Below are 45,021 nucleotides of genomic sequence, written 5' to 3'. Positions count from 1 at the left end.
TGATGTTTCCGATTCGCCTCGTTCGTTGTTGCGATGCTTCGAGAAGCGCCGCTGTCCTGAGCGAGGCCGCGCAGTTTATCGAGACCACGCGGAAGTGCAAGCACTTTTTGACACTGGCATGACATCGACCTGTATCCACCCGGATACGGCACGCGATTGCGCACTCTCACCACGTCCCGCACGCATGCAGGCTGCAGGCTCATTGATCGACACCCGGAGGCGTAACGGTGCGGTATCGATCGCGGGTTGGCTCGATGAAAATGTATGTACCAGACAGAGAGCGCCCTCATGCCCGCTTCCCGCAATCTGCTTCGCGATCTATCCCTGCCCGCGATTGCCGCCGGGTTTGTCACCGTGCTGGTGGGGTTCGCCAGCTCTGCGGTGATCGTATTTGAGGCCGCGCGCCATCTGGGCGCCGACCAGGCGCAAATTGCATCGTGGATGTGGGCACTGGGCATTGGCATGGGCGTGACGTGTATCGGCTTGTCGCTGCGCTACCGCGTGCCGGTGGTCACGGCCTGGTCCACGCCGGGCGCAGCGATGCTGATCGGCAGTGCGGCCGGAGTGCCGTTAGGCGAAGCGGTCGGTGCATTTGGGGTGGCCGCGGTGTTGGGGATGGTGGCCGGGTTTTCGGGATTGTTCGAACGCGCGATCCGGCGTATTCCGGTCTCGCTTGCCTCCGGGATGCTGGCCGGCGTGTTGTTGCGCTTCGGCCTGGACATCTTTGTGGCGATGCAGAGCCAGCTGTTGCTGGCGCTGGCGATGTTGGCGACCTACCTGGGCGGGCGGCGCTGGTTCGCGCGCTATGCGGTAATTGCGACCTTGTTGGTGGGTATTGCGATCGCTGCCAGCGGCGGGCTGCTGCGGTTGGAGGCGGTGCAGTTGCAACTGGCCCACCCGGTGCTGGTAGTGCCGTCGCTATCGTGGGCGGCGCTGTTCGGCCTGGCGATTCCGTTGTTCGTGGTGACCATGGCCTCGCAGAACGTGCCGGGCGTGGCGGTGATCCGGGCGTCCGGCTATGCGGTGCCGATCTCACCGACGGTCGGCTGGATCGGTGCAGTCAATGCGGTGCTGGCGCCGTTCGGTGGCTTTGCGTTGAATCTGGCGGCGATTACGGCGGCGATCTGCATGGGTCGCGAAGCGCATGAAGATCCGGCGCGGCGCTACACCGCTGCGGTCAGTGCAGGCGTGTTCTACCTGCTGGTCGGGTTGTTCGGTGCGACCGTGGCAGCGGTGTTTGCGGCCTTCCCGCGTGAATTGGTGATGGCCATTGCCGGGATCGCGCTGCTAGGCACCATCGGCAATAGCCTGGCGGCGGCATTGCGCGAGGACAGCGAACGCGAAGCGGCGTTGATCACCTTTCTGGTCACCGCCTCCGGGCTGACGCTGGGCGGGATCGGCGCGGCGTTCTGGGGCCTGGTGGCCGGAACGATCACATTGCTGGCATTGCGGACGAAAGCAGCGCCTTAGTCCGCGTGCCCGCTGATGGAGCACCAAGTGCGGCAGATGCATGCGCTGGCCGCCTGCCGGTGATCGCAGCGCTCTTACTCTGGGTCGCGCAACTGCAGCAGCCAGTGCGCAGTGACGCCGCTGGGGCTGGGCAAGGGTTCGAGATGGAACTGGCGATACACCGGTGCACCATCGCGGGTGCGCAGCGGCAAGGTGACATAGGCGGCGCGACCCAGGCGTAGCGCCTCTTCGAACAGTTCGACCTTGCCACGTGCGGCATCGTCGGCCAGCAAAGCGAGGATGTCGCAACCGATCAACTCGGCCACTTCGGTCTGGCTGAGTTCGGCGAACGCCGGGTTGACGAACATCAGCCGGTGCGCGGCGCCCTTGGCACCGCGTTCGATGATGGCCACCCCGTCGCGCAGCCGCGACAGCGAGGCTTCGAGCAGGGTGAAATCCTGCTGGAAGCGCTTGCGTTCCATCAGTTCGATCAGCACACGCAGGCTGCGCGCCGATTCCAGATGCAGCGGCGACCAGCGCCGTGCGCGGCCGCGCACGGTCTGCTGCCACAGATCGAAACTCTTGCGTGGCGACAGCCGCGAATTGGGGATGTCCTGCAGCTTGGCCAGCTGCGGGTTGCCGGCCCATTTGACCTGCTGCACCTGCTCGCGGCGGGTCCACAACAGGGCGCTACGCGATTGCGGCATCAGCGGCACGAAGATGAAGCCGGCGGCCAGCGGAGCGAGGTCGGCCAGCTCAGGGAACACCTCGCCGATGGCGTCCACATGCAGGGCACCGACCGCATCCTCGCGCAGGGCGTCGTGATGCTCGGATTCGATGTGGTCGCGGATGCGGCGCAACGCCTCTGCATCCGGCACGCTGCCATGACGGCTGATTTCGTTGCCGTGGAAGATTGCCACGCCATCGGCGTCGACCACGTCCATCAGGTCCGGGGCCATGTCGGCGAGCATGTCCACGGTCAGGTGCTCGGCGTCGTTGAAGTCGGTGATCAGCTTTTCGCGGATGGTGAGCAGCACCGACTCCAGCCGCGCCCGCCCCACCGCCTGTAGCGCGCCGATGCGCCCGGCCAGCGCGCGGGTCACCGCATCGGTGGCATCGCGCATGGCATGGCTGGTGAAGTGCGGGCTGTAGTGGTGACAGGAAATCAGCCCCCAGAGCGCATCGTTGACCACGATCGAGGACACGAGGGTGGCGCTGACGCCCATGTTGGCCAGGTATTCCAAGTGCACCGGCGAGACGCTGCGCAGGCTGACATCGCTCAGATCCACCGGGGTGCCCAGGCGCGGATGCAAGGTGGGCTGGATCGGCGACGGCTGGTACCGCACATCGGCGATCTGGCGCACGCGGTTGCGCAGGTACAGCGCGCGTGCCTGCGCCGGGATGTCGCTGGCCGGGTAATGCAGGCCCAGATAGGCTTCCAGTTCGGGCTGGCGCGCTTCGGCGATGACGTCGCCATTCCACTCTTCGTCGAAGCGATAGACCATCACCCGGTCGAAGCCGATCATGCTGCGCAGGCCCTTGGCCGCGCGCACCGCCGCTTCGTCGATGCCGGCATCGCGCTCGATGCTGCGCAACAGCGGCAGCGCTTCGCGCAGGGTGACATCCATCAGGCGCGCGTCGCGCGGCTCGATTTCGATCAGCCATTGCTCCGGATACAGATGCCAGGCGGCCACCCAGGGATGATCGGTCGGCGCGCTGCGCTGCGGGAAGCGCACATCGGCGTGCAGCAGGTGCTGCGGTTGATCGTCTACTGCGAATGGCTGCGCATCGGGCAGTTCCAGCACCTGGGTGTACGGCATGCCCAGCAGGGCATCCATCGGCACGCCGAGCAGATCGGCGGCGGTGCTGCTGGCCTGCACGATGCGGCCATCGGCCGGTTCGATCACCAGCAACACGCCGTAAGGCTGGATCAGGCCGGGAATATGGATCGGTTCCCGCGCGCAGACATCCATATCCAGAGGTTCGGTGGGCTGATTCACGGCTGTGGCTCCGCTGCGAGGCAGGTATGGAAGTGGGCGAACATGGCCTGCGCGCCGTCGATGGCGGCGTCGCGTGCGGATGGGGTGGCCAGGCGTCGGTCCAGCGCTGCCTGGAAGCGGCGCCAGCCGGCCGGGTCGTCGTCGGCCATCTCGAAATAGCGCAGGGCGCCGGCCAGCGCGGGCTGCTGCTTGCGCACGCTGCGTGCGATCACCCGTCCACCGAGCTGCGAGCCTTCGATGACGTACAACATGCCCCAGCGCGCGGCATCGTCGGCAGTGGCGGGCAGTGCGGCCGGCAGATCCGGTTGCTGGCCGAGCGCGCGCAGGTCATCGCGCAGTGCCGGCACCCGACGGCGGTAATGCCAGCCGTTGCCGACCAGGGTGGCCAGCCAGTTGCCGAGTTGCGCTTCGAAGCCGCTCAGCAAGGCATGGTGGCGGCGCAGGATCTGCACATAGGCGGCCGAATCGACCCGCCCCTGCGCTAACGCCTGCATCAGCGGCACTGCTTCGACCAGGCGATGGGCATCCTGGGTGGCGTGGCGCAGTGCGAGCGCAGCCGATGGCGGAACTGCCAGGACGTCGGAAACCATAGGGGCTCAAAGCGGTGCCGCGGCACGAAGGACACCAGCCTAGCAGTGCCTGCGCAAATCAGAAAAAGCAGACGCGAGCGCAAGCTGAATAGGTTGGCTTCACGGCTGCGCCGCGGGGCTGGTGCCGGCGCCGCGCGCGGCCCGTTTCCAGGCCATGGCCCAGCCTGCGGCCAGCAGTACAGCGGCCAGCAACCACGGCGCGCCCGGCAGATGCAGCGGTGCACCGCTGCCGATGAACCAGGCGAAGACATTGGCGAACAACAATGGACCGGCGATGCCGGCCAGGCTGACCAGGCCGGTGAGCGCGCCCTGCACGCGACCTTGCGCGTCGGCGCCGACCTCACGGGTGATCAGGGCCTGCGCGGACGGTGCGGCGATGGCCCACAACGCACTGATCGGCACACCGATCAGGAAGGCAGTGCCGCTGTCGGCCAGCCCATAGATGATGAAGCCGATCACGCCGCAGCCCAGCCCCAGCAGCAACGCGCGGCGTTCGCCGAGCCGGCGCACCAGGCGGCCGACCAGCAACGCATTGACGATGATGCTGCAGACACCGACCCCGGCCAGCACCCAGCTCACTTCGCGCGGGCCCCAATGGTATTGGTAGCCGGCGAACAGCACGAAAATGCTGGGATACACGTAATGCGCCAGGTTGGCCAGGAACACCACCGACGCCAGGCCGAACACCTGCGGGTAGCGGCGCAGCAGCTTGAGCGCGCCCAGCGGATTGGCGTGCGACCAGTCCAGCCGCGCGGTACGGCGTTCGGCGGGCAGCGATTCGGGCAGCACGAACCAGCCATACAGCACGTTCAACAGGGCCAGCCCGGCGGCAAACCAGAACGGCCAGCGCAACCCGATGCTGCCCAGCCAACCCCCGATCAACGGGCCGGCGACAAAGCCGATGCCGAAGGCGGCACCGAGCATGCCGAATGCGCCGGCGCGTTTGTCCGGTGGGGTGACATCGGCGATGTAGGCATTGGCGGTGGAGAAGCTGGCCGAGCACACGCCGGAGATGACCCGCGCCAGCAGCAGCATCGGCAGGCTGTGGGCAATGGCCATCAGGATGAAGTCCAGGCCCAGGCCCAGGCACGAGAGCAGGATCACCGGGCGGCGACCGAAGCGATCGGAGAGCGCGCCCTGCAATGGCGAGCAGACGAACTGGATGGCAGCGAACAGGAAACCGAACCAGCCGATCCAGCCGGCGGCCACCACGTAGTCGCCGCCGGTGAAGTGGCGCACCAGATCCGGAAGTACCGGAATGATCACCCCGAAGGACAGCACGTCGATCAGGACGGTGATGAAGATGAAGATCAGCGCGGCGCGGCGGCGCCCGGGGACGGGAGCGGAATCGGGAGAGAGGGACATCGCGCGGCGCAGTTGGGCGAAGCGGCGAGTGTAGCGGTGGATTGAATGGTGGGGTTGGGGTGGGCTGTCGTCTGATGCGCCCAAGGTCCCCCTCTACTGAAAGCCCCTCTCCTGCGGGAGAGGGGTTGGGGTGAGGGTACGGGGCGAAGCGACATGTGCGCTCAGCCTCCACCAGGCTTCGCGCGTACCCTCATCCGCCCTTCGGGCACCTTCTTCCGATGGGAGAAGGAAGCCTCGATGCTGCTTTATTTTTGGCGTAGACAGCAGCGCGGGCCTGGGCGGCTACTCGACGCTGATGGTCTGGGTCAGGGTGTGGCTGGCGCCGGGAGCGAGTTCGATCACGTCCGGGCCGGCATTGGCCGCTTCCAGGCAGACGTAGTCGCGCCAGCCCTCGCCCACGTCGGCCATCTGCCTGCCGGCCTCTTCGCCCGGGTTCCAGGCCACCAGCGAGCGGCTGCCTTCGGTAGCGATGACGACGCGGCGGCCGAGCACCGGGTCGGTGAGCGTGTAGCGGCCGCCGGCATTGGTGTAGATGCGGTCGCTGCGGCCGGGGTCGCGTGGGTCGCGCAGGCTCCAGTCGCCTTGCTGGCGATGGGCAGTGGCGTAGTTCTCGTACTTATCGAGATAGTCCAGGCCATCCAGGCCCTGCACGCTGACCTTGAGCGCGTCGCCGACACGGAAATAGTTGTGCAGCGCCTGGGTGAAACGCACCGGGGCGGCGCTGGTGTTTTCGGTGATCAGGCGTTGCTCCAGCGTGCGGCCGATGCGCAGGGTCATGCGCAGGCGCAGCGCCAGGTCGTCGAAACGCGGCGGGGTGAGCGTGAGCACCACGGTGCCGTCGTCTTCACGGCGGCTTTCGGTGAGTTGCCAGGCCACCGTGCGCACGAAGCCGTGGGCGGGGACGTCGCCGGTCTGGTCCTGGCGGCCGAAATACGGCCAGCACACCGGCGCGCCGCCGCGGATCGGGGTAGGCGGCTGCTTGGCACTGGGCGAGAGCCACATCACGTCCTGTCCGCCCTTGGGCACGAACGAGAGCAATTGACCGCCGAACAGGCTGATGGCGGCGGTGGAGAACGGGGTGTCGATCAGCAGCGACGGAAACCCGTGGAAATCGCCTGTGGTCAGGCCGGTGGTGTCGGACATGGGGGATGCCTTGTGGACGCTGGGGGATTGGGCGAAGGCCGGGTATGCGGCCGGCAGCTTGAACGCGGTGGCGCGCATGGCGGCGGCGCCGGTAACTGGCGGGGCGGCGCGCAGCGCGGTGAGGATGCGTTGGCCGGGGCGGCCGTCGGCCGGTTGCAGGCCCAGGCGGGTCTGCTCGACCTGGATGGCGCGGCGGGTGGCGCTGCCGACCATGCCGTCGGCCTCGCCGATCTGGTAGCCACGGGCGAGCAGCAACTGCTGCAGTTCGCGCCGTTCGGGCCGGCCCAGGCCCGGATCGTCCGTGGGCCAGGCCGCGATCAGGCCGGGGCCGCCACGCAGGCGATCGGCGAGCAGGGCGATGGACAGCGCGTAACTTTCGGCGGCGTTGTAGGCGTAGATCGCGTCGTAGTTGCCAAACACCAGGAACGCCGGGCCGCTGGCACCGGCCGGCAACAGCAAGGCGGCCGGCGTTTCTGCCGGCAGTCCGGCCGGTGCCAGCGGTGTGCCGTCGGTGCCGAGCAGGCCGGCGCGTTGCCAGGCCTGCAGCGGTTGGCGGCGGGTGCGCCCGGCCTTGCTGGCGTCGAAGCCCCGCGGCAGGGTGACTTCCATGCCCCACGGACGGGCGCGTTCCCAGCCGGCCTTGACCAGGTAGTTGGCGGTGGAGGCCAGTGCATCGGGAATGCTGGTCACCAGATCGCGGCGGCCGTCGCCGTCGCCATCCACGGCGATGCGGGCGTAGGTCGAAGGCATGAACTGGGTTTGCCCGAACGCACCGGCCCAGGAGCCGGTGAGTCCTTCCGCCGACAGATCGCCTTGCTGCAGCAGGCTGAGCAAGGCGAGGAATTCGCCGCGAAAGAACGGCTGGCGGCGGCCCGCGCACGACAGCGTGGCCAGCGACACCAGCAGCGGGCGCTTGCCGGTGACGCGGCCGTAATCGCTCTCCACGCCCCACACCGCCACGATGGTGGCCGGGTCCACGCCGGTCTGTTCGGACAGGCGGGCAAGCAGTTCGCGGTGGGTAACCAGCATGGCCTGGCCGTCGCTGACACGCTGGCTGTCGACCAGGCTGGCCAGGTAATCCCAGATGGGCGTGGTGAATTCGGGCTGCGCATCCAGCAGCGGCAGCACGCTGGGATCGGGCGCCAGCCCGGCGGTGAAGCGCTGAAAGCTGGCAGCGTCCACGCCCTTGGCAGCGGCCTGGGGCTGCAGGCCAGCCAGGCAGCGGTCGAAGGCCGGATCGGCAGAGGCTGCCAGCGGCAGCAGTCCCAACACGAACGGCAATGCACGCCGGGCCAGCGTCATGGCGCGATGGCTGGCGGGTGGACAGACGTCATGCGGTGAAGTGCTCCTGCGCGGCAAGTCTAGCCGCCGAGCATAGCCAACCTGGGGGTCACAAGCGTGCAGAGGGCGATACGTGAGGCGTCCCTGGGTGGGGCCGGCGGCTCGGTGCGAGCGAGAGGCCGCCGGCCCGACGGGCTCAGCTGCCGTCGCCGGTGATCCCGGTCAGCATCGACAGGGCCGGCGCGGATGGGGCGTTGTCGGTCGCTCGGCGGGTGCGGGCATGGCGCGGCGCATCGTGGCGCGGGCCGAAGCGAATCAGTGCGGTCGCCACGCACGCCGGCAGCACGATCGCGAACACGACCGCCGCCAGAAGCACCCACTGCCAGAGATTGAAGGTTGCCATGATCCAAGTCCCCCCGCGGCGGAGTTCGCCTGCGCGGCAAGCTTCGGCGATCGGCTGCGAACGCGGCGTCGACAAATGGCGGGCGTAAAGACCGTTCGTCGGGCTGAACAGGCCTGGCGGGCGGTGCATCGAGGGCGCAGTTGGCTGGCGACGTCGGGTTGGAGTGGGACGGTCGGCGTGGGACTCAGCGCGCGTCGAGGTAGTACCAGTGACCTGCCTCGCGCACGAAACGGCTGTGTTCGGTCATGCGGACTGCGCTGCCGCCACCGATGCGATAGCGCGCCAGGAAGACCACCTCGGCCGTCTCGGGGCCGGTCTCGAGGGTGCGCTGCACGCTCAGGCCAAGCCAGGTGGTGCGCCCGCCTTCGTCCAGCGACAGCGCGGCCGGGCGCGTGGACGGATGCCAGCTGGCCAGCAGGTACGCAGCATCGCGGCGCACGTAGGCGCTGTAGCGGGCGCGCATCAACGTCTCGGCGTCGGGCGCGGCGGCACCGGCGTGATACGGGCCGCAACAACGTGCGTAATCGGCCGGGCGGCCGCAGGGACAGGGGTCGGTGGGTGCGGTCGGCATGCGGGGATTGTGCGGGATGGGATTGGGGATTGGGGATTGCATTGCGAAGCGGGACGCGGGAGCGGCGGCTATGCTGTCGCCCCCCGTTGCGCGGAGCGTGGTCTTGCTGGAACTGATTCCCACCGAATTGCCGTGGCTGCTGTGCATTGCGTTCGTGGCCGGGTTGGTGGATGCGGCGGTCGGCGGCGGCGGATTGATCCAGCTGCCGGGCCTGTTTGCCACGCTGCCGCAGCAGGCGCCGTCGCTGATTCTGGGCACCAACAAGTTCAGTGCGATGTTCGGCACCGCTGCGTCGGCGTGGCGATACGCGCGCACGGTGCGCTTTCCGTGGCGGCCGGTGCTGTATGCCACCGCGGCAGCGTTTACGTTCTCGTTCCTGGGCGCGACCGCCGTCAGCCTGATGCCCAGGCAGGCGGTGCGGCCGCTGATTTTGCTGCTGCTGATTGCGATGCTGATCTACACGCTGATCAAGAAGGACTTCGGCGCGCTGCATCGGCCACGTCAGATCGGCCGGCGCGAACTGGCCACCGCGTTGGCGATGGGCGCGGCGATCGGCTTCTACGACGGGTTCTTCGGCCCGGGGACGGGCAGCTTCCTGATCTTCCTGTTCATTCGCTTTTTCGGGCTGGATTTCCTGCGCGCCTCGGCGGCGGCGAAGGTGGTCAACCTGGCCACCAACCTTGCGGCGTTGTCGTTCTTCTTGCCCAGCGGACAGGTGATGCTGGCGATCGGTATTCCGATGGCGGCGGCGAACGTGGCCGGCGCGGTGGCCGGCACACGGATGGCGTTACGTAGCGGCACGCCATTGATCCGCAAATTGTTCCTGGTGCTGGTGATCGTGCTGATCGGCAAGATGGGCTGGGATCTGCTGCACTCATCACTGGCACCCGCTGCCAACGCAGCGTAGTCGAAACGGCGACGTCACCCTGCAGATGGCGTCACCTGTGCACTGTCTTCAGCGCTTGCCGCGCGCCTTCGGGGCGCCTGCCCTGGCGACGCGCGTCGTGGCCGGTGACGGTTCAGCCACCGCGCGCGCCGAGGTTGTCTTGCCGGCGCCACGCGCTGGCTGACCAGTCGATGCGGCTGTTGCACGTGGCTTGGCTGCGGCAGTGTTTTTCACTGGCGCAGATGCGGCGGCGACCTTGCTGGACGTGGCGTTGGATGCGTTTGCGGCCACAATCGGCTTGCCCTGCGCTTTTGAAGACCGCGTGGTCTTGCCCACGTTGGACCTGGATGCAGCTCCTGACGACACCGCCGGCGCTTGCTGCGCGCCTGAGGTACGTTTGTCCGCTACCGGCTTGCCAGCCACAGCTGGAGTGCGCGAAGGCGATTTCTTCGGCTGCTTTGCGTGAGGCTGTGCCGCAGCGCGTGTGGGCGATGTGGTCTTGGCGTTCTTGTTTTGCTTGTTTTTGTTCTGCTTGTTCGCCGTCGCCGTCGCCGCTGCCGGCTTGCGCTTACTACTATGCGTGTTCTGCGCTGCGGGTGAGGTATCGCCGGGCACGGGCAAGGCTATGTGTAGCGGGAGGCCATCAGCTGTAATGCCGTCTGCGTTTGCAGCGCCCTGCACTCCTACAGGCTCACTCGCAGCCTCGATCGCTGACGCGGCGTCAGTGGCATCGGCCACCGCTGCCTCATCGCCACGCGAGCGCTCCGGCAGCTTCAATCGCTGTGCCTGCTCGTCGTATTCGATCAGCAACACGCCGGAGTTATGGCGGCCGCTGATTTCGACAAAACATGCGCCGCCGATGAAGGGCTCCAAGGTCATCACCGACTTCAACGGCGTGGCCACCACCATCTGGAAGCCGAAGTTCTCGAAGATGTTCATCGCCAGCGCGGTGAATTCGTTGTCGGCCTTGTCGAAGGCTTCGTCCAGCACCACCGCGCAGTAGCGCGGCAGTTCGCCGTCTTCGCCGCCAAGCTGGTAGCGCAGCGCGGCCGCCAGGCAGGTGGTTGCCAGTTTCTGGCGCTGACCGCCGGACTTGCCCGCGCCGCTGCGGTAGATCTCCACCTGCGCGCGCGTCTGCGCGTCCAGTTCCACACCGATGAACTCCACATGCAGGCGCACATCCAGCACCTGTTCGCGCCAGCGGCGTGCCTCCGGTTCCTGCGCGCCCAGGCGCGCCACCAGCGCACGCAAGGTGGAAAACTGCGCTTCGGCCAGGGCGCGGTCTTCGGTCTGTTGATGCGACAGCACCGCGCGCAACTGCTGCTGGAATTCCTGCACCTCGGCCAGGCGACGGTCGCCGACCTCGATGGTCAGCACGGTGTCGCGATTGAACGGCACCTGCTCCAGGCTGGCGTTGACCTCGTCCATGCGCTGCTTGATGCCCTTGTGGGCTTCGGCGGTGTAACGCTGCAAGGCCAGCAGGTTGTTCTTGCTCTGGGTCTGCAACAGGTCGAAGAAACGATGCTCGTGACGCGGCAGGCCATCGCTTTCCAGCCGGTCCAGACGCGCGAGGAAATCGTCGGCGCTGGCAAGGCTCACGGTGAAATCGCCGCTGTCTTCGGGCCACTGCTGGCAATACTTGCGGAAGCATTCCAGCAACTGCGCGCTGAGCCGGCTGTCGCGGCCCTGGCTGTCGGCCAACTGCTCGGCCAGGCCACGTTCGACCACGCGGAAATGCGCTTCCAGATTGTCCAGCGACAGCGGCGTCAATGCGGCAAGCCGTTCCCGCAAGCCCTGCAACTGGGTGGGCGTGAGCGTGGCGGAACCGGCGCGGCCCGCGCAGGCCGCGTGCTGCTGTTCGAGCCGCACGCGTTCGCGCGCCAGTTGCGCGCGCTCCAGCCGCACATCTTCATAGGTGCGCTTGGCCTGGTCGCGCAGGGTCCGTGCAGTGTCGATGGCCTGCCCGAGCGCGCGCAGGCCGCTGTTGCCTTCGCGCAGCTGCACCAACTGTTCGTCGATATCGCTCAGGCGCTGCAGCTTGGGGCCGACATCGATTTCGTCCCAGTCGCGCTCCACCAAGGTGTGCGCAGCGAGTTGGCGTTCCTGGTCCTGCTCACGCTGCTTGCGCAGCGCTGCCACATCGGCATCGCAGCTGGCGATGCGCTGGGCCAGCGCCTGCGCTTCGCGCTCGAACACCTTGAGCTTGTCGCGGTTGTCGTGACCGAGCAGCCAACGCTTGCGATCGTTGACCGCGTGGCGGTCGTCCTTCTCATAGCGATCGCCAGGATGCTTGACCTGGCCCTCGCGGGTGATCGCGCGGTCGGCGTTGCGCAATGCTGCGGCATTGTCCACGCACGCGTAGTCGAAGCGACGGGTCAGTTCGTTGCGCAGCCATTCGGTAAAGGCGTGCTCGCGCAGCTGCAGCTTGCCGGGCAGCGCGCCGGGATCGACCCGCCGCGAATGCAGCTCGTCGTTGCGGCGCACACGGAAGTACACCAGACGCGTACCGATATGGGTGCGGTTGACCCATTCGCTGACCTGCGCGTAATGCCGCTCGTCCACCAGCAGCGATTGCGCAAAGCCGTGCAGCACACGCTCGATCGCACCGCGCCAGGCCGTCTGGTCCTCGCGCACCTGCACCAGCTCGCCAACGAACGGCAGCGCGGCCTCGGCAATGCCGGTGTCTTCGCAAAAGCGCGCGCGCAGGGCCTGCATCGGTGCGGGCATGCTCGATGGCGCGCGCTTCAGCGCCTCCAGTTCGGCACGGATTTCGGCAAACCGGCGCTCGTCGTCGCGCCGCGCACCCATGCGTTCGGCGATGGCCTCATCCAGCGCGCTGGCGTCGTGCTTGCCGTTATCCAGCACGGTCTGCGCATGCGCGATCTGTGCGGCAAAGCCACTGGCGCCGGCCGCCAGGGCGGTGCCGAGCTGGCGGCAGGCCTGTTCGATCTGTGCACGGCGGCGCAGGCGTTCGTCGCGCTCGCGCTCGACGCGTGCGCGTTCGCGTTCCAGTTCCTCGATCTGCTCGCCACCGGCGGCGCGCTGTTCGCGCTCCAGGCCGACCAGTTTTTGTTCGTGGTTATCCAGCGATTCGCGGCGCTGGCCTTCTTCGCCGGCCAGTCCACGGTCCTGGTTGTCGAGCTCCTGCAGCCGCTCCTCCAGCAAGGCCAGCCGCTGCTGCTCGCGGTAGCTGTCCACGCCCAGCTGCAGCTCGCGCAACTCGCCGACGCTGTGGCGCAGCGCCATCAGCGCCGCGTGGTGCTCGCGCGCAGGGGTCAGGGTTTCCACCTGGCGCCGGGCGGTGACCACCGCATGGTGCGCGCCATCGAGTTCGGCAAAATCTTCCACCAGCCGGTCGGCCGCTTCGAAGGTACGCGGCTCGTCCAGCATGAAGCCGCGCAGAAACGCATTGAGATCGCCCAGGTTCTTGGCCGACTGGGTCTTGTGCAACAGCCGCAGCGCCATCTCGTTGCCGATGCCCAGCGCGTGCCGGAAACGTTCGGCGTAGCCGGCGAAGCCGTCGAAATGCGCAACGTCCTCACCCAATCGCGCCTTGAGCTTGCGCAGGTCAAGATCGAAGCCATCCAGCTCGGTCGCCACGTCGAAACGGCGTGGCGCGACCATGTAGTGACGCCGCACATCGGCCGCCGCGTTACCGCTGCCGGCGATCCAGAACAAGCGGATCAGGCTCACCGCCTCGCCGTGCGCATTTGCGTATTCCAGCACCAGCGCGGTCCAGGTGGCGCCCTTGCGCAGGTATTGGGTAGCGATTTCGCCGGACGCGCTGTCCTGCTGATCGGCCCACGCACCGCGCACATACGACACCAGACTCCGATCGCGCCCACTGCGCTCGGCTTCGCGCGCGGCGGCGTTGAAGTCGACGATGCTCGGCGGCGTCAGCAGTGCCGACATCGCATCCAGCAAGGTGGACTTGCCCGAGCCCGAACGCCCGACGAACAGGAAGCCCTTCTCCGCGATCGGCACTTCGGTCAGCCCGTTGAAGGTGCCCCAGTTGTGCACCTGCAAGCGCCGCATGCGGAACTGCTGCGCACGTTGCTCGGCGAGCGTCTCGGCAAACAAGGAGGCACCTGGTTGCGCTGGCGACAGATTGGACTGGGAATTCATAGCTCACTCATCAAAACGGGACGACGTGGAACGCGAAAAACCGGATGACGCATGGTGCCGCGCTGCTGTGTGGTGTGTTGCTGCGGCGCTGTTGCTGTTGATGCTGCGATTCCTATAACTGCCGTCGCAGTAGATGCAACACATACGACATGCTCCCAAGCACCACGCCACAACGTGCCCTCATCCGCCCTGCGGGCAGCTTCTTCCCGATGAAGGAGGACAATGTCCCGACGCGAGAACGGAAGCCGGCGCGCCGGCGCGGGAGAAGGAAAATTACTCAGCAGCTACATCCCCTTCCCGCAAACCGCGATACGCGACCACCAAGGCCTGCACATCCTCTGCCGAGAACAACAGCTTCAGCACCGGCGAGACTTCATAGCGCTCCTCGCTGCCGCGCAAACGCGACAGCAACTGGTTGTCGCGCATCTTGCCGATGGCCGTCATCACCCGCCGCGCGAAGCCCGCCCGATCGGTGGACACGTTCTTCTCGTAGACCGACAACGCCTCCACCAACTGCGCTTCGTCCACCACCGCACGCTCGCCGCGCGTATCGGCCTCGGCCAGTTGCTGGCGCAGGAACAGCAGCAACACCGACTCGATGAACGTCAGCGGCGCGCTGCGCAGCAAGGTGGGCGATTCGAGCTCGGCGGTGTCGGCCTGGCGGGTGAAGGCCACCCCGCCCTCGCGGTCGAGCACCAGCTCCAGAAACAGCTCGCACAGCACCTGGCGGATCGCCACCTCGTTGCGCAACAACGCCGGCCACAGCGCACCGTGCCGTTGCGCATCGATGCTGGGCCCTGCCAGCAACTGGCACAGCGCACGCCGCGCGTCGAACGGCAGCGTGCCGGTGTCGCCTAAAAACAGCTCGCCGCGCGGCTCGGCACTGGAGGCTTGCGTCATCGGCATGCGGTCGTCGATGGCCGACACCGCGGTGCTCTCGTCGGCGTCCGGGCCGGCGTCCTCAGACCAGTTCATTGCGTTTCTCCCGGGTAAACCACACCAAGGGAATGCGCGCGCGCCGCACGGCGCCGTCGCTGCCTTCCCATTGCACCGTTTCCATCTGTCCTTCGATCACCATGCCGTGGCGCGTGCCCAGCGACAGGTATCCGATCACGCTGCCCAGGCCCTGCACGGACGGGCGTTGTTGCAAGGCGTCGCCGATGGTCAGCCGCGGGCGTTGGCCGAGCAGCTCATGCAGGTCGTTGCGCAGGCTGCGTACATCGATCTCCGATTGCGCGACCAGATCGCCCACGCTGTCCAGCGAGATCTCGGCCGCGTCGGCGGCCTGCACGCGTCCATCGACCTGGGTGAGCCGTGGATCGTGCAGCCGCCATTGCGACAGCGAGCGCAGGCGGCTGCTGCTGAGTGCCTGCGTATAGCCGGTGGCGGTGGTGGCGTGCAGGCTGTCGCGCAATTGCAAGGCTTCGCCCTGGGCCTGCTTGAGCAATTGATTGAGCCGGCGCTGTTCCAGATACCCACGGCTTTGCACGAACCCGCGCAGGCTGCGTGCGAAATGCTGCATCACCGTGTGCACCTCGCCGCCGCGTTCCAGCAGCGTGCCGGTCAGCCCGCGCAAGAAGGCGCGTTCGCGGCGATCAAGCTTGCGGGCAAACCCACGGGCAAGCAGCGCATCCAGCGCCTGGTCGAGCTGGCTGCTTTGCTGGGTGTCGTTGAGCAGACTCCAGAACGCCTCGAAGGTGCGCCCGGCCTCGCTGTCTGCAATCACATCCACGCCGTTGAACAATTGTTCGAGCACGTCGCCGCGCGCGCCTTCGTCGTCGATGATGCGCTCACGGAATTGGCGGTTGAGCTGCTCGAAGTCGTCGCGCACGCGGTGGAAATCTTCGGCCAGCTCGTCAGAGAGATGGATCAGGTCGCGCGCGCGTTCCAGCGCGCGTTTGCCGTCCAGCGCCGCCACGCGGCCGGAGGCCACGCGTTCGATTTCGGCATCGATGCGCGCACGTTCATCGCGCAGCGCGGCCAGCCGGAGCTCTGGATCGGCCTCGGTCTGTCCGGCCAGCTGCACCAGTTGCTGGATCACCAGCGACAGGCGGCTTTCGGTGGCGCTGCTGCTGCTTTCGCGCAGGCCGGCGATGAAGCGGATGGCCTGGGTCGCGGCACGCGAGAGTTCGTATTCTTCTTCGGCTGCGCCTTCAGGCAGGCGGCGTTCCAGCCAGCCCTGTGCCAACCAATGCGCCAGATATGCCTGTGCGGTGCGCGGCAGTTCGCGCGAGAGCTCGTCGGCGCGCAAGGCGTCGAGCTGGCGCTGCAAACGTTCGTGCAACACGGCCGAAGGCAGGCGGCGTTCGCCATCCATCAGCACCGTCTGCAGCAGGCCGATCAGCTCGGGTGCGTGGTCGGCGGCGAGCAGTTTCCATACCGGCTGCTCGCGCAGTTGCCGATAACCGGCGATACGTGCCTGGTGCTTCATGGGCGCTGCCGCGACTGCCTCAACGCTTGCCGCCCACTTCGATGAACTGCAGGAATTCGGCGCGGGTGCGCGCATCTTCGCGGAAGGTGCCCAGCATCTTGGAGGTCACCATGCTGACGCCGCGCTTGTGGATGCCGCGGGTGGTCATGCACTCGTGCGCGCCTTCCACCACCACGCCCACGCCAAGCGGCTGCAGCACGTCCTGGATGCATTGGGCGATCTGCGCGGTCATCTTTTCCTGCACCTGGAAGCGGCGCGCGTAGCTTTCCACCACGCGGGCCAGCTTGCTGATGCCGACGACCTTGCCACGCGGCAGATAGCCCACGTGCACCTTGCCGATGATCGGCGCCATGTGGTGCTCGCAATGGCTTTCGTAGGAAATGTCGCGCAGCACGATCAACTCGTCGTAGCCGGCCACTTCCTCGAAGGTGCGTTCCAGGTATTCGCGCGGTTCTTCGCGATAGCCGCTGAACCAGTCGCCGTAGGCTTCAGCCACCCGGCGCGGGGTGTCCAGCAGGCCCTCGCGCGTGGGATCTTCGCCCGCCCAGCGCAACAGGGTGCGCACGGCCTCTTCGGCCTGGGTCTGGGTGACGGAGGAATCGGGCTGGTTGGACTGGCTCATGCGCAGGTGCACCCAAAGGGGGCGTGCATGGTACCCGAGGACGGCCCGGCCGCCCCAGTGGCGGTTGCGCCAGCTTGCAAATGTTCAGTGACTATTGATTCATTTATGAATTGATAGCATCCTATCTATTATGAAACCTGCTCTTTCTCCACGCGCCCAGCTCAGTTCCGGCCTGCTGGTGGCTGCCCGTCAGTGGCAACGCTTGGCCGATCAGGCGTTTGCCGAGTTCGACCTGTCCAGCGCCTGCACCGGACCATTGCTGATGATCGGGCGCTCCGGCGGCGGCATCCGCCAGGTGGCGCTGGCCCAGCAACTGGGCATGGAAGGCCCCTCGTTGGTGCGTTTGCTGGACAAGTTGGCCGCGCAGGGCCTGCTGCGCCGCGAGGCCGACAGCAGCGACCGCCGCGCCAACCAGCTGTGGCTCACCGATGCAGGCCAGGCACTGGTCGGCCAGATCGAGATCCGCCTGGATGCACTGCGTGCGCCGGTGTTGGGCGCACTCAGCGACGCCGACGTGCAGGTGGTGCTGACCTTGTGGGAGCAGATCGCGCAGGCGCATGCGCGGCTGAGCCAGGCCGACTGAGTCGGCTGTCGGCGTCGCGCGCGACGCCCGTTGTGCCCTTTCCGATGCCCCGGCGCGCTGCGCCGGGCGCTGTGGTTCTTTTTCCAGGATGTGCCCGATGTACGGCGAATTCAGTCTCTACGGTGTGTTCGTACCCACCTTGCTGGCGTTGATGACGCTGGCCTACCTGCTCAACAGCAGCATCGCCGCGCTGCTGACCCGCGCTGGCGCCTACCGCTACATCTGGCACCCGGCGCTGTTCAACCTGGCGTTGTACATCGCACTGCTGGGCGGCCTGTTCTTCCTTACCCGTTGGATGCAATCGTGAAAAAGCTGATCAAGACCGCGGGGCCGGCACTGCTGACCCTGGCGATGGTGGTGCTGGCCGCGTGGGTGTTGCAGCACCTGTGGCGTTATTACATGCAGGCGCCGTGGACGCGCGATGCGCACGTGGGCGCCGATGTGGTGCAGGTGGCGCCGGACGTCTCCGGGTTGGTGGAATCGGTCGCCGTGGCCGACAACCAACCGGTGACGCGCGGGCAATTGCTGTTCGTGGTGGACCGCGCGCGCTATGCGATCGCGCTGGAACAGGCGCGCGCCGCGCTGGCCGAACGCCAGGCTACGCTGACCCAGTTGCGCCGCGAGATCGCGCGCGACCGCAGCCTGCAGGATCTGGTCGCCGCCGAAGATGCCGAAGTGCGCCGCTCCAACGTACAGAAGGCGCAGGCCGCAGTGGCCACCGCGCAATCGGCGGTGGATCTGGCCCAGCTCAACCTGGAACGCACCCAGGTGCGAAGCCCGGCCGACGGTCGCGTCAGCGACCGCACCGTGCGGGTGGGCGACTACGTCAACGCCGGGCGTCCGGTGGTGGCGGTGCTGGACACCGGCTCGTTCCGCGTCGATGGCTACTTCGAAGAAACCCGCCTGCAGGGCGTGCACCCCGGCCAGCGCGTGGACGTGCAGCTGATGGGCGAGCCGGTCACGCTGCAGGGGCATGTGCAGAGCATCGCCGCCGGGATCGAAGACCGCTACCGCAGCGGTAGCGCCGGCGCATTGCCCAATGTCACGCCGGCGTTCGACTGGGTCCGGCTGGCGCAACGCATCCCGGTGCGCATCGTGCTGGATCGCGTGCCTGCGCATGTGCAGTTGATCGCAGGGCGCACTGCCACGGTGAGCATTCTGCCCGACACAGCGCACCCAACCCCGGCGACCGCGCCTGCCCATGTGCAGGCCAAGGCGGCGCCATGAACCGCGCGATGTTGCGTCCGCTGGGAGTGGCCGCACTGCTGAGCATGCTCAGTGCCTGCAGCACGGTCGGCCCGAACTACGCGGTGCCGGCCGAGTCGGCCTACCAGCGCCCGGCCGCCAATGCCGCGTTCCTGGACACCGGCAACGCGCAGGTGCAGCCCGGCGCCGCGCTGCCGGCGCGCTGGTGGGCGCTGTATCAGGACCCGATGCTGGATGGCCTGATCGAGCAGGCCCTGCGCGACAACGTCGAATTGAAGGTCGCCGGTGCCAACCTGCGCCGCGCTGCCGCGGTGTACGAACAGGCCATGGATGCCGGCGGGTTCGATTACGACGTGGAAGCCGGTGTCAGCCGCGCGCAGGTCTCGGCCGAAGCATTTTTGCAGGAAGAAAAGCTGCCGGTATTCAACCTGGCCGATGGCAAGTTCGGCGTGTCGTACCAGTTCGATCTGTTCGGCAAGCTGCAACGCGGCGCCGAAGCCGCGCATGCCGACACCCAGGTGGCGCAGGCGGCGATCGATCTGGCGCGCGTCAGCGTGGCCGCGCAGGTGGCCGGCAGCTACGTGGAGATTTGCCACGCCAACCATGAGCTGCAGGTGGCCGAGCATTCGCTGCAGTTGCAGCAACACAGCCGCCAGATCACCCAGCGCCTGATCGCGGCCGGTCGCGGCACGCCGCCCGATCTGGCGCGCGCCACCGCACAGGTGGCGATGCTGGAAGCGGCGCTGCCGCCGTTGCGCGCACGCCGCCAGGCCGCCGGTTACCAATTGGCCGCGCTGCTCGGCAAGACGCCCGGCGAGTTGCCGCCCGGCGTGGACAGCTGCGCGCACGCGCCTGCAGTGCAACAGCCGATCCCGATCGGCGATGGCCGCGCGCTGCTGGCGCGCCGCCCGGACGTGCGCCAGGCCGAGCGCCGGCTCGCCGCCGCCACCGCGCGCATCGGCGTGGCCACCGCCGAGCTGTATCCGGATATCCGTCTGGGCGGCTCGATCGGTGCCACCGGCCTGCTGGCGGATTTCGGCGAGCCGGCCACGCATGCGTGGTCGTTGGGCCCGCTGATTTCCTGGACGCTGCCCTCCAGCGGTGCGCGTGCGCGGGTGCGCGCCACCGAAGCCGGCGCCGACGCGGCGCTGGCGCAGTTCGACAACACCGTGCTGCAGGCCTTGCGCGAGGTGCAGACCAGCTTGTCGCGCTATGCGCAGGACCTGGACCGCCTGCATCTGCTGGAACAGGCGCAGCAACAGGCCGAGCTGGCGTCGGCGCAAAACCGGCGCCTGTATCAGGGCGGACGCACGCCGTACCTGTCCAGCCTGGACGCCGAGCGCACCCTGGCCAGCGCCGAGATGACCCTGGCCAACGCACAGGCGCAGGTGTCGCAGGACCAGATCCAGCTGTTTCTGGCGCTGGGCGGCGGTTGGGATGCCGACGCCGGGCGCAACACCACCACGGCTGCACGATGAGCCCGTTGTTGCGCGATCGCCAGGCCTGGCTGTTTTCGGCCAAGACCTTTGCCGCCTCGATCGCGGCGCTGTATGTCGCACTGGCCGGCAATCTGTCGCGACCGTACTGGGCCATGGCCACGGTCTACATCGTTTCGCAACCGCTGCTCGGCCCCACCCGTGCCAAGGGCGTGTACCGCGTGCTCGGCACCTTGCTGGCTGGTGTGGCCACCTTGGTGATGCTGCCGAATCTGGTGGAAACGCCGTTGCTGCTGAGCGCGGCGATGGCGCTGTGGCTCTCGGCCTGCCTGTTCCTGGCGCTGCTCAATCGCGGCCCGCGCGGCTATGCATTCCTGCTGGCCGGCTACACCACCGCCTTCATCGGCTTTCCTGCGGTCACCTCGCCGGAAGGCATCTTCGACACCGTGGTGGCCCGCAGCGAAGAGATCATCCTGGGCACGGTGATGGCGGTGCTGTTCGCGTCGCTGCTGTTCCCGGCCTCGGTCAAGCCGATGCTCACCGCGCGGATCGGCAACTGGATGCAGGATGCGGCCCAGTGGTGCCGCCAGGTGCTGCAGCGCGGCCCGTCGCAGGCGCCGCGCAATCGGCTGGCGGCCGATCTGGTGCAGTTCGAGACCCTGATCGCCTTCGTGCGCCATGACGACCCACGCCATGCCGGCGCCGCGCCTGCGCTGGAACAGTTGCGCGCACGCATGCTGATGCTGTTGCCGGTGCTGTCCTCGATTGCCGACCGCCTGGACGCCTTGCAGCGCGACGACGCCGCGCACGGGCCGGAGTTGGCGACATTGCTGGAAGCTGTTGCTGCGTGGGTGGATCATGTCGCCGACACCGGCAGTGCCGATGCCGATGCCGCCCGACAGGCTGATGCACTGCGTGCGCGCATCGAGGCACTGCGCCCGGTGGTGGATCAGGACATCGATCACCTGCTGCTGGACAGTGTGCTGCTGCGCCTGAAGGAGCTGCTCGACCTGTGGCAGGACTGCCGCGCGTTGCAGCAGGCGCTGGTGCAGGGCACCGCGCCCGTTGCACTGCGTGCGCTGCCGGCGCCGGCACCTGATGCATCCCTACAAGCCGACCCTGCAGCGCGTGATGCCGCGGCGCGTTCCGCAGCGCCCGGGGCGTTGCTGCAGCGCCTGGGCTTCTCGCGCCGTCTCGCGGCGCAGCCGGCCGTGCCCACGCAGGACGACGCGGCGCCGCGCGATGGCGCGCTGCGCTCGTCAACGCGTGCGGCAGCGTGGCGGCCACCGGGCCAGCCCTCTGCAGAGATCGCTGACACTCCGGTTGCGGCACACGCCACGCGCCACATCGATTTGGGCATGGCCGCATTTTCCGCGCTAAGCGCCGGCTTCGCGCTGATGGCGTACTGCGTGTTGTGGATCGGCATCGGCTGGGAAGGCGGCGGCAACGGCGCGATGATGGCCGCAGTGACTGCTGCGTTTTTCGCCGCGCAGGACGACCCCGCGCCGAGCATGCTGTCGTTCCTGACCTGGGCGGTGGTGGCCAGCGTGGTTGCCGGCATCTATCAGTTCGGCATCTTCCCGGCCATCCACGATTTCCCGATGCTGGTGGTGGTGCTGGCGGCGGTCTTCCTGCCATTGGGCGCACTGCTGCATCGCCCCGGGAGCATGCTGATCGCCTTGCCGCTGGTGGTGAACCTCACCGCGCTGCTGAGCCTGCAGAACACCTACAGCGCCAACCTGCAGAGCTTCGTCAACGCGGCGGTGGCGATGGTGCTGGGGATCGGGTTTGCGGTGGTGCTGACGCGTCTGTTTCGTTCGGTCGGTGCCGAATGGAGCGCGCGCCGACTGGTGCGCCAGGGCTGGCGCACGCTGGCCGATGCCGCCGACGGACATGGCGCGCAGGATCGCCAGCACTTTGCCGCACGCATGCTGGATCTGCTTGGTCTGCTTGCGCCACGGCTGGCGTTGACGCCGGAAGGTAGCGACCTGGCCTCGGTGGATATGCTCAACGAAGTGCGCGTAGGCTTGAACATCCTGCAGCTGCGCCGCGCACGGCATGGCTTGCCGGCGTCCAGTCGCGATGCGGTGGACGCGATGTTGCGCGACGTGGCTGCGCACTACCGGCGGCAGGTTGCACGGAAGCGTCCGTTGCCTGGGCCGGATGCGTTGCGCGACCGTCTGGATGCATCACTGACGCGCGTGGGCAAGGTGCCGGCAGGCGCGCATCGTGATGAAGCGTTGTTGGGGTTGATTGGTTTGCGTTACAGCGTGTTTGCTAAGACAACAGCGCAGCATCAGGACGGCGCAGAACAGCAGCCCGCGTTAGCCCCTCTCCCGCCAGGACGATAAGGCACTGCTTGCGCGCCACTGGCGCGCATGTCTTGCAGCGGCCGCGCTGCTAGTGCAGGCCGGGACGCGGAGCGGGGGTTGAGCTGAGGGTTTGGCTACCAATGCACGACCGCAGCATCGAAGCTTCACCTTGGCGGCGCGTGGCGACGCGTTTACCACGCTCGGTATGCCAATCACCTGAGGCGCCCCTCATCCGCCCTTCGGGCACCTTCTCCCCCATGAAGGGGGACAATGTCCCGCAGGGAGAAGGGAAGGGCTCTGCCCGCGCGCGCGCATCACCGCTTGCGCTGATGCATCGCCGCTTCGTCGTCCAGCCAGTTGCTGCCCTTGTTGGTCAGGAAGAACATGTAGACCACCAACGACACCGCAATCACCGCCGTCGCATAGATCACGAACTCGGTCACGTGGTTGGTCTTCAGCGAGGCCTGATACAGCAACGGCGCGGTTCCGCCGAAGGCCGAATTGGCCAGCGCGTAGCCAAGGCCGACACCCAGCGCGCGCACGTGGGTGGGGAACAATTCCGCCTTCACCACGGCATTGATCGAGGTGTAGCCGGTCAGGATCACAAAGCCCACGGTGAGGATTGCGAACGCGGTCAACCAGTCGGTCTGCTTGGGCAGTTCCATCACCAGGAACCAGGTGTAGAGCACGCCGCCGATGCCGAAGAACACCAGCAAGGTCTTGCGCCCGACGATGTCCGACAACCAGCCGCCCACCGGCTGCATCAGCATCAGCACGGTCAGCGCCACCAGATTGATGATGGTGCCGGCCATCACGTCGCCACCGGCGAACGCGGTCTGGATCATCTTCGGCCCGGTGACCGAATAGGTGTAGAACGCGATCGTGCCGCCGGCGGTGATCAAAAAGCACAACAGCAGCGGACGCCACTGATTGACGAACAATTCGCGCATCGAGCCGGAGGCCTTGGCCTTGCCGGTACGCGAATCGGCGATGGATTCGGAGCTCAGCGACTCATCCATCGTGCGGCGCAGCCAGAACACCACCAACGCGCCGATGCCGCCCAGCCCGAACGCCACGCGCCAGCCCCATTCGGAGACCTGCGAGGCATCGAAGAAATGCAACATGATCAGCAAGGTGGTCTGTGCCAGTACGTGCCCGCCCACCAGCGTCACGTAATGGAACGACGACAAAAACCCGCGCCGGCCGGGAATCGCCGCTTCGGACATGTACGTGGCGCTGGTGCCGTATTCGCCGCCGGTCGCAAAGCCCTGCAGCAGGCGCGCCACCAGCAAGATGATCGGCGCAGCGATGCCGATCGTGGCCACCGTGGGCGTGATCGCAATCACGAACGAGCACAGCGCCATCACCGATACCGAAATGGTCAACGCCAGGCGGCGGCCATAACGGTCGGCGAAGCGGCCGAAATACCACGCGCCGATCGGGCGCATCAGGAACGTCATCGCAAAGATCGCCCACACGAACATGGTGGCGTTCTTGTCTTCCTTGGAAAAGAACTGCGACTCGAAGTAGGTGGCGAACACCGAATAGACGTAGACGTCGTACCACTCGACGAGGTTGCCGGCCGAGCCCTTGAGCGTGTTGGACACCGAGCGGCGAAGGCTGCCGGCAGCTGTGCCAGAACCGGCAGCGATCGGAGACGATGGGGGTGCGCTCATGCGGTCAGAACCTCTTCGGTGGGACAGCACCGGAGTATAGGTGCGCGCTTGTGTGACGCATGTAAGCATTTTGGCTTATAGATGGCGGCAACTCGCACACCGGGCCGCCTGCTTCAGCCCGCTTTTGGCGTGGGTGCCGCCAGCGCGTGGCTGTACTTGCCGGAGCGATCGAAACAGCACGCACGCCGCTTGCCCGAGGCCAGCATGGCGCATGCGGTGGCGATGCGCTTGCCCCGCGTTTGGGCCTTCTTGCCGGACACCACCCAGAAGATCCAATCGCGCCGCGCCACGGCGGTGATGTCGTCCCAGGTCGCACGCGCGGCCGGATGCGCGGCCAGCGCTGCATGCAGATCGTCCGGCACCAGCGGCTCGGGCTCTTCGGCCACGGGCGTCAGCGCGAGCGCCACCGTCTGTCCAGCGCACACACCGGCTGCCTGCTGCAGGGCGCGTTCGATCGTCAGCCAATGCCCGCCCCGCCCGTCCGGCTGCAGCGTCGCCTGCAGTGGGTGCCCGGCCACCGTCCCAGTGACGCTCACCATGCTGCGCGTGGGCAGTCTGTAGCTTGCTGCCATGGGCAGTACCAGAAACAGCCAGGACGCACCGGCAGGCATTGCCGGTTCCAGCAACGTTGCCTTGCAGTGGATGATGGCGCTAGCTTGCGTCATGTCGCCTTGCTTTAACCGGCTATCCAATCGCCTATGAATATGTCACTGGCCTTCATGCCATGCACCTAGTCTCTAAGATATCTTACGCATGAGCCCGCAAGGCTTTCATTTTACTATTCCGAAAATTCTTTCAAAGAGGAATACGTCGTGCAAGAACGCAACTCCAGAAGTCGCCTACTGTTGACGACAACACTATTGGTCAGTTCAATGACCTGTGCCCACGCCGCGGACCAGCGAAATACCACTTTTAATTCCTCAAATGGTTTGTCCGCAACATATGTGACGTGTCAAAAACAGGCACGCGGTGCGGTAGAACGTGCTGCGTGTGTGTCCCAGGAAGAGACGCTTCAGGACAGACGCTTGAACAAAGCGTACAAACTGCTTTTGAGTTCTCTAAAGGCTGATGTGCGTACCAAACTAGTGGAGGCGCAACGCGCATGGCTGCAGTCCAGAACCAAAGACGGCAATTTGGAGGCCGCGATTTATGGGGATAGCCAAGCGGAAAACATTGAATCCGCAGAGGCTGCCATGCTGAGGCTGACCGCACGGGCTGATCAACTCGAGAAGTATGCCGCACTAATCAACTGATTCAACGTTAAAAACCGTTAAGAAAGGAACTCTTATGCCTACCAATATCGATACGCGCGATCTCGAAACCGTCTCTGGCGCCGTTTACTTTTCCGTCGGACGCGGAACCGAGGGCGGTGCCGCCTCTTATCATTTGGCAATTGCGGGAATTACTGTCGGCACGTCAGAGCCTCGCTGGGGTGAGGTCAATCGCGTCGCACAGAATAGCGGCTATAGCCTTGGTACGATTCAAGTCGACTTCGGCCAACGTGGCACGTGGCCGCTAGGTTCGATTGAGAACCGTGCGCTGCAACCGGGTGAGCAAACCTACGTTGATGGCGTTATCCAGCAGGCCGCAGCATACGCCAAGGAGCACAAACTTCCCTTCGCGGAAGATCATGCGGATTTACGCCGCGATCTATTGAGTCATGGAAACGGTTTGAACGGTCGGCCCACACTCAATTTTATTGATGTCGGTACGCGCGACAGCATCAACGCGTGGGCTAGCTCTACAGAAGGCAAGCAGTGGATCCACAGCAATATCGATTATCCGCAGGTCAGGAATGCCACGCAGACGGCAATGGGAATTCTAGACGCGCATGGCACTAACATCGCAGAAGATCGCCGGTTTGAAGCAATTAGCCTGCTCGCAAAGACAGCGAATCAAATGCCTAGCCAATTAGTAAAACTTGAAAAGGTTCTCAAGGAAGGTGGAGATTACGATCAGTTGTTAGCCAAGGCAGATCAGATTCGTTCGACTCACACATATTATGATGGCCCTAAGGCTGCGAATGTTGCCCAGAATTATGAGGATGCATATCCTCAGAATCAGGCTGCGCTGGATCGAGCCCATTTGAAAGTCAGTGGCAGAAACTTCGACCCTTCCTCTGAGCGTACTGATCCCGATGTCCAGAAAGCGCTGGAACTGGTTAACGCATCACCGGGCCGGCAGGCCGCGCAGAGCCATATCCTCAAAGAGGGTTCCAGCGGCCGTGAAGTACGCAAACTCGAATCCAATCTTAGCGCGCTGGGGTATGGCGACTCAGACGGCCATGCGTTACAGATAGACCAAAAGTTTAATGCGTCGACCAAGCAGGCGGTCGAGGCATTCCAGTGGGCCAATGGACTGACGCCTGTTGATGGAAAGGCAGGCCCAGCGACGCTAGATGCCATTGGTCGGCAAGCACGCGGCCTACAATCCGATCTGATCGAGCTTGGTTTTACCGGCGCGGACAGTAAGCCCCTGCGTGTGGATGGCTATTTGGGGAGTGGCACACGTCAAGCGGTCAGCGCCTTCCAGGAAGCCAATGGATTACCGGTCACTGGCATTGCAGATCGTGGAACGCTAGACAGCTTGGCAAGGCAAACAGCAGAGCAGATCCAAACCAATGACCCTGAGCAGGCACCTGGTACGTACCGAGGACATAGGCATACCGGGACTATGGAGGCGCCCTCACCGCGCAGCGATGAGGTGCTCGCCAGACCGGCAAACACTCCTCCACTGCTTTCGAGCCCAAATCATAGTCATCATTCCTTCTTCCACCAGATGCTGGAAAAGGTGCATGCAGCCGAATCGCAACGTGGCATTTGCTCAGGCCTGCACAGTGAGCGCCTTGCCGGAGTACTCTCAGTGGAAGGGATCCGCAGCGGACTAACGTCGGTAGACCGCGTCGAGCTGAATAGCGACGGCTCCCTGGCACGTGCAGTGCAGATCAGCACCTCTCGCGACGAGGCGGCATTGAATCGCTGCACTTCACCGGTGAATACGGGGCAAGCGGTGAACCAAACGCTACAGGAGAGCAGTGAGCAAGCGCAGCAAGTAGTGGCTATGGAGCGCTCGCGCGCGATGGAGCAATCGCAACAGCAGAATCAAACTCGGGGATCTGCCAGCATGGTGGCCTGACATCCTTGCCCGCCCCGGCACAGAACTGTGCTGAGGGGCGGGATGATGTCCAAAGACTGTTCGCCAGGGGAGATGGCGCACAGTGGGGCATGAGCCGCCGCCCTGTCGCCTCGCCCCTTCACAAACCCCATGCCACCGGCCTTGCCAAAATGCCGGCCGCTTGCGCCCGCAGTGGCGGGACATCGGAGTGGGATGCATGACATGGATCATCGTGGCCGCCGTGGCGGTCACCTTGCTGGTGGGGCTGCTGCTGCTCAACTTCGCCACGCCGGAGAAAAAGCTCGAGCACATCCCCAAGCACCTGTACGACGTTGCCGATCCGCAATTCAAACGCGAGATGTCGGTGTTGCTGGGGCCGGCCATCCTGCCGGGCAACAGGATCGACGTGCTCAATAACGGCCGCGAGATCTTTCCGGCCATGCTGGAGGCCATCGGCAGCGCGCAGCACACCATCACGTTCGAAACCTATATCTATTGGTCGGGCGAGATCGGCCGCGAGTTCAGCGACGCCTTGTCCGAGCGCGCGCGTGCCGGGGTGGAGGTGCGGGTCACCATCGACTGGGGCGGCAGCCTGAAGATGGACCATGCACTGGTGGACACCATGACCGAGGCCGGCGTGGAGGTGCATCGCTACCGCCCGCTGGCCTGGTACAACCTGCACCGCATCAACAACCGCACCCACCGCAAGTTGCTGGTGATCGATGGCCGCATCGGCTTCACCGGTGGGGTCGGCGTGGCCGACCAATGGATGGGCGACGCGCAGGACCCGGACCATTGGCGCGACACCCACTACCGCATCGAGGGCCCGGTGGTGGCGCAGGTGCAGACCGCCTTCAACGACAACTGGATCAAGACCACCGGCCGTGTGGTCAACGGCGCGCAGTATTACCCGGCGTTGGAGGCTGCCGGCGACAGCGATGCGCAGTTGTTCGTGGCCTCGCCGGCCGGCGGCAGCGAAAGCATGCACCTGATGTACCTGATCGCCATCGCCGCCGCACGCAGCAGCATCGACCTGGCTGCGGCGTATTTCGTACCCGATGCCTTGATCACCCGCTCGCTGCTCGAAGCACGTACGCGCGGCGTGCGCATCCGGGTGCTGCTGCCCGGCAAGCATATCGATGCCGTCTCGGTGCGGCTGGCCTCCAAGGCCAGCTGGGAGCCGCTGCTGCAGGCCGGCATCGAGATCCACGAATACCAGCCCACCATGCTGCATACCAAGCTGCTGATCATCGACGGCCTGTTGGTGTCGGTGGGCTCCACCAATTTCGACATCCGCTCGTTCCGCCTCAACGACGAGGCCAGCCTGAATGTCTACGACCGCACGCTGGCCGCACGCATGACCGAGGTATTCGAACGCGATCTGCAACGTGCCGAGCAGTATTCGCTGGAGCGCTGGCGCGCGCGGCCGTTGCGGCAGAGGCTTGGCGAGAAACTGGTGTTCCCGTTCCGCTCGCAGGTGTGAGCGCGCAGGGCCAATCGCGGCGGGGTCAGCGTACCGCCCCCGCAGCGCCTGCCTGCAGGCGCAGCTGGCGCAGCCGCCACCACAACCCGCCCACGTGCACCAGCGAATACAGCACCAGTGCCGCGGCAATCCCCAGGGTCAGCGGGCTGGCCTGCGAACCAGCCGCCGCCGCACCGGCAGTGAACGCGCCATCGGCCCAGCGCCAGGCCAGGCGCCCCAGCAACACCAGCATCAAGCCGCCGCCGATCCAGGGATTGGGCGTGTACCAGCCTTGGCCATCCACCCATTCGGCATGCGTGTAGCGCAGCGACAGCGCACCCAGGCCGATGCCGACCAGCGCGCCTGCGGCAATACCGAGCCGCACCTGCGGCAAGCCGTACACCGCGAACGCCAGTGCTGCCACCGCGATCAGCAGCACCGCGCTGCGCACCGCCGTGGCCACCGGCTTCCATTGCTGGCGCCCGAAGCTGCGCCGGATGCGCCGGTAGTAGAGGTAGCCGATGGCGGCCATCGAGAGATACGGCGTCAGGGGTGCGATGGCAGCGGCAGGCATGGCGAGTCCTTTGCGAATGAGTGAAGCGACCCGCGCAGAATGAAACCAGCCATGGGCACGAACAAGGTGCCAAGTGTCACTTTCTGCAGGCGGCAGCACTGCCGGTCGCTGCCGGCATCGGGCATGCGGTTAGGCCGTGCGCCACCCAGCCCGCTGCCGCGCAGGCGCTTGCCGCCTGCCCGGTGAACGCCGCGCGCGGACGCCGGCGCCTGCCACACGCGAACAGGAGCGGCGCGGGTAGACTTGCGCAGTGCTCCCCCACCGCCGTGCCATGTCCGCCATCAAGCAAGACGCCCACATGCTGATCGACACGCTGCCCGAGACGGCTGGATGGAGTGACGTGGTCCGCGTCGTGGCCGACGCCAGCTTCCAGGCCGCGGTGCAGGACGGCATTGCCGCTGCAGATCAGGGCGCGTTGACGACTCCGGCACAGGTGAGCGCACTGTTCGCCAGATGGGGCGTTGATGTTACGGCGTGACTGGACCGTCCCGGCCGCCACGCAGCTTGCACACGCCCAGGATCACTACCACGCGCTCAACCCGACCGCCGCTGCCGCGATGGCGCGGCAGGTGCTGGAAGCCACCCGCACCCTGGCCGAGCAACCCGGCCGTGGCCGCGTTGGCCGCGCGCCCGGCACCCGCGAATGGGTGGTCAAGCAGACCCCGTACGTGCTGGTCTACCGCGTGCGCGAGGGCGCCCTGCAGGTGCTGCACGTCCATCTGGATGCCAGCGACTGGCTGCCCCGCACCGAGCCGCTGATCGAACGCATCGAACCGTGGATTGCCGCGCTGATCAGCGCGCTGCTGCACGTGCTGATGTTGCTGATCCTGCTGTCGGCCTCCACCCCCACCATGACCCCGCCGCAGGGCTCGGCCAGCGGTGGACGCATCAAGGTGGATTTTGTCGGCGACACCTCCCAGCCCGATCAGCCGGTGCCCTCGCCCACCCCGGTGCCACCGACATCCACGCCGGTGCAGTCCACGCTGGTGCAGCAGGCCAAAAATCCGGTGCCGCGGCAGGGCGATACCGCGCAAGGCAGCCTGGCCGAACGCCGCCAGCCGCGTCGCCAGCAACGCCCCACCCCGCCGCAACCGCCCGCTCCGCCGGCGGCATCCGCACAGCGCCGCCCGGACACCTGGACCGGCAGGCCGCCCGGCATGCTGGACGAACCGGCCGACGGCGCCGAAGACGGCATGGCCAACACCCCCACCATCAGCCAGGGCCGCCGCAACGACCGCAACAACGCCCAGCCCAGCCTGGATATCGGCGGCTTCCAGGTCTATTACGACGTGCGCAGCGAAACCCAGCTGCGCGCCTGGAAAGAACAAGGCATGCAGGAAATCGCCATCATCCTGCCCGGCACCCAGCAACGCATGATCTGCCCGCTGGATGTCGCGCTCAAGCGCGGCTCCAGCAAATGCCGCCTGCTGCCGCCGGATTCGCCCGAACTGAAGTCCATCGGCGACGCCCGCGAAGTCATCAACATGATGGAGGTTTACCGCCAGGGCGAACCGGTCTGGCGTGGGCCGGGGCCGTATCGCTGAGGGCTGGTTGCCTGCCACACATCGCGGCAGGCAACCACGCCGCTTGCTCGGATACGGCGTCCCGGACAACGCCACCGCTCGCCCATCGCCAGCGTCCTGTGCTGGGCACATCCTGCTCCGGGGACGCGGCCGCTTAGCGATTGGTCGAACGCGCTGAAGCCCTGGTCGGCTGGCCCGTCCGGCGGCGACTGGGACGCTGCAACATCAACGCCCCTGGTCCTTTCCAAGCTGGCTGCTCAAGGCTCCCTGGAAGGGCGCCGGATCGCTGGTGACCAGGCAGTTGTAGCGCTTGTCGCTGTTGAGCACGAGCACGGACGACTTGGGGTCCTTGAAATTCAGCCCGACCGAGAACAGCACATAGGTGTTGGGCAGTGCGCTCGGCCGGAATGCACCAAACGCATAGTCGCCGGACAACCCCAACGGCGACAGCGGCACCGTGAGCATCAACGGCTGCGTGGCAACAGGCGATGGCAGCGACGCCGAAGCGGTCATCATCTTCGACTGCACATCGATGGAATAGGTGGTGGTGACCGCCACTCCCAGGTATTTGGACGTCGGCTCGGCAACCTGCTTGCGACACGCCGCAACATCTTCGGGCTTCTGATCCTGCTGACCGTTCTGCAGCGTGGCGAAGACATGGCGCAACGTGACGGTGTCCTTCCCGGGCACCGGTGCGGCAACAGCTGCGCTCATACACAGCACCATCGCCACAAGCGAGAGGCTGCATGCCGCAAGCGCACAACGACGGTTTTTTTTCTGGATCATTTTGATCACTCCTGAGTGTGAGTTTATGGTGCAAGGACGATCAGCGGCCACGGTTTGTAGTGCGATGTACTGCGCTTTGAAAGAGCACGCAGTGCCATTTGCGAACATCTCAAACAGCAGATAATCGCTTGCGCTTTTGACGATTAGATACGGCGTTGAAGGTAATTCCAGATCTCCATCGATGTTTAATCGATTACTTTCTGGTGCAGCGATTTTGAGTTTCTGCAACATGCCAACCCGACAAATCGTCTCAGCGATTTCGTTACGTGATGCAGTTTTGATTTTCAGAGGAGAGCAAACCGGGTTCGGTCGATCGAGCTAGAAAACAACTGAGACAGAACGGATCCGTCACTTAGTGAGCGACTCGGTACGTCAGGGCCGCTACTGAAGTCTGAGCGTCTATTGATGACTCATGGATTGCTCTTACTCACCGATCCATGCTGGGCTTGGCCCAGAAGCGTCAGCGCAAAGCCCATTGACAATCCGCTCAACGACTATCGGCTCTTGAGAGCTTGTAGTAAGCTGGCAGCCGTCCGCCTGAACGCTACTCGGTTTTCGAGCTTGGCCGAGAAGGACAGTATCTCGCGGATATTCGAATCACGTGATTAGTCGCATCAGGAGATCGCCATGCCACGCATCATGTCGAAGGGCTTGGCCGCAACACTTGCACTTGTCGGGGTTGCGGTACTTCCACTTTCGTCCTGCGCCAATGCGGACAATGCGCGCACTACTTCGACACAGGAAGACCCCTCGATGACAGGAGCCAGCCCAATGTTTGACGAGATTTATGCTTCCCAAAAACCCGTTCGATTCGAGCAGATCGATGTGAGCAATATCGTTACGAAATACATACCGTTGGGCACTACAAAGGCGTCGGTGCTAGAGACCTTCGGTAAATCTCCAACCTCGAAGGTCGTTGAAGACACCGAAAGCAAGATTGTCGTCAGGGACAACAAGGGACAAGCGATGTTGGATCCCGATGCACGTTCCGTAGTGATGACTTTTTCTTTGGATGCCGACGGCAAGGTGACACACGTCGAAGCCGTTCATATCAAGAATCAGTAAGCCACAGGAGCATGTCATGGATGAGAAGATCGAAGTCGGGTACCGGAATATCGGGGCTGCTCTCGGCAAGGAATACCACCACAAGTTCCTTCTCTACACGGACAAGGAGGGCAACCAGCGCACTATTAGCGGCTGGACTGGCGATGAGCGACCTGGATTGCCGTACGGACGGATGCACGTTGAGACCAACCTCCCCTATGACCGAAACAACCCTGATCATCGGGACAATCCGAATGCAATTGGCCAAAAGCAGTATCGGGAAGAGATTGCAAATGGCGCGGACTTGTCCGGAACGTGGGGCCGCATGGTCGCTAATGCCAGGAGTAAGGATGACAAATATCCCTACGATCCCCTGCTGCAAAACTCAAACACACTCGCTGATAGCGTTCTGCGGGACGTGGGTCTTCAGGAACCGAAAAACGACGGAGTCTTAGGACATTGGGCGCCTGCATCGGGGCGACAGCTGGACGAGTCGGTCCAGCCCGCGGTACCAGGTCTAGGTAATTCAGGACGTGCCTTTAGTGCAGGTGGAGCACCTCTCGATCCGCAACAAGAAGCCCGGCTGCGTGATGATCCATTGTTCAAACAGGCTCTTGCTGGACTCGACAAGCTGGGTCCAGATGCTGGTGTTTACACCAATCAGCAAGACAAGGAGCGGATTGCCGGCGCCCTGGCTGTCCAGGCAAAACTTAATCGTCCGCCTCTGCCCGAGATCCAAGAAGTCGTTCCAAGCCAAACCAATGGCAATGTCTTCGCAACTTATAAGAATCCAGGAAATGACATGGACCTCCTGCGCACCCATGTCGACAAAGGTGAGGCCGTCAAGCAGCCGTTGGCAGAGAACCTGCAGAAGCTGGAAACCGCAAACCAGCAAGCTGTACAGCCCCCCGCACAGGAAGCATCACGCTCGATAGATCAACCAAGTCATGGCGCACTCGGATTGCGATAAGCACGGCGAACTGGTTAGTTGCATATGATTACAAGCACAAGAAACATAATCAAAATCAACTTGTATTGTGGACGTGCTCCGGGCCCGTCAACATAGCGCTCGACGAGTCTGGACCGTCATATCGGCATTGCCAGCAATTAGCCCACGCGATCAAGCGTTGGGCTGTCGGACAAGTGCACCGGAAGCTGACTGCCGGCATCGACGACGTTGTCTGCACCGAGTGGCACAGGGAATAAGTAGGAATTATCAGTTCGCCACTCTACCAGTAGACAAGCGTCCATAGGTCGCTTTCTACCGGGTCGCAGCGATGCATGAACTTCTAACTACAAATATCGCCATATAACTTATCTGACGCCTGTCTGCTGCTTGCCTATCGATGTCTTGAGCTCCACTCGCAAATTCGACGTGACCTGGATATCCGGTTGCCTCAGCAGTTCAGACAGTCGATCTAACTGCATGGTATCTGTGCTGTATCAGCTGCGCTGAGCTAGTCCGCCCTCACCACAAACGCCTTGAACACATGCAACTCTAGCCACTCTTGCGCCGCAAGCGACCCCAACCTGAGCGCGTAAAATACCTGGATTGGATGCGCTGACCTCATCTCGCCCACAGCGCGCGCAGCTCCCCCAGAAACTGGCTACAGTCCGCACAGGGCCACCAAGCCCACCCCACACATCCGCTTTCAAGGATCTGCATGTCCCTGCATCGTCTTGCCCCACGCCTGGGCCTGGCCGTCGGCCTGTTGTGCGCTTGTGTCTTACACGCCGCCGAGCCGGCGCCGGCGCATCGTCTGCTGCGCGTCACCCTGGGCGGGGCGACCGACCAGGCCACGTCCGGGCGCCTGCTGGTGTTCGCCACCCTGGCCAAGGATGCCCAGGCGCAGGCCAAGCAAAGCGGGAAAGACGGCAAGGTGGAGGAGGTGGATATGAATCCCTTCCGCCCTACCGCAGTGGCGGTGGCCGCGCAGGAGGTCACCGCGCTGGCGCCCGGCGGCAGTGTGCAGATCGATCTGGACAACATCGCCTTCCCGCGCGGGTTTTCTGCGCTGCCGGCCGGCGATTATCTGTTCCAGGCCGTGCTCGACCCGGATGGCAGCTATGGCTACAGCGGCCGCGATGGCGGCGATCTGCTGAGCGAGGTCACCGCCGTGACATTGGCCAACGGCAAGCCGCTGCCGGCGCTGACCTTGAGCAAGCAGGTGCCGGTCTCGGACGATCCGTGGCAGGTCTCGCCGCGCGCGCCGCAGGCGGTGCGCGATGCGGTGCCCGAAGCCAGGCTGCATAGCGCCGATGCCTCGATGGTGAGCCCATCGCTCAGCGCGTTCTGGGGCCGGCCGGTGTCGCTGCGCGCCCGTGTGCTGACGCCGCCCGGCTACAACGCCAAGGCCGCCACGCGCTATCCCACCGTGTACGTCACGCATGGCTTCGGTGGTAACTACAACCGCTTCGCCGGCAGCATTGCATCCACCTGGCGCCTGATGGCGGCCAAGCAGATACCGCCGATGATCTGGGTCTTCCTGGATCAGTCCACGCCCACCGGTACCCACGAGTTCGCCGATTCGGTCAATAACGGCCCGTGGGGCACCGCGCTGACCGAAGAGCTGATTCCGGCGCTCGAGCGTCAGTACAAGATGGACGGCAAGGCCAGCGGCCGCTTCTTGAACGGGCATTCGTCCGGCGGCTGGGCCACGCTGTGGTTGCAGACCCGCTACCCCAAACTGTTCGGCGGCACCTGGTCCACCTCGCCGGATTCCAGCGATTTCCGTGACTTCACCGGCCCGGATTTGTACACGCCCAATGCCAACGTCTACCGCCGCGCCGACGGCAGCCAGTTTCCGCTGATCCGCGACCACGGCAAGGTGCTGGCCGATCTGGAAACCTTCGCCAAGCTCGAACGGGTGCTCGGCCCGTACGGCGGCCAGCTCACCTCGTTCGAGTGGGTCTTTTCACCGCGCGGCGCCGACGGCCGCCCGCTGCCGATGTTCGACCGCGACACCGGCAAGGTGGACCCGGCCGTGGTGACCTATTGGCGTACCCACTACGACATTTCCGCGCGCGTGGCCGCGCAATGGCCCACGCTCAAGGCGGACCTGGACGGCAAGATCCATGTGATCGTCGGCACCGCCGATACGTTCTACCTGGATGGCGCGGCGCATAAATTCCAGGCGGTGCTCGATGGCCTGGGCGCCAGGAGCGATTTCCGCTATCTGGAAGGCCGCACCCACTTCGATCTCTACACCGAGGGCGACGACAGCGACGCGCTGATGAAGAAGATCGCCGCAGAGGTGTACGCAGTGGCGCGACCGAAACGCTGAGCGGCTGAGATCATCGCGTTGCACACGGCTACGCGCGCGTGCAACGCCCGCCGCAACCGCACCGCGCATGCCGGACCGCATGCACGGCGGTGTCGATCAGGCATCAGGCAGAGCGCGGCAATTCCCATTCCACCTGCTGGCGCAGCACCAGCAGCAGCACCTGGATGCGCCCGCCACGCACCATCGCCGCAGGCGTCTGGCCGTCGAGGGCATTCATGGGTTGGCGGAACCAGCGGATCAGTGCCTCGTTATTGCCACCGTTCAAGGCCCACGCGTGGCAAACGATTTCGCCCAGGTTTTCGATGCCGGCGGTGCCAAGCAACTTGAGGTGTTCGGGGGTGAACGCAAACATCGACAGCACCAGCTCGGCGTCGGCCGCCTTGCCGTGGTCCACCTGCATCTGCTCGCTGTGCGCGGTGCTGTAGAGCGCGCCCTGCGCGCGAAAATCTTCGGCGCGCCGCATGCCGGTAAGCACTGCTGCGATGAGGTCGGCGCGTTCCATGGGTTGTCCAGCTGAGTACGTGCGCGCACGCTAACCGGGCCGCTGCTGCCGCTCAATCGGGAGACTCCTGACAGCCGCCAGGCGCGTCAGCGGCCGTTGCGTGATGCAGCGCGGCGCGGCGGCCCGGCATGGAGCACGCGTGCAGGGCCGGCGCACCGCCTGCACGGCGTCGCCCGCGCCTGCCCGCCTTCGCAGCACTTAACGCAGCGGTTGCTAGCATCCGGGCGCGTCACTGGCAGCAGCCCGCGCGTGGATGGGCTGCAGTGTTGGAGTCTCACCTCATGAGGAGTTGTCAGATGCCCTGGAAATCCGCCCTTGCCATGCTTGCCCTGTCCACCGCCGCGCTGCCGGCGCTGGCCCAGTCCGACCGCCAGGTGGTCGAAGACATGCTCACCCGCTCGGCCAATGTCTGCCCCGGCCACAGCACCGAACGCACCACGCCCACCGTCAAGGCCGTGCCGGTCGGCGCGCTGCGCGTGATGCTGGAACGCGGCCTGGTCATGTGCCCCGACCGTCGCCTGGACGCCGCAGCACCGGCCGTGTTCTACGGCCGCCGGGGCGTGTTCGCCTGGAACCCGGACGTGAAAGCCGGATCCACCGTCATCGCCAAACAGATCGACAGCATGACCCGCAAGGACGAATACCCCACCGACACCCTGGTGTGGGACGCCAAGGGCACCGCGCTCAAACAGCAGACCGTGCCGATGTTCGAACCCAGGCCGGGTGCGGCGGTGTTGTACAAGGTGCGTTGAGGCTGACGCGATTGCACGCGGCGCCCAGTCAGGCCCTGGCGCCGCGCTGCACGCGCGGCTCGGCCGCATCGGCAGAGCCATGGCCGCCGAGCCGCTGTTCGTAAATCTCATCGACCACACCGCGCACCGCACGGGCGGCATTGAAGATGCTCTCGCCCAACACCGAGAGGCTGGTGGCGTCCAGTGGCTTGCCGCTGCAGACCGCCACCATGTCGCTCTGCGCGGTGATCGTGCGCAGCAGTGTGTGAAAGCGGTCGATCTGCTCGACCGTGACGCCGAAGGTGAAGTTTTCTTCTTGCTTTCGTAGCGCGGCCGTTTTGCTGGTTTTTGAGGTCGTCATGGCGCCCATCCTCGACGGAAACGGACGGGATATCCGCAGCCTGAATTTATCCCTTTTTCAGATATTTGAAAAGGGGATATAGCTTCAGTGCGGCCTACCAACCTCGCCGCCATGCCAATCAAGTCGATCCACAAAGATCATTACGACATCCTGCTGCAGCAATTGCGCGAACTTCGCCTTTCCGCCGGTTTAACGCAGGTCGCCTTGAGCAATGCGTTGGAGCGCCCGCAGTCGTATGTAAGTGACGTTGAGCGAGGCAGTCGCCGGATGGATCTGCTTCAGTTGCGAGACTTCTGTAATGCATGCGGAACCTCACTGACCAAATTCGTTGCCGAGTTCGAGAAAGAACTGAAGTAATCCACAGGTGCAGTGCTGGTTGCTCTGTTCCTAACTGTTCGGCCCGACCTTCGCTCTAAAACTCCGTGGCTCACCGGTCAGCGGGTCATCGAACGCCAATGTATGCGCGAACAGCTGCAGCGGGCGTTCCGGGTCATCGGGCCGCTGGGCTTCCAGCTCGGGATAAAACCGGTCGTGCAGGATCGGCGCGCCCAGCGCGGCCATGTGCACACGCAGTTGATGCTTGCGCCCGGTCACCGGCTCCAGCCGATACGTCCAGGTGTCTGCGTTGCGTGCGACCACCTCGATCACCGTCTCGCTGTTCGCTTCGCCCACGCCCTCGTGCATGCGGAAGAACGGCTCGCCCGGCTCCAACAGGCTGCGGTGCACATGCGGAAACCTCAGCTGTGGCAGCGGTGGTGCCACCGCCAGGTAGTGCTTGCGGATGCGCCGTTGCCGAAACAAGGCCTGATAGATCCCGCGCGTGGCAGGATTGGCCGAGAACAGCACCAGCCCCGCGGTTTCGCGATCGATGCGGTGCAATGGCACCAGCGCCGGATTGTCCAGCCGCCGCACCAGTCGCGTCAGCAGCGTCTCGCGCACGTATGCACCGGCGGGTGCCACCGGCAAGAAGTGCGGCTTGCAGGCTACCACCAACTGCGCGTCGGCATGCACCACGGTCTCGACGTACGGAATCACCGGCTCATCGGCGACCTCGCGGAAATAGCGGATGTCCGCACCCACGCGATACGGCGCTGACAACGCCAGGGCCTGGTCGTTGGCATCGCGCACCAGGCCGCGTGCGAAGCGGTCGCGCCAACGCTCGGCCGCGATCGCCGGAAAACACGCGCACAGCGCCTCGAAGACCGAGACCCACGGGCCGGCAGGCAGCTGGAAGCGGCTGGCCGGCGTGCCATCGTAGGTACGGGGTGCATCGGGCATCGCCGGGATCGCAACAGGATCGAGAGTGCAGCATGGTAACGCGCGATGCGGCGACGCACTGCATGCAGCGTGGCAGTTGCATGCAGCAGTGCAGCATCGGTCGATCGCTGCACTGGCCGTAGTCGGCATGCGCGAAGCGATGTGCGCCCGCGCGATGGCGCCGCATCGACGCGTGGTGTGATGGAACTTAGGTTGGAAGCGCGATGCGTGTGATCGCGCCGCATGCCACGCCTCGATCGCGACGCTGCGGCTTGCAATACACCTGTCATCAAATCCGTTGACGTTGCGTACGTGCAACCGGCTCTCCTTCGATCCCTTTCTCAAGCAGGAACATCACCATGCGTTCAACACTTCACGCCACCGTCGTGACGGCGGGGCTTCTTGCGCTGGTCACCACCAGTGCGGCCATCGCCGCCGTGCCATCGGTGGCGCAATGCACCACGCCGCAGCCGTGGGCGCACTCCAATGCCGGCGTGGTGGTCGGCAACGGCACGGCCGCCAGTTGTACCGCCAGCGCACTCGCCACTGCGGTGGCGCAAGGCGGCTATGTCACCTTCAACTGCGGCACGCGTGCGACCAGCATCGCCGTCAACCAGACCATCAACATCAGCGCCAGCACGCCAACGGTGATCGATGGTCAGGGCAAGATCACCCTGGATGGCCGCCAGGCCGCGCGTATCTTCCAGGTGCAGAACGGCAATGCACTGTCGGTGCGCAATCTCAAACTGCAGAACGGCAGCTCCGTGCAGCCGGCATCCAACACCCAGTACGCGCCCGGCACCTGGGGTGGCGGCGCGATCAAGGTCAGCTACCGCGGCAAGCTGGAAGTGATCAACAGCCAGTTCCTGAGCAACCGCAGCAGCATTGGGGGTGGTGCCATCTTTGCCGGCAGCGATACCGACGTGACCATCGTCAAGAGCTCGTTCTCCAAGAACACCTCCTGGCTGGGCGGCGCGCTCTACACGCAGCTCAGCCGTCTGACCATCGTCAATTCCGAATTTGTCGGCAACCAGGCCATCAATGCGCCGGCCGGCTTCCCGGATGCCGACCAGTTCGGCAACAGCGGCGCAATCGACACCGACGGCGCCTCGCTCGCCGGCTACCTCAACGCCGCCGCCGGTGGCGCCACGCTCTCGGTGTGCGGCACGGTGGTGCGCAACAACAGCGCGGCCAACAGCGGCGGCGGCGCCACGTTGTGGGCGTATGCACCGGACACCATCGACGTGCGCTACTCCACCTTCGCCAACAACATCGCCTATGGCGGCCCGGCCGGCGGTGCGCGCATCAGCCTGGGCTTCGGCGATACCACACACTCCGGCACCACAATCAGTACGCCGGGCATCATCAACGTCGAAGAAACCAGCTTCATCTCCAACCGCGCCGAAAAGAGCAACGCCGGCGCCTTGTACATGGACTGCTACGGCCCGTCCTGCAACGTCAGCAACAGCACCTTCTATGGCAACTATGCAAAGGGTGTGGGCGCGGCGATCCAGCATGTGGGTTGGCAGCCGTCCAATGGCGACCAGGGCAAGACCACGGTGCGCTTCAACAACGTCACTTTCGCCGAGAACACCCCCGGGTCCACGTTGTTCGGCAGCGGCTTCGACATCCGCAACAGCATCTTCTATTCCAAGACCGAGCGCACCTTCTGCAGCGACCAAAGCAGCACCGGCAACAACCTGATCGAGTACTCGGCTGCGGGCGGCCTGTTCCACAGCTGCCTCACCGCCGGCCTCGCACGCGCCACCAATCCGCTGCTGGGCGCACCGGCCGCCAATGGCGGCCCCACGCTTACCCAATTGCCGGCGGCCAACAGCCCGGTGCGCAACCTCGGCAGCAACTGCCGCACGATCGACCAGCGTGGTGTTGCGCGTGATACCGCGGTCTGCGATGTGGGTGCGGTGGAAATCAAGTAAATCGAACTGCGTGTCCCCGTTCCCTGGCGAGGACGCGCATTGTGTGGCCGAGTGGCTTAAGCCTGCTCGGTCATGCGATCAAGGATCCCCAGGACCAGCCCCTTTGTGCCGGCGACTGCGTCATCGAATCTGGCCTTGTTGTGATGCGCACAGCTTGCTCAACCGCTGAAGCCGATCAAGCTGCATGTTGAAATCTTGCGCAGTTCCGGATTGGTCAATGCGCAGCTGCACGCAAAAGCGCGGCAGCGATCTACTTCGTTTGCTGCGGCGGCGCTTCGTCCCTAAAAAAAATAGTTAATTGCCGAGGAATTACGATGTCTTGAGTTGTTTCACCATAACCTCGTAGGAAAAGATGATTAATATTTACTTCGCGCGTCCAGATACGTCTCAAAAGAAAATGGGACGTGCACGTCGCGGCTCTTTGATCGCCGTTGGTGTCCTGGCGCTCCTTGCGTCTGCCTCGGCGCTTGCCATCGATCAGGCCAGACTCCGGCAGCCAGTGGTTGGCGGTACGGTGCTGACGATGAGCCTGGGTAACCGCTGCACTGCCGGCCTTGTGCTTAAGCAGACAGGCGTCCTTGCTAACTTGACGCCCTATCGGAGAGCGGTCCGGTTCGTTCTGACTGCAGGTCACTGTGGTGACTACAACAGCACAGTGTCCGTAGATGGGGCAGATCTTGGCTATGTCTCATGGAAATCGAGCGTTTCAGATCTCGAATTGATTCGCGTGGAACCGGTGCTGCATAACTACCGGCACTGCGAAGCGCCATCAACGGGAATTCACTGCACAATCGTTTCGACCTACGAGCCGCGTGCGGTAGGCAAGGTCCTGCTCTCGCGGGCAATTCTTTATCGGTCGCGCGCTGGCGGGCTCGATACGATTGCGGCAATGACCACACGCCCGCTCCTCCGACTGACCGCTTCTGCACAAGCGGCATGAGCACCGACGTGTTGTGCGACTGGACCGATGCGCGCATTCCTGCAAATTTCCCAGACCCAGGACTCCAAGGACTGCATGCCGCCACCCCTGACTTCGGCGGCCTGACAGGTCCAGGCGATTCCGGCGGACCGGTGGTGAGCTCATCGGGAGTGATGCATGGGATCGTTAAAGGTCAATACGATAATCTGAACATGATGTTTTATACATCTACAGCTCAGTTCTTCCGTGAGCAGCCTGATTATACGATTGCACCACCAAACTGATTTCGGCAGTGAAATGATTTGGCGAAGTATTCGCCTATCACTCCAGGCCGGCAGCCCCTTCCCCTTCAAGGGAAGGGGTTGGATGGAACGAATTGCCGCAACTGAATGTTGCCCGCTTGATCTCAAGGCAGAGAACCTTCAAACCTGCCTCCACCGACGATCCAAAGACTCCGCTCGTCGTAGCAATGGCCAAGTTGGCGACCACTAGCCCGCATTGCATCTGGTCATGTTGATCGCCGTATCCAAGAACAATCCGCGCGCAACCCGTTCAAGAGTCGGCTTGCGGCTGCCGATGCAACTGCCGACGTAGTTTTAGCGGACTCAAGCATTGAGGCCCGTGTAAGCCTTCCGCGCTGAAGTGCACGATCCTAATCACTTGATGGGGTGCAGATCGCAATAGCATCGCCCCCTTACTGACAACGCGCGTTTCAGCGGTTATGTTCGAACCTGGAACGGGGGTTCTTGCATGGGACGCAGAAAGAAGCAGAGGGGGTTTGAAGCGTTGGCCGCGTTGCCGTGGCCGCTCGGCCTTGTAGCGGGAATCGTTGGGTATCTTGGGGTGCGCTACGGCATCGGCTGGTGGTTCTCCCACCATGGCGGGATGCTGTCGCAAGGGTTTGCCCAACAGTCGAGTGGGGCGTTCGCGCCATTGGCGTGGATGCTGCTCGGCATCTGCTGGCTCGCCGCGCTGTGCTCCTATCTGGGCTAACGCAGCCGGCAACGCTTTCTGGACACACGTACCACCCTGGAGAGCCTGGCCGCTGGCGGCTGGCGCCAATTCGAACGATTGGTAGGCGAAGCATTTCGCCGCCAAGGCTATAGCGTCGAACAAACCGGCCTGGGCGGTGCAGACGGCGGCATCGACCTGATTCTGCGCAAGGACGGCCGCCGCACACTCGTGCAATGCAAACAATGGAAGCGTCAGCAGGTTGGCGTCAGCGTCGTGCGCGAAATGTACGGCCTGCTGGCCCATCACCAGGCCCACACGGTCAAGATCGCCTGCATCGGCACTTACACGAAAGACGCCGAGCGCTTTGCCGAAGGCAAACCGATCGAATTGATCGGCGGCGAACAGTTGTTGGACATGATCCAAGCAGTGCAGCAACAAGCCACAGCGCAGCCGACGGCGATATCCGCGCGCATCGAGCCTGTCTTTGGTTCAGCTGATTCCACTGCCTCTGCAAACATTGCCACTCCAAGCTGCCCACGCTGCGGCAGCGCACTCGTGCAGAGAAGAAACCGGCGCAGCGGCGAGAACTTTCTGGGTTGCAGCCATTTTCCTAGGTGCAGAGGAATTTCGTAAGCGAACCTGACCCCCGTTTTTTTTCATTTTTCATAGGTTCGTTTGCTGCTCATGTAGTTCGTGGGTGTGCGAGTCGCGGTTCGAATCGCGACTAATGTTGCAGAGTCAGTCGGACTGTATTTTCTTGGACTCTGGACATTTTTTAACATAAAAAACAAGATAGGCATTGCTGGCACAGCCGGGCTTTTTACTTCTCATGTTCCTTTCGATGACGCAGAATCCAAAGGCGTCCAAGCTGAGTCATCACAAGCGGCGCCGGAGTATAAATTCCAGACCCAGCTTGATAATTTGCCAGCTAGACCCGCTAGTTCGAAGAGCAGCAACACCACTCATGCTTATGTTCATGCATCGCCGCCGCATTCGGTGCCGATCGCAGGTGCATCGACCGCCGCGGTGACACATCAACAGGCTACTCAGCTTAAAGGCACCGATGAGTTATATGGTTTGGGCAACCTCCCATCTTCTGGTCCGGGGCGATGGGAGTATCTGGCGAATCCGGAGAACTGGCATCCGGAGCGCCGTAAGTTGCACGAAAAGCTATTAGATGAAGCACGATCTTCGGCCTTGACCCTGGCAGAATCTCTTGAGCGCGATGGCTGCCAACCGACATTGTTTGCGTTGCGCGGAAACACTGCCACGGGTAAGACGCGGATAGCCACAAAAAAAATTCCAGCTCTCGCCGCAGCTCTGGAGAAGACAGGTGGGAAAGGTTGCATCAATCCAGATGTATTCAAGAGTTCGCTTGCGAAGTCGGAGGCCGGCGCCAAGATATTTAGCTCGGCGCAAGTTCATAACGAATCATGTTTTCTTGCTGACCATTTTGAAGACGGGCTTCGCTCTCAAAGGACGGGCAGCGGTGCAATCGCTAGCATTGTTGTCGACAAGCGCTTGGCAAGGGCGTACGAAATCGACAGCTATATAGAACTAGCCAAAGAAACAGGTCGAAAAGTTGAATTGTGCGATATCGATGCACCCCTTGAGAATTCTTTGACGGGAGTTTTGCAACGGAAACCTGAAGGTGAAGATCCTAGGCCTCCTTACCCTGTAGTCTCGAGTGGATTTGTGGCCGTACGAAGCAATAGAATGAGTGTGATAGACAGGTTCATCGCCGATCCGAGCCTGGGAAACTATCGACTATTCGGAACAGCCGAGGATGGTAAGAAGGTCATGGTTGCTAGCGTCATGGGCGGTGAGTTGAGTGTAGAGGATGCTGATTTATATGAAAAGATAACGTCCCCGCAGTCCTCGGTTACCGGTGATTTGGCTGATAAGATAATCGACAATGAATTGATTGATCGTCTGACAAATAATATAGATGATCCCGAGCGCGCGGCGAATACGCGAGCCGCGCTGGAAAAATATAACGGCAAGTCGTGGTCGGCCGCGCTAGCTGCTCATAGCGAGCTAATTTGATTGACAGGAAAATAGCGATGAAAACTTTGAAAGGCGCAGAGGCGCTCGAATTCCATAAGAAGCTTAAGGGACGCAATGAAGCCTTACATGCTTCCGATATCGCGTCAGCATTAGTACGCGCCGATGCCGTCGGCAAGGAACGGTTTGATCTCGAGGAACTGGAAAAACTTTGCTATACCAGTAGTGCGGGGCGCCTTACTGATGTGAAAGAGCGCCGCGACATATATGAGCGGATGTACTACGTCGAGTATCCTAAAATTATGACGTTAAAGGAATTTGCTCGTATCGTTGAGACACTTTCCTCTTGGTCATGACAGCCAGGCTGGTGCATTTACAATGATGGTTTTGTATCTATCGATGACCTAGCTGGCTCAGTCTGAGTCCTCGGCGCAAGCTAGGTAGGTTCAAGTGTGCAAACCAGGGAACTGGGTCCAGGTTGAATTCTAAA

At 64.2% G+C, this 45,021-nt stretch carries 39 protein-coding genes and 1 pseudogene; 23 read left to right on the top strand and 17 right to left on the bottom strand.

The window, feature by feature from the left end:
• Positions 1-288: 288 nt before the first annotated feature.
• Positions 289-1,470, top strand: coding sequence for a benzoate/H(+) symporter BenE family transporter (locus LN450_RS23125; protein WP_039416969.1), 1,182 nt, complete (start codon positions 289-291; stop codon positions 1,468-1,470).
• Positions 1,471-1,544: 74 nt separating this feature from the next.
• On the opposite strand, the gene bphP is transcribed toward LN450_RS23125, so the two are convergent.
• The 6 genes from bphP to LN450_RS23095 form a co-directional block, all read right to left on the bottom strand.
• Complete coding sequence (gene bphP / locus LN450_RS23120) at positions 1,545-3,449, bottom strand: bacteriophytochrome BphP (RefSeq protein ID WP_011349138.1); 1,905 nt, start codon at positions 3,447-3,449, stop codon at positions 1,545-1,547.
• Complete coding sequence (locus LN450_RS23115) at positions 3,446-4,039, bottom strand: biliverdin-producing heme oxygenase (protein WP_008573226.1); 594 nt, start codon at positions 4,037-4,039, stop codon at positions 3,446-3,448. Before LN450_RS23115 ends, bphP begins: the two co-directional genes overlap by 4 nt.
• Before the next feature lie 99 nt (positions 4,040-4,138).
• Positions 4,139-5,404, bottom strand: coding sequence for a TCR/Tet family MFS transporter (locus tag LN450_RS23110; RefSeq protein WP_039416962.1), 1,266 nt, complete (start codon positions 5,402-5,404; stop codon positions 4,139-4,141).
• Between the two features lie 282 nt (positions 5,405-5,686).
• Positions 5,687-7,849, bottom strand: coding sequence for a lytic murein transglycosylase (locus LN450_RS23105; protein WP_011349140.1), 2,163 nt, complete (start codon positions 7,847-7,849; stop codon positions 5,687-5,689).
• Between the two features lie 175 nt (positions 7,850-8,024).
• On the bottom strand, positions 8,025-8,231 hold the full coding sequence (locus tag LN450_RS23100; protein WP_008571431.1) for a hypothetical protein: 207 nt from the start codon (positions 8,229-8,231) through the stop codon (positions 8,025-8,027).
• 184 nt (positions 8,232-8,415) lie between these two features.
• Positions 8,416-8,802: a YchJ family protein gene (locus LN450_RS23095; protein ID WP_008571430.1), complete on the bottom strand. Its 387-nt coding sequence runs from the start codon at positions 8,800-8,802 to the stop codon at positions 8,416-8,418.
• Between the two features lie 70 nt (positions 8,803-8,872).
• Between LN450_RS23095 and LN450_RS23090 the strand changes: the two genes are divergently transcribed.
• Positions 8,873-9,709, top strand: a complete 837-nt coding sequence (locus LN450_RS23090; RefSeq protein WP_039416964.1) for a sulfite exporter TauE/SafE family protein — start codon at positions 8,873-8,875, stop codon at positions 9,707-9,709.
• Positions 9,710-9,757: 48 nt separating this feature from the next.
• On the opposite strand, the gene LN450_RS23085 is transcribed toward LN450_RS23090, so the two are convergent.
• The 4 genes from LN450_RS23085 to folE form a co-directional block, all read right to left on the bottom strand.
• A complete protein-coding gene (locus LN450_RS23085) occupies positions 9,758-13,813 on the bottom strand; it encodes an SbcC/MukB-like Walker B domain-containing protein (RefSeq protein ID WP_011349143.1) in 4,056 nt (1,351 codons plus the stop codon).
• Positions 13,814-14,086: 273 nt separating this feature from the next.
• Complete coding sequence (locus LN450_RS23080; RefSeq protein WP_008574660.1) at positions 14,087-14,788, bottom strand: DUF4194 domain-containing protein; 702 nt, start codon at positions 14,786-14,788, stop codon at positions 14,087-14,089.
• Positions 14,775-16,244, bottom strand: coding sequence for a DUF3375 domain-containing protein (locus LN450_RS23075; RefSeq protein ID WP_011349144.1), 1,470 nt, complete (start codon positions 16,242-16,244; stop codon positions 14,775-14,777). Before LN450_RS23075 ends, LN450_RS23080 begins: the two co-directional genes overlap by 14 nt.
• A gap of 19 nt (positions 16,245-16,263) precedes the next feature.
• Positions 16,264-16,866 (bottom strand): GTP cyclohydrolase I FolE, encoded by a 603-nt coding sequence (folE, locus tag LN450_RS23070; protein ID WP_008574657.1) that lies wholly within the window; start codon positions 16,864-16,866, stop codon positions 16,264-16,266.
• A gap of 130 nt (positions 16,867-16,996) precedes the next feature.
• Between folE and LN450_RS23065 the strand changes: the two genes are divergently transcribed.
• The 5 genes from LN450_RS23065 to LN450_RS23045 all read left to right on the top strand — a co-directional run bounded on the left by LN450_RS23065 (position 16,997) and on the right by LN450_RS23045 (position 22,442).
• Positions 16,997-17,449, top strand: coding sequence for a MarR family winged helix-turn-helix transcriptional regulator (locus LN450_RS23065; protein WP_011349145.1), 453 nt, complete (start codon positions 16,997-16,999; stop codon positions 17,447-17,449).
• Positions 17,450-17,537: 88 nt separating this feature from the next.
• The gene (locus tag LN450_RS23060) at positions 17,538-17,756 is read left to right on the top strand and encodes a DUF1656 domain-containing protein (protein ID WP_008574653.1); all 219 of its coding nucleotides are present in this window, start codon (positions 17,538-17,540) and stop codon (positions 17,754-17,756) included.
• Positions 17,753-18,676 carry an efflux RND transporter periplasmic adaptor subunit gene (locus LN450_RS23055; RefSeq protein WP_011349147.1) on the top strand — a complete coding sequence of 308 codons (924 nt, stop codon included), beginning with the start codon at positions 17,753-17,755 and terminating at the stop codon, positions 18,674-18,676. The genes LN450_RS23060 and LN450_RS23055 overlap by 4 nt, the downstream gene beginning before the upstream one ends.
• The gene (locus LN450_RS23050) at positions 18,673-20,133 is read left to right on the top strand and encodes an efflux transporter outer membrane subunit (RefSeq protein ID WP_011349148.1); all 1,461 of its coding nucleotides are present in this window, start codon (positions 18,673-18,675) and stop codon (positions 20,131-20,133) included. Before LN450_RS23055 ends, LN450_RS23050 begins: the two co-directional genes overlap by 4 nt.
• On the top strand, positions 20,130-22,442 hold the full coding sequence (locus LN450_RS23045; protein WP_011349149.1) for an FUSC family protein: 2,313 nt from the start codon (positions 20,130-20,132) through the stop codon (positions 22,440-22,442). The genes LN450_RS23050 and LN450_RS23045 overlap by 4 nt, the downstream gene beginning before the upstream one ends.
• Positions 22,443-22,717: 275 nt before the next feature.
• On the opposite strand, the gene LN450_RS23040 is transcribed toward LN450_RS23045, so the two are convergent.
• The gene (locus LN450_RS23040; protein WP_011349150.1) at positions 22,718-24,079 is read right to left on the bottom strand and encodes an MFS transporter; all 1,362 of its coding nucleotides are present in this window, start codon (positions 24,077-24,079) and stop codon (positions 22,718-22,720) included.
• Between the two features lie 113 nt (positions 24,080-24,192).
• Complete coding sequence (locus tag LN450_RS23035; RefSeq protein ID WP_011349151.1) at positions 24,193-24,744, bottom strand: YdeI/OmpD-associated family protein; 552 nt, start codon at positions 24,742-24,744, stop codon at positions 24,193-24,195.
• A 207-nt stretch (positions 24,745-24,951) separates the two neighbouring features.
• On the opposite strand from LN450_RS23035, the gene LN450_RS23030 reads away from it, so the two are divergent.
• The 3 genes from LN450_RS23030 (at position 24,952) to LN450_RS23020 (ending at position 28,676) form a co-directional block, all read left to right on the top strand.
• On the top strand, positions 24,952-25,332 hold the full coding sequence (locus tag LN450_RS23030) for a lysozyme inhibitor LprI family protein (RefSeq protein WP_046934767.1): 381 nt from the start codon (positions 24,952-24,954) through the stop codon (positions 25,330-25,332).
• 34 nt (positions 25,333-25,366) lie between these two features.
• Positions 25,367-27,214: a peptidoglycan-binding domain-containing protein gene (locus LN450_RS23025; protein ID WP_011349153.1), complete on the top strand. Its 1,848-nt coding sequence runs from the start codon at positions 25,367-25,369 to the stop codon at positions 27,212-27,214.
• 196 nt (positions 27,215-27,410) lie between these two features.
• Positions 27,411-28,676: a phospholipase D-like domain-containing protein gene (locus LN450_RS23020; protein ID WP_011349154.1), complete on the top strand. Its 1,266-nt coding sequence runs from the start codon at positions 27,411-27,413 to the stop codon at positions 28,674-28,676.
• A 25-nt stretch (positions 28,677-28,701) separates the two neighbouring features.
• Here the strand turns inward: LN450_RS23020 and LN450_RS23015 are convergent, their stop codons facing one another.
• Entirely contained in the window at positions 28,702-29,229 is a 528-nt protein-coding gene (locus LN450_RS23015; protein ID WP_008577178.1) for a CcdC protein domain-containing protein, read from the bottom strand.
• A gap of 271 nt (positions 29,230-29,500) precedes the next feature.
• Between LN450_RS23015 and LN450_RS23010 the strand changes: the two genes are divergently transcribed.
• Positions 29,501-29,707, top strand: coding sequence for a hypothetical protein (locus tag LN450_RS23010; RefSeq protein WP_008577177.1), 207 nt, complete (start codon positions 29,501-29,503; stop codon positions 29,705-29,707).
• Positions 29,694-30,773 (top strand): type II toxin-antitoxin system RelE/ParE family toxin, encoded by a 1,080-nt coding sequence (locus LN450_RS23005; protein WP_011349155.1) that lies wholly within the window; start codon positions 29,694-29,696, stop codon positions 30,771-30,773. Before LN450_RS23010 ends, LN450_RS23005 begins: the two co-directional genes overlap by 14 nt.
• 204 nt (positions 30,774-30,977) lie before the next feature.
• On the opposite strand, the gene LN450_RS23000 is transcribed toward LN450_RS23005, so the two are convergent.
• Positions 30,978-31,538 (bottom strand): hypothetical protein, encoded by a 561-nt coding sequence (locus tag LN450_RS23000; RefSeq protein ID WP_074038902.1) that lies wholly within the window; start codon positions 31,536-31,538, stop codon positions 30,978-30,980.
• A gap of 627 nt (positions 31,539-32,165) precedes the next feature.
• On the opposite strand from LN450_RS23000, the gene LN450_RS22995 reads away from it, so the two are divergent.
• The 3 genes from LN450_RS22995 to LN450_RS22985 all read left to right on the top strand — a co-directional run bounded on the left by LN450_RS22995 (position 32,166) and on the right by LN450_RS22985 (position 35,866).
• Entirely contained in the window at positions 32,166-32,603 is a 438-nt protein-coding gene (locus LN450_RS22995) for a DUF6393 family protein (RefSeq protein WP_228729415.1), read from the top strand.
• A 16-nt stretch (positions 32,604-32,619) separates the two neighbouring features.
• Positions 32,620-33,552 carry an XVIPCD domain-containing protein gene (locus tag LN450_RS22990; protein WP_011349157.1) on the top strand — a complete coding sequence of 311 codons (933 nt, stop codon included), beginning with the start codon at positions 32,620-32,622 and terminating at the stop codon, positions 33,550-33,552.
• 694 nt (positions 33,553-34,246) lie between these two features.
• Positions 34,247-35,866 carry an alpha/beta hydrolase gene (locus LN450_RS22985; protein WP_011349158.1) on the top strand — a complete coding sequence of 540 codons (1,620 nt, stop codon included), beginning with the start codon at positions 34,247-34,249 and terminating at the stop codon, positions 35,864-35,866.
• 103 nt (positions 35,867-35,969) lie between these two features.
• On the opposite strand, the gene LN450_RS22980 is transcribed toward LN450_RS22985, so the two are convergent.
• Positions 35,970-36,368, bottom strand: a complete 399-nt coding sequence (locus tag LN450_RS22980) for an antitoxin Xre/MbcA/ParS toxin-binding domain-containing protein (RefSeq protein WP_008574610.1) — start codon at positions 36,366-36,368, stop codon at positions 35,970-35,972.
• A gap of 320 nt (positions 36,369-36,688) precedes the next feature.
• Between LN450_RS22980 and LN450_RS22975 the strand changes: the two genes are divergently transcribed.
• Positions 36,689-37,120 carry a hypothetical protein gene (locus tag LN450_RS22975; protein ID WP_170808574.1) on the top strand — a complete coding sequence of 144 codons (432 nt, stop codon included), beginning with the start codon at positions 36,689-36,691 and terminating at the stop codon, positions 37,118-37,120.
• 28 nt (positions 37,121-37,148) lie between these two features.
• Here the strand turns inward: LN450_RS22975 and LN450_RS22970 are convergent, their stop codons facing one another.
• Complete coding sequence (locus LN450_RS22970) at positions 37,149-37,460, bottom strand: hypothetical protein (protein WP_011349160.1); 312 nt, start codon at positions 37,458-37,460, stop codon at positions 37,149-37,151.
• 111 nt (positions 37,461-37,571) lie between these two features.
• Here LN450_RS22970 and LN450_RS22965 point away from each other — a divergent pair, with 111 nt between their 5' ends.
• Complete coding sequence (locus tag LN450_RS22965; RefSeq protein ID WP_017112444.1) at positions 37,572-37,817, top strand: helix-turn-helix domain-containing protein; 246 nt, start codon at positions 37,572-37,574, stop codon at positions 37,815-37,817.
• Positions 37,818-37,847: 30 nt separating this feature from the next.
• Here the strand turns inward: LN450_RS22965 and LN450_RS22960 are convergent, their stop codons facing one another.
• Complete coding sequence (locus LN450_RS22960) at positions 37,848-38,738, bottom strand: pseudouridine synthase (RefSeq protein WP_011349161.1); 891 nt, start codon at positions 38,736-38,738, stop codon at positions 37,848-37,850.
• Between the two features lie 365 nt (positions 38,739-39,103).
• Between LN450_RS22960 and LN450_RS22955 the strand changes: the two genes are divergently transcribed.
• The 6 genes and pseudogenes from LN450_RS22955 to LN450_RS22930 all read left to right on the top strand — a co-directional run bounded on the left by LN450_RS22955 (position 39,104) and on the right by LN450_RS22930 (position 44,887).
• The gene (locus tag LN450_RS22955) at positions 39,104-40,654 is read left to right on the top strand and encodes a choice-of-anchor Q domain-containing protein (protein ID WP_170808575.1); all 1,551 of its coding nucleotides are present in this window, start codon (positions 39,104-39,106) and stop codon (positions 40,652-40,654) included.
• Between the two features lie 352 nt (positions 40,655-41,006).
• Positions 41,007-41,594 carry a S1 family peptidase gene (locus tag LN450_RS22950; protein ID WP_228884938.1) on the top strand — a complete coding sequence of 196 codons (588 nt, stop codon included), beginning with the start codon at positions 41,007-41,009 and terminating at the stop codon, positions 41,592-41,594.
• Positions 41,591-41,857 (top strand): hypothetical protein, encoded by a 267-nt coding sequence (locus tag LN450_RS22945; protein WP_011349164.1) that lies wholly within the window; start codon positions 41,591-41,593, stop codon positions 41,855-41,857. Before LN450_RS22950 ends, LN450_RS22945 begins: the two co-directional genes overlap by 4 nt.
• Before the next feature lie 466 nt (positions 41,858-42,323).
• Positions 42,324-43,160, top strand: a pseudogene (locus LN450_RS22940) (restriction endonuclease).
• A gap of 60 nt (positions 43,161-43,220) precedes the next feature.
• The gene (xopAJ, locus tag LN450_RS22935; protein WP_011349167.1) at positions 43,221-44,573 is read left to right on the top strand and encodes a zeta toxin family type III secretion system effector XopAJ/AvrRxo1; all 1,353 of its coding nucleotides are present in this window, start codon (positions 43,221-43,223) and stop codon (positions 44,571-44,573) included.
• 17 nt (positions 44,574-44,590) lie between these two features.
• On the top strand, positions 44,591-44,887 hold the full coding sequence (locus LN450_RS22930; RefSeq protein WP_011349168.1) for a hypothetical protein: 297 nt from the start codon (positions 44,591-44,593) through the stop codon (positions 44,885-44,887).
• The last annotated feature ends 134 nt before the right edge of the window (positions 44,888-45,021 follow it).

This window comes from Xanthomonas euvesicatoria pv. euvesicatoria, from assembly GCF_020880415.1.
GTDB lineage: Bacteria > Pseudomonadota > Gammaproteobacteria > Xanthomonadales > Xanthomonadaceae > Xanthomonas > Xanthomonas euvesicatoria.
This window is presented reverse-complemented; position numbering and strand designations above follow the sequence as displayed.

Coding starts and splice junctions, on each gene's coding strand:
- LN450_RS22930 (WP_011349168.1), top strand. CDS start 44,591: ATGAAAACTTTGAAAGGCGCAGAGGCGCTCGAATTCCATAAGAAGCTT.
- LN450_RS23080 (WP_008574660.1), bottom strand. CDS start 14,788: ATGAACTGGTCTGAGGACGCCGGCCCGGACGCCGACGAGAGCACCGCG.
- LN450_RS22960 (WP_011349161.1), bottom strand. CDS start 38,738: ATGCCCGATGCACCCCGTACCTACGATGGCACGCCGGCCAGCCGCTTC.
- LN450_RS23085 (WP_011349143.1), bottom strand. CDS start 13,813: ATGAATTCCCAGTCCAATCTGTCGCCAGCGCAACCAGGTGCCTCCTTG.
- LN450_RS22985 (WP_011349158.1), top strand. CDS start 34,247: ATGTCCCTGCATCGTCTTGCCCCACGCCTGGGCCTGGCCGTCGGCCTG.
- LN450_RS23010 (WP_008577177.1), top strand. CDS start 29,501: ATGTCCGCCATCAAGCAAGACGCCCACATGCTGATCGACACGCTGCCC.
- LN450_RS23040 (WP_011349150.1), bottom strand. CDS start 24,079: ATGAGCGCACCCCCATCGTCTCCGATCGCTGCCGGTTCTGGCACAGCT.
- LN450_RS22970 (WP_011349160.1), bottom strand. CDS start 37,460: ATGACGACCTCAAAAACCAGCAAAACGGCCGCGCTACGAAAGCAAGAA.
- LN450_RS22965 (WP_017112444.1), top strand. CDS start 37,572: ATGCCAATCAAGTCGATCCACAAAGATCATTACGACATCCTGCTGCAG.
- LN450_RS23115 (WP_008573226.1), bottom strand. CDS start 4,039: ATGGTTTCCGACGTCCTGGCAGTTCCGCCATCGGCTGCGCTCGCACTG.
- LN450_RS22950 (WP_228884938.1), top strand. CDS start 41,007: ATGATTAATATTTACTTCGCGCGTCCAGATACGTCTCAAAAGAAAATG.
- LN450_RS23075 (WP_011349144.1), bottom strand. CDS start 16,244: ATGAAGCACCAGGCACGTATCGCCGGTTATCGGCAACTGCGCGAGCAG.
- LN450_RS23000 (WP_074038902.1), bottom strand. CDS start 31,538: ATGATCCAGAAAAAAAACCGTCGTTGTGCGCTTGCGGCATGCAGCCTC.
- LN450_RS23030 (WP_046934767.1), top strand. CDS start 24,952: ATGACCTGTGCCCACGCCGCGGACCAGCGAAATACCACTTTTAATTCC.
- LN450_RS23100 (WP_008571431.1), bottom strand. CDS start 8,231: ATGGCAACCTTCAATCTCTGGCAGTGGGTGCTTCTGGCGGCGGTCGTG.
- LN450_RS22995 (WP_228729415.1), top strand. CDS start 32,166: ATGCCACGCATCATGTCGAAGGGCTTGGCCGCAACACTTGCACTTGTC.
- LN450_RS23060 (WP_008574653.1), top strand. CDS start 17,538: ATGTGCCCGATGTACGGCGAATTCAGTCTCTACGGTGTGTTCGTACCC.
- LN450_RS22980 (WP_008574610.1), bottom strand. CDS start 36,368: ATGGAACGCGCCGACCTCATCGCAGCAGTGCTTACCGGCATGCGGCGC.
- LN450_RS23050 (WP_011349148.1), top strand. CDS start 18,673: ATGAACCGCGCGATGTTGCGTCCGCTGGGAGTGGCCGCACTGCTGAGC.
- LN450_RS22945 (WP_011349164.1), top strand. CDS start 41,591: ATGAGCACCGACGTGTTGTGCGACTGGACCGATGCGCGCATTCCTGCA.
- folE (WP_008574657.1), bottom strand. CDS start 16,866: ATGAGCCAGTCCAACCAGCCCGATTCCTCCGTCACCCAGACCCAGGCC.
- LN450_RS22975 (WP_170808574.1), top strand. CDS start 36,689: ATGCTTGCCCTGTCCACCGCCGCGCTGCCGGCGCTGGCCCAGTCCGAC.
- LN450_RS23105 (WP_011349140.1), bottom strand. CDS start 7,849: ATGACGCTGGCCCGGCGTGCATTGCCGTTCGTGTTGGGACTGCTGCCG.
- LN450_RS23035 (WP_011349151.1), bottom strand. CDS start 24,744: ATGACGCAAGCTAGCGCCATCATCCACTGCAAGGCAACGTTGCTGGAA.
- LN450_RS23110 (WP_039416962.1), bottom strand. CDS start 5,404: ATGTCCCTCTCTCCCGATTCCGCTCCCGTCCCCGGGCGCCGCCGCGCC.
- LN450_RS23025 (WP_011349153.1), top strand. CDS start 25,367: ATGCCTACCAATATCGATACGCGCGATCTCGAAACCGTCTCTGGCGCC.
- LN450_RS23015 (WP_008577178.1), bottom strand. CDS start 29,229: ATGCCTGCCGCTGCCATCGCACCCCTGACGCCGTATCTCTCGATGGCC.
- LN450_RS23090 (WP_039416964.1), top strand. CDS start 8,873: ATGCTGTCGCCCCCCGTTGCGCGGAGCGTGGTCTTGCTGGAACTGATT.
- LN450_RS22990 (WP_011349157.1), top strand. CDS start 32,620: ATGGATGAGAAGATCGAAGTCGGGTACCGGAATATCGGGGCTGCTCTC.
- LN450_RS23125 (WP_039416969.1), top strand. CDS start 289: ATGCCCGCTTCCCGCAATCTGCTTCGCGATCTATCCCTGCCCGCGATT.
- LN450_RS23045 (WP_011349149.1), top strand. CDS start 20,130: ATGAGCCCGTTGTTGCGCGATCGCCAGGCCTGGCTGTTTTCGGCCAAG.
- LN450_RS23065 (WP_011349145.1), top strand. CDS start 16,997: ATGAAACCTGCTCTTTCTCCACGCGCCCAGCTCAGTTCCGGCCTGCTG.
- LN450_RS23095 (WP_008571430.1), bottom strand. CDS start 8,802: ATGCCGACCGCACCCACCGACCCCTGTCCCTGCGGCCGCCCGGCCGAT.
- LN450_RS23005 (WP_011349155.1), top strand. CDS start 29,694: ATGTTACGGCGTGACTGGACCGTCCCGGCCGCCACGCAGCTTGCACAC.
- LN450_RS23020 (WP_011349154.1), top strand. CDS start 27,411: ATGACATGGATCATCGTGGCCGCCGTGGCGGTCACCTTGCTGGTGGGG.